The following is a 53749-nucleotide window of genomic DNA, read 5'->3' as shown; positions in this document are numbered from 1 at the left end:
ATCGGCAGCCCAGCTCGGGCGGCCACCCGGGCTGGGCCATTCCTCACGGAACGAGGCCATTCTAATCCAGTGCGCTAAAACAAGGGTGGGCAAAGCGTAAGCGTGCCCACCAAACGCAAATGCGGAGAGAGATCGTGGGCACGGCGCTTTGCGCCTTTGCCCACCCTACGAGAGCGCGGCGCTCAACCCGGGGACTGGCCGTAGTTTGTGAAATCGATCTTGAACATGCCGGGATCGAGCCTCTTGCTCGAATCCAGGTTGTAGACCGCGATCGTGGTGTCGTAGCCCTGCGGGTCGGTGACGGTCCACTGCTTGAGCTGGCCGTCCTTGGCGCCGAACATCAGCAAGAGGCGGCTGGTGCCGACCAGCGCCTGCTTCTCCTCGATGGTGACGCTGACGAAGATGTCATCGGCCGAGACGTTGACGACATTGGTGTCCTTCATCAGGTCGATGCGATCGGACAACAGAAAGCGCAGCGGCGTCTGCGACAGCGGATAGACGTCCTGGGTCGCGAGCTTGCGGTCGCGCACCACGAGGGACGAACCGTCGGCGATGATGTCGATCGGGCTCGGTGCGTCATATTCGAAGCGCACCTTGCCGGGCTTCTGGATGTAGAAATCGCCCTGCGTCTTGCTGCCGTCGGGGCCGACCTGGACGAAATTCCCGACCAGCGTCTGCAGCGAGGACAGATAGGCGCTGACCTTGGCCGCCTGCGCCTTCTGGTTGGCGTCGAAGGTCTGGAAAATGCTGCTCGGCACGTTGCGGCGCGGGTCCGGAATGACCGGGTTCGGCGGCGCCTGCGTCGCGCCGGTGACAGCCGGTCCCCCGGCGGAGGTGCCGCCGTCGCGCCCCTTCGGCGCAGGCTTCGGCACCGGCACGGTCTGCGCGAACGACGCCGCAGTCACCATCGCGGCGGTGACGAGAAGCACGCCGGCCGCGCGTGCGCTTCGCGCAGCGATGGAGGCAGCGAATCGAATGTCCGGATGTCTGATCAACGCGTCGTCCTGTGTGGCTAAGCGCCTTTTAGCGTGATTTCGGGCAAAAGCAGATAACGATTTCGCGTGAAATTATGGTTTGAGGCGCCTCGCCTCACATATGGCTGTCTTCTTCCTCGACCAGAATCTCGCGCTTGCCGGCGTGGTTGGCGGGACCGACGATGCCTTCCAGTTCCATGCGCTCCATCAGCGATGCGGCGCGGTTATAGCCGATTTGCAGGCGGCGCTGGATGTAGCTGGTCGAGGCCTTGCGATCGCGTTTGACGATCGCAACGGCCTGCTGGAATAAATCGCCGCCGCCATCGCCACCCATGCCGGTGGCGTCGAACACCGCGCCATCCTCGTCCTCGGTCGGCTCTTCGGCCGTGACCGCCTCGAGATATTCCGGCTGGCCCTGCGTCTTGAGGTGACGCACCACCTTCTCGACTTCCTCGTCGGAAGCAAAAGGTCCGTGCACGCGGCTGATTCGGCCGCCGCCGGCCATGTAGAGCATGTCGCCCTGGCCGAGCAACTGCTCGGCGCCCATCTCGCCGAGGATGGTGCGGCTGTCGATCTTGGACGTGACCTGGAAGGCGATGCGGGTCGGGAAGTTCGCCTTGATTGTGCCGGTGATAACGTCGACCGACGGACGCTGCGTCGCCAGGATCACGTGCAGGCCGGCGGCGCGCGCCATCTGCGCGAGGCGCTGCACCGCGCCTTCGATGTCTTTGCCGGCGACCATCATCAGGTCGGCCATTTCGTCGACGATGATGACGATGTAGGGCAGCGGGTCGAGCGAGAGCTTTTCTTCCTCGTAGATCGCCTTGCCGGTCTCCTTGTCGAAGCCGGTGTGCACCGTGCGCGTCGGCTCCTCGCCCTTGGCCTTCAACTCGAGCAGGCGCGTGTTGTAACCGTCGATGTTGCGCACACCGAGCTTGGCCATGTTCTTGTAGCGCTCTTCCATCTCGCGCACCGCCCATTTCAGCGCGACCACCGCCTTCTTCGGGTCGGTCACGACAGGCGTGAGCAGATGGGGAATGCCGTCATAGACAGAGAGTTCGAGCATCTTCGGATCGACCATGATCAACCGGCACTGGTCCGGGCGCAGCCGGTAGACCAGGCTGAGGATCATGGTGTTGATGGCGACCGATTTACCGGAGCCGGTGGTGCCGGCGATCAGCATGTGCGGCGTGCGCGCGAGGTCGATGATGACAGGGTCGCCGCCGATGGTCTTGCCGAGGCAGAGCGGCAGTTTTGCCACCGTGTCGGTGGCTTCCTTCGCCACCAGCAATTCGCGCAAGTAAACCTTTTCGCGATGCGCGTTGGGCAGCTCGATGCCGATCGCGTTGCGGCCGGGCACGACGGCGACGCGCGCCGACAGCGCGCTCATCGAGCGGGCGATGTCGTCGGCAAGTCCGATCACCCGCGAGGACTTGATGCCGGGCGCCGGCTCCAGCTCGTACAGCGTGACGACAGGGCCCGGATTGGCCTTCACGATCTCGCCGCGCACGCCGAAATCCTGCAGCACGCCTTCGAGCGAACGCGAATTGGTCTCCAGCTCGGCCTTGCTGAGCGGCTGACGATCGCCAGCCTTCGGCGCGGCCAGCATCGAGACGGAGGGAAGATCGAACTTGTCGGAGGATTTCTTGGCCGCAGCCTTCGGCGCCGCCTTCTTGCGCGGGGCGCGCGCAGCGGGCTCCTCCTCTTCCTCCTCCTCGTCTTCCGCCTCTTCTTCGTGCTCGTCCTCGTAGTCCTCGTTCTCGGCCTGCGGCGAGATCGAGGGCGCGGCGCGACCGCCGCCGAGATTTGGCTCCTGGCGGCTGAACGCAACGGCCTTGGTCTTCGGTCCGCTCGAGACCAGCGAGCGATAGGCAGCGCCAAGCAGCCAGATCAGCCTTGCCTTCGTGCTCATCAGCGCATGGAACAGCCAGCCCAGCGACACCGAGCCGCGATCGCTCTCCTCGTCCTCGTCGAGCGGCTTGTCGTCGTCCGCGATCTCGGCGAGCTCGTCGTCGTGCTCGCGTGCGCCGAGGCCGCAGGCGATCAGGAAGGTCGCGGCCATCGCGGCGAACAGGATCGTGCCGAGGATCATGCGATAGATCGTGCCCGGTGGTCCGAAGATCACCGCGGGCGCGCGCACCAGGGCATCGCCGACCACGCCGCCGAGTCCGGTCGGCAGCGGCCAGGCGCCGCCATGGGGCCAGCAGCTGACGAAGCCCGCCGCGATCACCGTGCAGAGGATCCAGGAGCCGAGCCGCAGCGCCTCGCGATCGAACGGGCGATGCGTCATCATGCGCCAGCCCCAGACCGCGACGGTCAGCACCAGCATGATCGCGCCGAGCCCGAGGATCTGCATCGCAAGGTCGGCGCCGATCGCGCCGGCATAGCCGAGGATGTTGCGGATCGGCCGCGAGGTCGCGTGGCTGAGGCTAGGATCCTGCACCGACCAGGTCATCAGCGCCGCCGAGGCGACGCCCGACAGCGCGATCAGGCCAAGACCGGTGAGCTCGCGCATGCGCCGCGCCAGCCCCTCGCGGATCGAGGGCGGCAGATGGCCGACCAGTGGAATGACACGTTCGATTGCCGACATGCTCATGGGCCCCGCCTAACCCAGAGTTTCGACCATGCGGTGCAGCGCCTGCGCCGTGGTCTCGCCATCCTGCACCAGCGCGAGGCGGATGTAGCCCGCGCCGGGATTGAATCCGTCAGGCTGCCGTCGCGCCAGAAAGCTGCCCGGCACCACGCGCACGCCCGCTTCCTTGAAAAGCTTGAGCGTCACCGACACATCGTCGCCGATCTCGGAGGTGTTCAGCCAGACGCAAAAGCCGCCATCGGGCCGGCGATAGCCGTAACGGTTGCCGATGATCTGGTCGGCAAGATCGAACTTGATCCGGTACAGCCTGCGGTTCTCCTCGACATGCGCCTCATCGCCATAGGCGACGGTCGCGACATGCTGGAGCGGCACCGGCACCTGGGGCGCGGCGATGTTGCGCAGCTCGAGGAACATGCCGATGAACTTCTTGTCGCCCGCGGCGAAGCCGACACGCAGGCCCGGCAGGTTGGAGCGCTTCGACAGCGACTGGAACGCAACCACGCGGGTGAAGTCGGGGCCGGCGCATTCCAGCGCGCTGCCCGGGGCTTCGCGGGTGTAGATCTCGGAATAGCACTCGTCGCTGAGGATGACGAAACCATAGCGGTCCGCGAGCTGCTTCAACCGCCTGAAATAGTCGGGCCTCGCGACCGAGCCCTGCGGATTGGCGGGCGAAGCCAGATAGAACGCCACCGTGCGCGCCAGCGTCGCTTCGTCGATGGCGTCGAGATCGGGCAGGAAGCCGTTCTCGACCGTGGTCGGCAGATAGACCGGCTCGCAAGCGGCTGCGCCCGCGCCGGCGCCATAGACCGGATAGAACGGGTTCGGCATCAGGATGGCGGGCTTGCCCGGGCGCGGGCCGACATAGCGCGCGGCCGCGATGGCGGCGAGAAACAGCCCCTCGCGGCTGCCGTTGAGGACGAGAATCTCGGTCTTGGGGTCGAGCGGCCGTGGCAGGTTGAAGCGGGACGACAGCCAGGCGCCGGCAGCGTTGCGGAACGGCTCGGTGCCCTGGTTCATGGGGTAACGGCCGAACTCGGCAATGTGCTTGGCCAGCACCGGGCCGACGAAGTCGGGCACGGGATGCTGGGGTTCGCCGACCGCAAGCGAAATCAAGGGCTTACCCGGTTGATGCGGAGCCAGCAGCTCGTTCAGCCGGACGAAGGGCGAGCGTTCGGAATCAGAGCTTCCACTGGCCTGCGGCGCACGGGATGAAGCGGTCATTGCCATTCTGGACGCCAGCACTCTTGGAACGGCCGGTCGCACCAAGGCGCCGGCGGGAAGCGGTTCAGTTCACCATAGATAGGGCGAGGTTAAGACGCGATTAACCATCGGCCGCCGCCGCCGTCCAGAGCGGGAATAATGGGGCCGGATAACAACGGGATGCATGGCGGTTCTCGCCTCTCCCGCTTGCGGGAGAGGGAATGCACCGCTTTCGTGGGTTGACCCTCACCGCCCCGGCAGCTTCTCGAATGTCTTCATGCCCGCGGGGATCGCGTGGAACTCCTGCATGTCGCAGGTGTAGATCGCCATCTGCGGATGGAATTGCCCCGGCTCATCCAGCGTGCCGACCTTGACGATCGCAGCGGGCAGGCCCGGAACCTTGGTCACCAGATGCGTGCCGCATTCGGCGCAGAACTCGCGCGTGACGGCGCGCGCGAGGTCCTTGCGCGTGAACTGCTTGGGCTGGCCGGTGATGTAGGAGAAGCCGGCGGCCGGCATTGCGATGAAGGTGTTGGGCGCGCCGCCCGTGATGTACTGGCACTCGCGGCAATGACACTGCGCCTGCATCATCGGGTCGCCCTCGGCGACATAGCGCACTTCGCCGCAATAGCATCCGCCTTCCAAACGCATGACGACCTCCCATTTTATTTTCGTTGTGGTCGATATTTCTGCGCCGGCAATCTGGAATGGCAATCCTTTTCTTTGCGCGCTGGGCAAAAAGAATCCTGCAAAAAGAAAGGGGCTCCAACTTGCGCTGGAGCCCCTCAACGGTCGGGGCATTGCCGGGTATGTGCCCAAACCGTAGTTGTGGACGCGGCCCCGAAGAGGCCGCGTCCGGGAGGAGAGTTACATGTTGTAGGCGCGCTCGGTGTGCTCGGTGATGTCGAGGCCTTCACGCTCGCTCTCGACATTGGCGCGGAGGCCAACGATCACATCGACGACCTTGTAGAGGATCGCCGAACCGACGCCCGACCACACCAGCGTGGTGCCGACGGCCTTGAGCTGGGAGATCATCTGCGCCGCGAAGTCGTAATCGGCAACCTTCGGCGGGATCGCGGTGTAGTCGATGATGCCGGCGCCGCCGAGGGCGGGGTTCACGAGGATGCCGGTGCCGATGGCGCCGACGATGCCGCCGATGCAGTGCACGCCGAACACGTCGAGGCTGTCATCGTAGCCGAGCGCGTTCTTCACGACGGTGCAGAAGAACAGGCAGACCACGCCGACCACGAGGCCGAGGACGATCGCACCCATCGGGCCGGCGAAGCCGGCGGCAGGCGTGACAGCCACGAGGCCCGCGACGGCGCCGGAGATGACGCCGAGCACCGACGGATGACCCTTCACGATCCACTCCGCGAACATCCACGACAGCGCGGCGGCTGCGGTGGCGACGAAGGAGTTGGTCATGGCCAGGGCGGCGCCGCCATTGGCTTCGAGGTTGGAGCCGGCGTTGAAGCCGAACCAGCCGACCCAGAGCAGCGAGGCGCCGATCATCGACATGGTCAGCGAGTGCGGGGCCAACAGGTCCTTGCCGTAACCGACGCGCTTGCCGATCAGGAGGGCGCCGACGAGACCTGCGATGCCGGCGTTGATGTGCACCACGGTGCCGCCTGCGAAGTCGATCGCGCCCGCCTTGAAGATCCAGCCGGCGTCGGCATTGATCTCGTCGAGCTTGGCCTGTGCCGCGGTCTTCGCCGCCGCATCACCCGCCGCAGCCAGAGCCTTGGCCGCGTCCTGGATCGCGTCCGGGCCCGGCCAGTACCAGACCATGTGCGCGATCGGGAAGTAGATCAGCGTGACCCAGAGCGGGATGAAGAGAGCGATCGCCGAGAACTTCATGCGCTCGGCGAAGGCGCCGACGATGAGGGCGGGCGTGATCGCCGCGAAGGTCATCTGGAAGCACACATAGACGAGCTCCGAGATGTTGGCGTCGACCGAGAAGGTCGCGGCCTTCGAGTCGGTGGTGACGCCCATCATGAAGGCCTTGGAGAAGCCGCCGATGAAGTCGGAACCGCCGGTGAAGGCGAGACTGTAGCCGTACACGGCCCAGATCACGGTGACGACGCAGACGGTGTAGAACACCTGCATCAGAACGGAGAGCATGTTCTTGGAGCGGACGAGACCGCCGTAGAACAGCGCGAGGCCGGGGATCGTCATCAACAGCACTAGCACTGTCGATGTCAGCATCCAGGCGTTGTCTCCCTTGTTGACCGTTGGCTCGGCGTAGGCTGCGGTCGCAGCGAACAGGCCGACTGCGAGAGCCGCCAATCCCGCGCCATAGGGACGCTTGAACGTCATATTATTTACTCCTGATTGGATAAGGTTGAGCGCGAAATCAGAGGGCCGCGGCATCGGCCTCGCCGGTGCGGATGCGAACCGCATGGTCGAGATTGATGACGAAGATCTTGCCGTCGCCGATCTGTCCGGTTTTCGCGGCGGACGTGATGGCGTCGATGGTCTTGTCGACCTGGTCGGAGGCGACAGCGACCTCGATCTTGATCTTGGGCAGGAAGCTCACGGCATATTCGGCGCCGCGATAGATTTCCGTATGGCCCTTCTGGCGGCCATACCCCTTGACTTCCGTCACCGTGAGACCGTGAACGCCGATGGCGGTCAGGGCGTCACGGACTTCTTCCAGCTTGAATGGCTTGATAATCGCCATAACAATTTTCATGGGTCCTATCCCCGCTTGGGCCCGGTCCGGACGTGGCCGGGCGTTTCTCGACTGGTTCGCCACGAGGGAGAAGTTTCACTACGCGGGCACAGCCGGCCCCCTAGAATCAAATGCCGTGCCAGATCAGGCGCCTTGCCTAACGGATTATGAAAACGGGTGTTTTCGCGTTTGGTGGGTATTGCGGTGCAGTGCGCTATTACGTCGCGCTCAAAACGTGATCACGTCTGCTCAAAACGCAGGCACGACAGGCTGCCGACACAATGTTGCTCACGTGTCGGGCAGCGGGAAGGTAATTACGTAGCGCAGAAGGCCTATTGCAGGGCTTCGCCGTGCTGCGAAATATCCAATCCCTCAAGCTCGTGCTCACGGGATACGCGCAACGGCACGAACAGGCCGACCAGCTTGAGCAGGATGAAGCTCACGCCCGCCGCCCAGACGAAGGTGACGGCGACCCCGTAGAGCTGGATCAGAAGCTGCTGCGGATGGCCCTCGATCAGGCCGGCGGTACCGCCGATCGCGCTGGTTGCGAACACGCCGGCGAGCAGGGTGCCGGTCAGGCCGCCGATGCCGTGGACGCCGAACACGTCGAGCGAATCGTCATAGTCGAAGCGGTGCTTCAGCCAGGTGCAGGCCCAGTAGCAGATCACGCCGGCAATCACGCCGATGACGATGCCGTGCCAGGGTGCCACGAATCCGGAGGCCGGCGTGATGGTGCCGAGACCGGCGACCGCGCCCGAGATCATGCCGAGCACGGAGGGCTTGCGCCGTGTCGACCATTCGATCGCACCCCAGGTCAGCGCGCCGGAGCAGGCCGCGAGATGTGTCGCGATGATCGCCAGCACCGCGCGCGAATTGGCCGCGCCTGCCGAGCCGCCGTTGAAGCCGAACCAGCCGACCCACAACAGGCCGGTGCCCATCACCGCGAGCGAGAGGTCGAACGGCGAGAGATTCTCGGTGCCGTAGCCGTGACGGCGTCCCATCACCTTGGCGGCGACGAGGCCGGCGGTGCCGGCCGACAGGTGCACCACGAGTCCGCCGGCGAAGTCGAGCACGCCCAGGCTGTTGAGGAAGCCGCCGCCCCACACCCAATGCGCCAGCGGAATATAGACGAAGATGAACCAGGCGACGGAGAACAACAGATAGGCCGAGAACCGCATCCGGTCGGCGACCGAGCCCGCGACCAGCGCCACCGTGATGATCGCAAACGTCATCTGGTACAGCATGAACAATGCCTCCGGGATCGTCTTCGCCGCGGGATTGACGCTGTCGAGCGTCATGCCGGCGAGGAACCAGCGATCGAGCGTTCCGATCCACGGCCCGTCGCCGACGAAGCAGAGCGAATAGCCGAACGCGACCCAGAGAATGGAGATGATCGTCACCGCGGCGAGGCTCTGCGCCATGGTGGCGAGCACGTTCTTCTTGCGCACCATGCCGGAATAGAACAGCGCCAGCCCCGGGATCGTCATCATCAGCACCAGCGCGGTGGCGACGATCATCCAGGCGGTGTCGGCGGTGTTGATTTGGGACTCCGCGGCGTAGGCGGGTGCGGCAATGACCGACACAAATCCGATCGGCGCAGCCATAACGGCCGCGCGGCGCAACAATCCCGCCATGTCGTTTCCCCCAAGCAGTGATGACGTCGCACGCTGTGGCGTCGTTGCCCGGTGCGTCGAAGCAGTTCTCTTAAAGTGCGTCGCTGTCGGTTTCGCCGGTGCGGATGCGCAGCGCGTGGTCGATCGGCGTGACGAAGATCTTGCCATCACCGATCTGGCCGGTGCGGGCTGTCGAGGTGATCACGGCGACCGCCTTGTCGGCGACGTCGGAGGCGACCGCGATCTCGATGCGCAGCTTCGGCAGGAAGTTCACGACATACTCCGCGCCGCGATAGATCTCGGTGTGGCCCTTCTGGCGGCCATAGCCCTTCACCTCGGTCACGGTCATGCCGTGGACGCCGATCGCCGTCAGGGCCTGGCGGACCTCATCGAGCTTGAAGGGTTTGATGATCGCGACGACGAGTTTCATGGTCAGGCCTATTCCCCGGGATGCGCCGCGCCGTATGTCCCCGGCGCTGCGTCAATCTGGCATCTTTCCGGGCAAATGGCACAAAAAAGTTGCAGATTGAAGCAGAAAAACGTTTGGCCAAGGGCGGTCATGTGAACGGCCGCCTCTGTACAGGGCAGCCGTTCATCCTTCACAATGCATTTTTGGCATGGATGCGGTGAACCGAAGCGGTGAACCTAAGCGCCTTGGCCGGTACATAAGTATGTTCGAGGGGGACGTTTCATGGCGAGCTGGTTCTACGCATCCGAGGGCAAGCAGCAGGGGCCCTTTCCGGAAGGACAATTCCGCGACCTGATCGCCCAGGGCGTCGTCCGCCCGGACACGCTGGTGTGGTCCGAGGGCATGGCCGGCTGGCAGAAGGCCGCCGAGATTCCGGGCCTCGTCGGCGGCGGTGCACCCCCGATGATTCCGGCCGGCGGCCCGCCGATGATGGGCGGCGCTGGCTATGGTGGCGCTGCCGGCGGAGCGCTGTCGGCTGATTTCAGCCCGTTCGGTCTGCTCGGCCGCAGCATCGTGTTCGTGATCGGCATCCTGCTGGTGATCCCCGCACCCTGGGTCACCGTCTGGTTCTACAAATACATCACGTCGAACATCCAGGTTCCGGGCCGCCCCAATTTTGGTTTCGCCGGCCAGCCGATGGACATCTGGTGGGCGTTGATGCTCAACGCGCTCCTGACCTACGCCGGCGCGACCGGCATCTCGTTCGCGCCGCTCCTTGCGGTGATCGCCAACGCGTTCCTCGCCTGGGTGATCCTGCGCTGGATCATCGCCAATCTCACCTCGAACGGCGAGCGGCTGCCGCTCTCGTTCCAGGGCAGCGCGATCGGCTATGTCGGCTGGTACCTGCTGATGATGATCTCGACCATCACCATCATCGGCTGGGCCTGGGTGATCGCGTTCTGGATGCGCTGGAATTGCCGGAACATCGAGGGCACGCGGCGCGAGGTCGTCTTCAACGGCAGCGGCTGGCAGGTCCTGTGGCGATCGGTGGTGTTCTCGCTGGCGTGCAGCTTCATCATCCCGATCCCGTGGATGCTGCGCTGGTACGGCCGCTGGTTCGTATCGCAATTCGCGCTGGTCGATCGCGGGGCGGCGGCTCGCGGCTATTGAGCGCTATCTCCGCTCGCGCACGGAGCCTTCCTGCGCGACGGAGGCGACCAGCGTGCCATCGGGCTTGAAGATCGAGCCGCGGGTCAGGCCGCGGCCTGATTGCGCGCTCGGCGAATCCTGCGCGTAGAGCAGCCATTCGTCGGCGCGGAACGGGCGGTGAAACCACATCGCGTGGTCAAGGCTCGCCGGCATCATGCGCTTGTCGAACAGCGTGCGGCCGTAGCGCGCCATGATCGCATCCAGCAACGAGAAGTCCGAGGCATAGGCGAGCGCGCACATGTGCAGCGCCGGATCGTCAGGCAATTTCGCCGCGGTCTTGATCCAGACGTGGATGCGGCCGTCGTCGATCTTCTGGCCGAAATAGCGGCCGAGCTCGACCGGGCGCAGCTCGATCGGTCGATCGGACTCGTAGTAGCGGCGAATGAACTCCGGCATCTCGCGGAACATCGGCTGCTTCGCCACCTCCTCCGCCGTGAGCTTCTCCGGCGGCGGCACGTCGGGCATTTTGTCCTGATGGTCGAATGCGGTCTGCTCGTCGGCGTGGAACGACACCATGATCGAGAAGATCGCATTGCCGTGCTGGATCGCGGTGACGCGCCGCGTCGAATAGCTCTTGCCGTCGCGCAGGCGCTCGACCTGGTAGATGATTGGGATCTGCGGATCGCCGGGGAGGATGAAATAACAATGCAGCGAATGCGGCAGCCGGCCCTCGACCGTGCGGCAGGCCGCAACCATCGCTTGCCCGATCACCTGGCCGCCGAATACGCGCTGCCAGCTCGTCTTCGGACTGTTGCCGCGGAACAAATTCACCTCGAGCTGTTCGAGGTCGAGGATCGAGATCAGGTCGATCAGGCTTTTGGACATGAACACAACTCTCTGAAGTCGTCATTCCGGGATGCGCCGGAACGGCGCAGGCCCGGAATGACACAGGTGGGCCGTTCCGCCCTTGTTTCACCGCACTGTTTCGCCCAGCTCAAGTCTGCTAGCAAGACCGAGAATTGACCGGGAAGCTTGGTATGTCGGTACAGGGAAGCATTGTCATTGGCGGCGGCGCGTTTGCCGGCCTCGCACTGGCTCTGGCGTTGCGCCAGGGGCTGGGTCCCGAGATCCCCGTCATCGTCGCCGATCCCGCGCTCGGCACGCGGCCGAGCCGGGACCCGCGCGCCACTGCGATCGTCGCCGCCTGCCGCCGCCTGTTCGAGGCGATCGGCGCCTGGGACGACGTCAAGGGCGAGGCGCAGCCGATCCTCGACATGGTCGTCACTGATTCGAAGCTGGAGGACGCCACGCGTCCGGTGTTCCTGAACTTTGCCGGCGACGTCGCGCCGGGCGAGCCCTTTGCCCACATGGTCGAGAACCGCCGCCTGATCGATGCGCTGGTGGTGCGCGCCGAGGCCGAGGGCATCGATCTCCGCGCCACCACGGTTGCGTCCTACGATGCGCGCGCGGAGGGCATCGACGTGACGCTCGGCGACGGCAGCGTGATCGCGGCGAGCCTCCTGGTCGCCGCCGACGGTGCGCGGTCGAAGCTGCGCGAGCGCGCCGGCATCGCCACCCATGGCTGGGAGTATGACCAGTCCGGCATCGTCGTCACCGTTGGCCATGAGCGCGATCACGAAGGCCGCGCCGAGGAGCACTTCCTGCCTGCGGGTCCGTTCGCGATCCTGCCGCTCTCGGGAAAGCGCTCATCGCTGGTGTGGACCGAGCGCCGGGCCGAGGCCGTGCGGATCGTTGCGCTCAGTGACGAGGAATTTCACAGCGAGCTCGAGCAGCGTTTCGGCCTGCATCTCGGCGAGGTGAAGGCGCTCGACAAGCCGCGCGCGTTTCCGCTGTCCTATTTCGTCGCGCGCTCCTTCATCGCCGAGCGCCTCGCGCTGGTCGGCGATGCCGCGCATGTGATCCATCCGATCGCGGGCCAGGGTCTCAACATGGGGCTGAAGGATGTTGCCGCGCTGGCCGAGGTCGTCGTCGACGCCGCGCGGCTCGGCATGGATCTCGGCGCCGCCGACGTGCTCGAGCGCTACCAGCGCTGGCGCCGCTTCGACACCATGGCGATGGGCGTTGCCACCAACTCGCTGAACTTCCTGTTCTCCAACCAGTCGACCCTGCTGCGCACCGTGCGCGACATCGGCCTCGGCCTCGTCGACCGCGCCCCGCCGCTGAAGAACCTCTTCATCCGCCAGGCCGCCGGCCTCACCGGCGAGGTGCCGCGGCTGTTGAAGGGCGAGGCGTTGTAAGGGGCGCTGGCGCTACACCCTCCACCGTCGTCCCGGCCCCCGTGCGCAATTGCGCACGGGGGCCGGGACGACACTGAGTGTGCAGCGCCGTCATCGCGCAATTCTGCGCGTGAGATTCACCTCAATCGATCTTGCGCGCCTCTTCCGGCAGCATGATCGGGATGCCGTCGCGGATCGGGTAGGCGAGCTTGGCGCTGCGCGAGATCAGTTCCTGCTTTTCGGAATCGAACTCCAGCGGGCCCTTGGTCAGCGGGCAGACCAGAATTTCCAGCAGCTTGGGATCGACGCTGGCTTCGGGACGTTCGGTAGGCGCGTTCATCACTGTCTCCGGCAATTGCTTGCCTCTACCACAGAAATTCGCGCCCGCCCATCGCGGGTTCAAGCCGAAACCATCTGCAGAATCTCGTCGAGGATGCCCTGAAGCCGTGCCGCCGGCACCGGCGCGCCCGACAGGGCAAAGCCGAGAAACGTCCAATAGAGGATCTGCGCGCGGGCTTGCGCCGCCGCGGGAGCGAGCCCGCGCTTGCCGAGCAGCTGCTCGATATAGTCGAGCCTGCGGCGGTCGATCGCGCGCACCGCTCCTTGCGCGCCGGCGTCGAAGGCTGCCCAGTTGCGCACCGCGCGCTCGAGGTCGAGCCGCGCGCCGAACGACCTGCGCAGCAGCGCCTGCAGCGGCTCGTCGCCGGCCGCCTCGACGTCGGCAATGATCTGCTCGGCCGCGATCTCGCGCCAGCGCTTCAGCACGGCGGCATGGAACGCGCCGAGATCGGCGAAATGCCAATAGAAGCTGCCGCGCGAAACCCCCATGGCCCTGGCCAGGGGATCGGCCTTCAACGCGGTGAAGCCGCTCTTGGCGAGTGCCTTCAGCCCCTCTTTGATCCAGTCGTCGGCGGAGAGCTGTTCGGTCATATCGGTTCCCCGGATCGAACCATACACTAGTGTATTGACAGGCGACAGGCCAGCCTCTATCTCACCATACACAACTGTATGGAGGCGTTGATGCGTGATCTTTTGCTTCAGTGCGCCGGCGTCCTGACCATTGCCGTGGCCCTCATCCACGGCTACCTCGGCGAGGCAAAGGTCTTCGCGCGCGCCCGCATCGAACCGGAACGGCTGCGCACCCTGATCCGCCTGGTCTGGCAGGCCTCGACCGTGGCCTGGATCGGCGGTGGCGTGCTCCTGATCGCGACGCCCTGGATGGGCTCGGAGCCGGCACGCCACTGGATCGTCGTCACCATGGCCTGCGTGTTCGGCTTCTCCGCTCTCGCCAACGCATGGGCAACGCGTGGCCGGCACTTCGGCTGGATGATGCTCAGTGCCGTCGTCGCGATGGCGGTTGCGGGCTATTGAGCGTCGAATGGGAGTGGAGCCATGGCGCTGACACTCGTCACCGGAGGCACAGGCCATCTCGGCCGGGATATCGTCGATCGTCTCGTTCGCAATGGACGTCGCGTTCGGGTGTTTGCGCGAGCGCCGCGCACGCGATCGGATGTCGAATGGGCGATCGGCGACCTGGCGACGGGCGCCGGGTTGCGGGACGCGCTGCACGATGTCGATACGGTGATCAATGCGGCGACCTGGTCGCCGATCGCGCGGCGCGGCGGCATTCGCCCAATCGACTTCTTCACGTCGCCCTCCGCCGTGGACGTCGAGGGCACGGAGCGGCTGCTGTCGCTCAGTGGGGAATCTGGGGTACAGCACTTCCTCCACGTCTCGATCGTCGGCCTTGATGAGGCAACCTTGCCTTACGCGCGGGTCAAGCTCGCCGGCGAACGGCTGGTGCGTGCATCGGTCCTGCCCTGGTCCGTCGTTCGCGCGATGCCGTTCTACTATTTGCTCGACAAGCTGCTCGCGGGCCTCGGCTGGCTTCCGGTGTGGCCGGTGCCGACGACGCGGTTCAATCCCGTCGATACTTCCGACGTCGCCAACCACGTCGTGGCCTGCACCGTCGACGGAATGCGTGGCGAGCGTGTCGAGATTGGTGGTCCCGAAGATCTCCGGCTCGTCTCGTTGGCCCGCCGGTATCAGGACGCCCGGGGATGGCATCAAAAAATCCTGCCGATGAATCTATCGGACGCGAGGGTGCGCGGCATGGGTTTCGTCGTCAGCCAAGGTGTTCGCGGACAGCTCTCCTGGGCGGATTGGCTGCGACGCAACTATCCTGCGGCGTGAGGCGCGGCCTGGCACAACTGGCCGGGCTAGCGGTGCGCCACGAGCCTGTGAGGCGTTAGGCCGCAGAGGCGCGCCGAACGTGCACTGCGCACGGCGAGTACTCGGCTTTTGGCCGATGTTAGAACTTATCTAAAGCGATCCATGCCCGAACCCGATTGACTTCACCTCCTCCTTTGCTTCCTTCGGTGTCGCTCGCGGCTCCGCGCAGCGCCCACGACAGAAGAGGAGAAGTTCGTGAAGGTCATTCGTGTTGTTGCCATTGCACTGACGATCGGGATTGGCGCGGGATCGACGGCCATGGCCGACGGTTTCAAGGACTGCACCAAGCTCGACAAGGCGTCGTGGAAGCCGGCCAGCGAAGCCGAAGCCAAGGCCAAGGCGCTGGGCTACGAAGTGCGGCGCTCCAAGATCGAAGGCTCGTGCTACGAAGTGTACGGCGTCAAGGAAGGCAAGCTCTACGAGTTGTTCTACAGCCCGGAAGATCTCAGCCTGAAGCACACGATCGCCAAGTAAGGGTCATCCCGGCTTGATCGAAAAAGCGGTGCCAGAAGCGCGCGGGCCGGCCGATCGGGCCCCCGCGGATCGAACCGCTTCGCGGACGGTCGCAGTCTGGGATCTGCCGCTGCGCCTCTGGCACTGGGTTTTCGCGGCCAGCATCCTGGCCGCGTGGTTCACGCCCACCGTCTATGACCGGGTTCATCGCATCGTCGGCTATACAGTCCTTGGGCTTCTCGCCTTCCGTCTGGTCTGGGGTTTTTGGGGCAGTCGCTACTCCCGTTTCCGCATGGTCGGCGTCCGGCTTCGTGCCGCACCACGCTATCTCTGGAATCTGCGCCGCGGCATCACCGGCCGCTATATCGGGCTCAATCCCGCCGGCACGTTGATGCTGGTCGCGCTGCTGCTGGCGACCGCCGTCTCGGCGATCACGGGCGCGATGTCGGTGACGGTGACCTTCTTCGGCCTCTGGTGGGTCGAGGACACCCACCACTATTCATCGGACGCGGTCATCGTGCTGGTCGTGCTGCATGTGCTGGGCGTGCTGCTGATGGGGCTTCTTCAGCGCGAGAACCTGATCCGCGCGATGATCACCGGCCGAAAACGCATCCGCGCTAACCACTAAAGCATGATCCGGAAAAGTGCGAAGCGGTTTTCCGGAAAGATCATGCGTAAACAACAACCTAAAGCGCGTGACGATTCATCCGAATCTCATCGCGCTTTAGCCTTCGTCGTACGCGTTCTTCCCCGGCTCGCGCGCGGTCGCGGGCCGGTGGACCAAAAATCGAATTGAGCAGGAAGCGTTAACCCGCCGGTAAGTATGCAATCAGGCGTTGCACAAAATTAACGCGATGAACGTTTAGGGCATCCACCATCGGCACTATTGACGATGGAGCCATATTGCATGTTCCGCGTTTTTTCTTGTCTTACGGCCGAGCACGATTGGCGGCTCGTTGTGCTGGCAGGCCTGGTCTGCTTCGTCGCGAGCATCGTTGCGGTCAGTATCTTTCATCGTGCGATCGCAACGCGCGTGAGGACGCGGTGGATCTGGATCGCGATCGCCGGCGCGGCCATCGGATACGGAATCTGGGCCACGCATTTTGTCGCGATGCTCGCCTATGAGCCGGGCGTCACGGTTGGCTATGGCCTGGTGCTGACCGCGTTTTCACTTGCCGCGGCAATGGTCCTGACCTCGGTCGGTTTCGGTGTTGCGGTCGGCACGTCCCGCCGGTGGGGCGCGCTGGCAGGGGGGGTCATCATCGGTGGCGGCATTGCCAGCATGCACTATCTGGGAATGTGGGCCCTTGAAGTGCCAGGCCGGGTCACCTGGTCGGTGGACCTCGTGATCGTCTCGATCATTCTCGGCATGTGCCTCGGCTACGCCGCGCTGGCAGTTGCCCTCACCTACCAGGACTATCGCGGTACGCTGGGAGCGGCCGTCCTGCTCACACTCGCTATCGTGTCGCATCACTTCACGGCCATGGGCGCCGTGCAGATCACGCCGGATCCCACCCTCGCGACGGGTACGCTCTCGCTTTCGCCGGCTTTCCTCGCCCTTGCCATCGCCGGTGTCGCACTTTCCGTGCTGGGAATGAGCCTGATCGGCGTGCTGGCCGATCGCCGCCTGGCAAGCCGAACCGCCAGGTTCGAGGAGATCATCAGCCAGCTTTCGCTCGCCCGGCAGCAGCTCGAAGATTCGCAGCAAGAACTACAGGGACAGACGCTCAGGCTGGACACGGCGATCAATCACATGGTCGAGGGCCTTTGCATGTTCGACGCCGAAAAGCGGCTTGTCGTCTGCAACGAGCGTTATGCCCGACTCTATCAGCTGCCGCCGGAACTGCTGAGGACCGGGACATCGCATACCGACATCATCAGGAATCGTATCGCGAAGGGCATTCTCAAGGGCGATTCCAGCGAAGGCGCTGCCGAGCAATTCATCTCGAAACTGGCGGCCCTGCCGTTCGATGCAGTCTCGAGCAGGATCGACGAGTTTGCGGATGGCCGGCTGATCTGCGTGACGCGACAGCCAATGGCCGGCGGCGGATGGGTGGCCACGCATCTCGACGTGACCGAGCAACGCCGGTCCGAGGCCAAGATCACCCATATGGCGCAACACGACGCGCTGACCGATCTGCCAAATCGCGTGCTGCTCAGGGAGCGGATGGAGCATGCGATTGCGGTGACGCGCAACGGCGGCCTCGATCTGGCCGTGCTCATGCTCGACCTCGATCGCTTCAAGGAGGTCAACGACACGCTGGGACATCCGGCGGGCGATGCCCTATTGCGCGCCGTCGCCGCGCGTCTGCGCGAATGCGTCACGGAAACCGCGTTGATTGCCCGACTGGGCGGCGACGAGTTCGCGGTGATCGACTACGTGACCAACCCGGCCGTGGAGGCCGCCGTCCTGGCCGAGAACATCAGAAAGGCGCTTTGCGAACCCTTCGATCTCGGCGATCACCGGGTCACGGTGGGCACCAGCATCGGCATTGCCATCGCGCCGCGCGACGGCAACGATTCCGACGTGATCCTGAAGAGCGCGGATCTCGCGCTCTACTCGGCCAAGAGCGGCGGACGTGGTGCATTCCGCTTCTTCGAGCCGGAGCTCGACGAGCTCATGCATGCGCGACGCAACCTGGAACGCGACATGCGGGATGCGCTTGCCGGCCGTCAGTTCGAGCTCCACTACCAGCCGTTCGTCAGCGCCGCGACCGGCGAGACCTGTGGCTTCGAGGCCTTGCTGCGCTGGCATCACCCGCAGCGGGGCCTGGTGCTGCCGGGCGAATTCATCCCGCTCGCGGAGGAGACCGGCTTGATCGTGCCGCTGGGCGAATGGGTGTTGAGGACCGCCTGCGCGGAAGCTGCCACATGGCCTGCGCATCTCAGGATCGCGATCAACCTGTCTCCCGCCCAGTTCAGGAGCAAGGAGCTCGTTCCGGTCATTGTCGGCGCGCTGGCGGGTTCAGGACTTGCGCCGCACAGGCTCGAGCTCGAGGTCACCGAGACGGTGATCATGCATGACAGCGAAGCCGTGTTTGCGGTGCTCGCCCAGCTGCGCGAGCTCGGCGTGCGAATCGCCCTGGACGATTTCGGCACCGGCTATTCATCGCTGAGCTTTCTGCAGAGATTCCCGTTCGACAAGGTCAAGATCGACCGCAGCTTCGTCGACGAACTCTCCAGCGCGCGGTCAGAGGCGCGCCATCTCGCGCGCGCAGTGGTGCGTTTCGCCGTCAGCCTCGGCAAGACGACGACCGCCGAAGGCGTCGAAACCGAGGAGCAGCTCGACATCCTCCGTGAGGAGGGGTGCGTCGAAACGCAGGGCTATTATTTCAGCCGGCCGATGCCTGCATCCGACGTCGCCAGAGTGCTGCGGCGAGATGAGGCAGCCATCCGCGCCGCGTGAGCCTTCAGAGCCTCACTGCAGCGGCGGATCGCCGCTGGTGCGCTTCTTGGCGAGGTCCATCTCGGTAACCGCGATCAGGATCTCGGCGCGGGTCTTCAGGTCCGGCGCCTCCAGCATGGCCTGCTTTTCGGCGGGGCCATAGGGCGACATCATCGCCAGCGCGTTGACGAGCGCCTCGTTCGGCGCGCTCTCGACGCCCTCCCAGTCGACCTTGAGATTGTTGGCCTTCAGGAAGTCGGCGAGCACGGCCAGCAGCGCTTCGCGGTCGACCTTGTCCTCGCCCATGCGGGCGGTGAAGTCGTCGACGAAGGTGAAGAAATCCACCTTGCACTGCCGGTAGGCGGTGAGCACCTCGAGCTCCTCGACCACCTTGAAGCGCGAAACGCCGGTGAGCTCGAGGATGTAGCGGCCGTCGCCGGATTCGGCGAGCTGGGTGATGCGGCCGACGCAGCCGACGCGGAACAGCGTCGGCTTGTCGGAATTCTTCGGCGAGTGCGCTACGTCGGGCTGGATCATGCCGATCAAGCGGTGGCCGTCGCGGAAGCTGTCGTCGACCATCGCAAGATAACGCGGCTCGAAGATGTTGAGCGGCATCTGGCCGCGCGGCAGCAGCAGCGCGCCCGGCAGCGGAAACACCGGAATGATCTCGGGAAGGTCGGCGGGTCCGCGATATTCGATGTTGATCGGCATCTTGTCCCCGCTGACTTGGCTAGAGCATGATCCGGAAAAGTGTGCAGCGGTTTTCCGACAAGATCATGCTCCAACAACAACCGCGCCCTACGAAAACAGAATCGTCGACAAGCGCTTTCGTCCCTCGACCGTTGCATCATCCGTGCCGCCCCAGGCCTCGAAGAACTGCACGAGCTGCTTGCGGGCGCCGTCGTCGTTCCACTTGCGGTCGCGCTTGATGATCTCGAGCAGCTGGTCGGTGGCGGCGGCGCGGTTGCCTTGCGCGTTGAGCGCGGTCGCAAGGTCGAACCGGGCGTGATGATCGAGCGGGTTTGCGGCAACTTTCTGTTCCAGCTCGGCCACCGGCCCGAGCTGCTCCGCCTGCTCGGCGAGGTCGATCGCGGTCTGCACGGCCTTCACCGCGGGATCGTTGCGCTTGGATTCCGGCACCATGGCCAGCGTCTGCTTGGCCTGCTCCATCGCGCCGGAGACGGCGTAGCATTTCGCAAGGCCGGCCAGGGCCGCGATGTTGGTGGAATCATGCTGCAGCGCCTCGGCGTAGATCTGCGCGGCCGCCGCGGCATCACCCTCGGCGAGCACGCCGTCGGCTTCTTGCACGATCTCGGCGACATTGACCTCGCCCGGGGCGGTGACGCCCTTGGTCAGCTTTTCGATGAAGGCGTTGAGCTGGCTCTCGGGCACCGCGCCCATGAAGCCGTCGGCCGGCTGGCCGTTGACGAAGGCGATCACGGCCGGGATCGACTGGATGCCCATCTGGCCCGGAATGGCCGGGTGCTGGTCGATGTTCATCTTGACCAGCTTGACCTTGCCCTTGGCCGCCTTGACCGCCTTTTCCAGCACGGGCGTGAGCTGCTTGCAGGGGCCGCACCACTCCGCCCAGAAGTCGATCAGCACCGGCTGGCGCTTCGATTCCTCGATGACGTCCTTCACGAAGGTCTGGGTGGTGGTGTCCTTGATCAGATCGGCCGCAGCCGGGTTTGCGGCTCCGTTACCCTGGTCGATGATCGTCACGGGATCCCCTCGTCATGTCTGGAATGGCGGCTCTTTAGCACGTCGCCAATGCATATGCTTCGCTGTCGGCTCCTAAATTGGGCCGAATGGGCCGAATTTCAATCCGTCGGGGCCGATTCGCCGGTTCCGGGCTGTTTTCGGTCGATTTGGCCGCTTTCCGGGTCTATTTAGGGGTCCGGATTGCGAATCTAAGCTGCCGGTAGCTGTTGCATTCCCCTTCCGCTTTTGGCATACGACAGCCGTTGCCGGCGCGTCACGCGACCGACACAGGATGCGGGTGTAGCTCAGTGGTAGAGCACGACCTTGCCAAGGTCGGGGTCGAGGGTTCGAGCCCCTTCGCCCGCTCCAATTTTTCCCAGAGCATCCAGCCAAACCGGACCAGGCCGTGGTCTTCCACGCCGCTGGCGGCTGTATTGGGTTTGCAATGACAATTCTGGTCACCGGCAGCGCCGGCCACCTCGGAGAAGCTATCCTCCGGACCCTTCAAGGGCGGGGGCTGCCTGCCCGCGGGATCGATCTGAAGCCCTCGCCCTTCAGCGATGCCGTCGGCTCGATCGTCGATCCCGCATTCGTCCGACGCCAGATGGACGGCGTCTCCGCCGTGATCCACACCGCGACGCTGCACAAGCCGCATGTGGCGACTCACGGCAAGCAGGACTTCGTCGACACCAACGTCACCGGCACGCTCAATCTGCTCGAGGCGGCCGCGGCCGCCGGGGTGAAGAGCTTCGTCTTCACCAGCACCACCAGCGCGTTCGGCTCGCAGCTGCGGCCGGAGGCGGGACAGGCGGCGGTGTGGGTTACCGAGGAGCTGCCGCCGGTGCCGAAAAACATCTATGGCACGACCAAGCTGACGGCGGAGAATTTGTGCGAGCTGTTCTTTCGCGAGCGCGGCCTGCCGGTCGTGGTCTTGCGGACCTCGCGCTTCTTCCCCGAGGACGATGACGACCCGGCGATGCGATCAGCCTATCCGCTGGACAATGCGCAGGCCAACGAGCTGCTCTATCGCCGGCTCGATATAGCGGACGCGATGAGCGCCCATCTGCTCGCCGTCGAGCGCGCGCCAAAGATCGGCTTTGCCCGCTATATCGTTTCGGCCACGAGCCCGTTCGAGTCGCATCATCTCGCGGCGCTGGCGGATGACGCAGCGAGCGTCGTGCGCGCGCTCTATCCGGATTGTGCGCAGCTCTACGCGGCGCGCGGCTGGCGCCTGTTTCCGCAGATCGACCGCGTCTATGTCAACGCGCGCGCCCGGCGCGAGCTGGGCTGGCGGCCCGAATTCGACTTCGCGCACGTGCTGCAGCGCCTCCGTGTGGGTCAGGATTTCCGCAGCGCGCTTGCGCGCGAGGTCGGGTCGAAGGGCTATCACGAGGCGGTTTTCGACGAAGGGCCTTACCCCATCGTCTCCTGATCACCGCTTTTGCAGTTTTGCTCGACGTGTCAATCGCCTGCGCGCTGTCACCGCGCGCAAGTTGGCCTTGGTCGTTCTACTGTGCATGGGGTTGTTTTCGCATTTTGATGTGGCCCCTTCCCGCTGCCTGCAAATTGAGCTGGGCGTTATCCCGATTCCGCGATGCAGCGAGATCGTTGCCGTTGCCGCGCTTGCGGGCGGAGCAAACCGTCTCAACTTTTATTGAGTGCGATCGCAGCACACGCCATGCGCTTCTCAGCGCTCGCAGATGTGCTAACCTTTTTAGGTCTGTCGTCCTGACAGACTACAAACTTCGCCTACTCAAACAGCAAAACAAGCAAAACAAGAATGTGCAGCCCTGACGGCTGCCTTAGGGGAGTGACGCGATGACATCGATGTTCCATCGATCCGTGTTGGCGCTTGCAGCGGTTGCCCTTCTTGCCGGGACCAGCGTTGTCAATGCGCAGCAGCAGGACAAAAACCGGGGACTGAAGAAATACGAATCCGGCACCAAGGAATTCTGGACCCATCCGCCAGATGACTGGTTCCTGGGCGACGAGACCGAGGCGCAGAAGGGCCTCGCGCCACCCTCGGGTCCGCCGACCGGCGCGTCGGAAGCCGAGCTCGCGGCGATGATGAAGAAGATCAAGCTGCCGGCAGGCTTCAAGATCGAGGTCTATGCGCCCGGCGTTCTCGCCGCGCGGCAGATGGCCTGGGGTGACAAGGGCACGCTGTTCGTCGGCTCGTTCGGCCTCGGCAACGTCTATGCCATCAAGGACAACAACGGAAAGAAGGAGGTCAAGACCATCCTCAAGGGGCTGAACATGCCCACCGGTCTCGCCTTCAAGGACGGCGCGCTCTACGTCATCGCGGTCGACAAGCTGATCCGCTACGACAACGCCGAGGCCAATCTCGACAAGCTCGGTGACGGCAAGGTCGTCTATGACGACATGCCGTCCTATGCCGCGCATGGCTGGAAGTACATCGCGGTCGACAAGGAAGGCTGGTTCTATCTGCCGTTCGGTCCGCCCTTCAACGTCGGCATTCCCCCGACCAGCGTGTCGCAGATCCGCCGCGTCGATCCCAAGACCGGCAACGCGGAAATCTACGCGCTCGGCGTCCGCAACTCGGTCGGCGGCGACGTCGATCCGCGCACCGGAAAACTCTGGTTCACCGAGAACGCGCGCGACTGGGTCAGCGACGACAAGCCCAGCGACAAGCTCAACATGATCTCGAGGATGGGCGAGCACTTCGGCTATCCCTATTGCCACCAGGGCGACCTGCCCGATGACAAGTTCGCGATGGGTCACAAGTGCTCGGAGTTCACGCCGCCGGTGGTGAAGCTCGGCGCGCATGTCGCTCCGCTCGGCATGAAGTTCTATACCGGCGATCAATTCCCGCCGGAGTACAAGAACAGCATCCTGATCGCCGAGCACGGCTCGTGGAACAGGCACAAATATCAGGGCGCGCGCATCGTGCGCGTGATCGTCGGGCCCGACGGCAAGAACCCGAAGGAAGAGGTGTTCGCCTCCGGCTGGCTCGAGGGTGACCAGGGCTATCTCGGTCGTCCCGCCGATATCATCCTCGCCAAGGACGGCTCGATCCTCGTTGCCGACGACTGGGCCGGCGCGATCTATCGCATCAGCTACAGCAAGAAGTAGCGCGCGAACGATAAGAGGCTGCGACCGCGCGATGGTCGCAGCCTCATTCATTTTAGCGCCCCACGCCGTCGTTCCGGATTGCGCGCCACTTGCGCGCAAGTCCGGAACCCATACCCACGAACGGGGGTTATGGATTCTCAGATGCGCTATTGCGCATCATAGTTCGTGCTTTGCACGCCCCCGAATGACGAACTCGAGATCGGAATTCCCATCATGTGCCGGCAGTTCACCTCGCACGCAATCAGCGCGATTGCGCTCCTGACGCTCGGCGTCCTTCCAGTCGGCGCCGCCGACAATGCCGCGATCAAGGACAAGGCATCCGTCTGCGCCGGCTGTCACGGCGAGAACGGCATTTCTCAGACCGAGAACATTCCCTCGCTCGCCGGCCAGCCTGATCAATTCATCCAGTGGCAGCTCGTGTTCTTCCGCGCCGGCTCGCGCAAGAACGATCAGATGCAGCCGATCGTGGAAGAGATCACCAACGAGGACATCCGCAATTTCGGCGCCTATTTTTCGCAGATGACGCCGCCGAAGGGAGCGGAGGACAAGGACCCGGATCTCTCGAAGAAAGGCGCGGAGGCCGCGGTCGGCCGTCGCTGTGCTTCATGCCACACCGACAGCTTTGCCGGCACCAAGGCGGTGGCGCGCCTCGCGGGCCAGCGCGAGGAATACCTCATCAAGGCGCTGCATGACTACAAGGCCGGCGCGCGCGTCGGCGGCGGCGTCGCCGCGATGGCCGATGTCGCCTATCACATGAGCGATGAGGAAATCACCGCGGTCTCGCACTATCTGGCCCATTTGAAATAGCGGAAGATGTAGCCGCGCGACTCCTCGTCGTCCCGGACAAGCGCGCCCAAAGCGCGCGCAGATCCGGGACCCATAGCCACAGAATCAAGTTTGGCGAAGACTCGGAGTTACCAGCTCGCGTCATAACCACTTCCCTGTGGCTATGGGTCCCGGATCGGCGCTCGGCTCCGGACAACGCTACGCGTTGTCGGGAGCTGCGCTTGTCCGGGGACGACAGCGGAGTGCGGGGTTGCTACTTACCCCGCCCGCTGCTTCTCATACGCCTTCAGATGCGTGTACGCGATGCGCAGCTTCGGCACCGGCACCTTGGCGGCATCAGCGCGCGCGATGAGATCGCCGACGACGTGATCGGCCTCGACCGGCAGGCCCGCCTTGATGTCGCGGAACATCGACGCGGTCATCGGCGAGCCTTCGGTAGTGAGATTGCCTTTGACGCGTTCGAAGAACGGGCCGCCCGGCGGATAGCCGGACGCCGTGGCGATGGCGCTGGTCTCATCGAGCATGCCGAGCAGGAAGTCGCGGCCGCCGGGAGCGGCGAGGATGTTGCCGACGGAGGTGCGCATCAGGCTGGTGCTTGCCGCGAGCGAGGAGAGGAACACCCACTTCTCCCACATGTCCTGCATGATGTTCTGGCTGGCGGTGGCGCCATTGATGCCGTTCTTGAAGGCCTCGTCGATTGCCTTGACGCGGTCCGACAGCTTGCCGTCGCGCTCGCCGTAACTCAGCGACTGCATCGGCTGGAGCTGCACCACCTCGCGCTTCTCGTTCAGGGTCGCGGCGATGGCGCAGAGCCCGCCGAGCACCCGCTCCTTGCCGAATTTGGCATCGAGGATGTCGAGATGTTTCATGCCGTTGAGCATGGGGATGATCGCCGTATTCGACCCGACCGCGGGCGCGAATGACTTGATGGCGTCCTCGAGGTCGAACGCCTTGCAGCTGAGCAGCACGACGTCGAACTTGTCCTTGAGCGCGTCGGCCTGCACGGTCGGCGGATTTTTCAAGGTCACGTCGCCATTCGGGCTCTTGATGACGAGGCCGGCGCTGGCGAGCTCGCTGGCGCGGCGCGGCCGGACCAGGAAGGTGACGTCGCGGCCGGCCTGCAACAGCCTGCCACCAAAATAGCCGCCGATGGCGCCGGCGCCGACCACGAGGATACGCATGGGATTATCCTTGCTGTTTCTTCTTTGCCGTCGTCCCGGCTTTCGCCAGCACGACACCGGAAATGATTGCCCGGTTTGTCCACCATACGAAAATCACGTCCCCGACACCATCTCCTCGACCTCGCGCAGCTGCTCCTTGCCGAAGAACATCTCGTTGCCGACGAAGAATGTCGGCGAGCCGAAGGCGCCGCGGGCGACCGCCTCCTCGGTGTTCTTGATCAACCTGGCCTTCACCTCCGGTTCCTGCGCGCGGGCGAACAGCTTTTGGGCGTCGAGTCCGGAGGACGCCAACGCCTTTGCCGCAACTTCAGGGTCGTCCATCTTCTTCGGCTCGCGCCACATGTGGTGGAAGGCGGCCTCGACATATGTCTCGAACACGCCTTCGAGCTGCGCCGCGATCGCCGCGCGCATCAGGTTGAGCGTGTTGACGGGAAAGTGCGGATTCCAGACATAGGGCTGGACCTTGAAGCGCTTGATGAAGCGCTCGGTCTCGATCTGCTGGAATTCGCGCTTGTTCTTGATGCCGGCGAGCGTCTCGGCCGGCGACTTGTTGTTGGTCGACTTGAAGATGCCGCCGAGCAGGATCGGCACGTATTCGAATTTGACGCCGATCCGCTGTTCGATTGCCGGGATCGCCAGATGGCTGAGATAGGCGTTCGGGCTGCCGAAATCGAACAGGAATTGCGGGGCTGTGCGGGGCAAGTTCGTTCTCCCTGGAGGCGCTTTTCTGGCATTGTGGCGCAGGACGCGCCACCGGTCCACCGTTTAATGACGGTCATAATACTTTGATGATCAGATCAGGCGCCGGATCGCGCGCCTGCGCCACACCAGGAGGTAATAGCCCATCTGCAAAAGAAACATGGCGCAGAACACGATGGGATAGGCGGCCCACACGCCCTCAAGGCCGACGATACGGCTGAGGATGATCGCAGCCGGCAGCTCGATCGCGACAATGGCGAAGATCGACAGCAGCATTGGCGTGAAGGCGACACCGGCAGCACGCATCGCGCCTGAAAACACGGTGGCCAGACCGAACGGCACCGAGCTCCACAAGGCGATGTGGAGCAGTGACTTTGCCAGATCGAGCACGGCGCCATCGGTGATGAAGATGCCGAGCACGGCGCGCGGCGCGAGATAGATCAGCGCCACCAGTCCGCCGGTCAACACGAGATTGAACGCAAGACCGGTGCGGACGATGCCATCGAGCCGCGCTCTGTCGCCGCCGCCGACGGCCTGCGCGCCGAGGATCGAGACCGCGATCGAAATCGACATCGCCGTGAACTGCGTATAGCCCATCACCTGGTTGACGGCGCCATAGGCCGCGGTGGCGTTCGAGCCGAAGCCGTTGACGAGGCCGAGCAGCACCAGCTCGGCGATCGCCATCACCACCATGCCGATCGCGCTCGGCAGCCCGATGCCGAGAATTTTGCCGAGCACGGCGCGATTGAGCCGCAGATGACCCAGCAATGCAGCGTCCGGTGCGAGCGCATGCTTCTTCCGCAGCAGATAGATGGCCAGTACGATCAGCGTCAGCGCATTGGCGATTGCCGCCGCCCATGCCGGACTGGTGATGCCGACGGCCGGCAAGCCGAACGTGCCGCGGATCAGCATCGGCGTCAGGATCAGGCCGATCGTCGTCGATAGTGCCAGCGCCAGCAGCGGCGTGAGCGCGTCACCAACGCCGCGGATCATCGCCGTCATCAGCAGGAAGACGAAGCCGAGCGGCATCGTCAGCAGCACGATGCGCGCATAGCTACTAGCCTCGTCCAGAATGTTCGCGGGCGTGGCAAGTAGCCTCATCAATGGCCGGCTGAAAACTCCGCCGACGAGTGCAATCGCAATCGAGAGCAGCAGGCCGACAGCAAGCGTCGTGCCCACCACGCTTCTGATCCTGCCGTGCTCGCCGGCGCCGAAGGCCTGGCCGATCAGCACGGTGGCGCCGGTGCTGAGGCCCATGACGAAGGCGAACAGGAAGAACATCACCGGGAAGAACGCCGACACCGCGGCGAGCGCGTCGACGCCGATCATCTGGCCGAGATAGACGTTGCTGGCGGTGCCGAACAGCGATTGCAGCGCGTTGCTCAGCATCAGCGGTGCGAGGAAGCCGAGGAACGTGGTCCAGAGCGGTTTTGGAGCAGACATGGATTGGCCTTTCATCAGGGCGTGCGAAGCCGATGCCGCGCGAAGCGCGCGGCTCGGCCGTCGATGGGGTTGTGAAGTGCGCTGCGCTTTAAGCGCGGTCGCTGTAGGCGAGCTTGACGATGTGGTCGCGGATGTCGGCCGGCCAGTCGGCGATCAGTCCGGTGAAGCGTCGCCGGTCATCGGCAAACAGCGCGCGCGAGGCTTCCTCGAATTGCGGCAGGTCGCCAGCCATGGTCGACATGAAATGATAGGCCGCATCGCGCGCCTGCCGCTCGCGGTCCTTGTCGCCACTGGCGCGCCGGGCTTCGTCGACAAGTTTTCGCAAAGCGACTGAGGCACCGCCGGGTTGGGCGTTGAGCCACTCCCAATGCCGGGGCAGCAGCGTCACCTCGCGCGCGACCACGCCAAGCTTCGGCCGGCCGCGTCCGCGCGGCTCGCTCGATGGTGGAGTTTCCTCAACCGGGGGCGGGACAAGCTTCGCCAGGCGCGCCAGCACCTCGCGATCTCCACCGCGCAGATCGAAGTCGATCGATCGGCCCGTGGCGTCCTCGAAGATGACGATGGGCTCGTCCGGCTGTGGCGCCACCCGCTTGACGACCAGCGCGACCTCTCCAGCCGGCCCGGACACCAGACGGCGCTGGCCCTGAAAGGCGGTGAAAACCCTCTGCATTGGAATCATTGCCATATTGACGACGTTGGGGCTGTTTAATACCCGGATAAATTGTCGACGTCAATATACCCGGGTGAAAATATCAGCGCCGATGGCTCGACATTGTGTTCCCGGGCTGGCACGAACGGACGGGCCGATCGATCACGCCTAGCCCGGGGACCTCACGATGCTCACTGTTCACCACCTCAACAATTCCCGCTCGCAGCGTGTGCTGTGGCTGCTCGAAGAGTTGGGCGTGCCCTACGAGATCGTGCGCTACCAGCGCCAGCCGGACATGCGCGCGCCGAAGGAGCTGCGCGCGATCCATCCGCTGGGCAAGTCGCCGGTCATCACCGACAACGGCAACACCATCGCCGAATCAGGCGCGATCATCGAATATCTCATCGCCACCTACGGCAACGGCCGGCTGATCCCGCCGCCGAACACGCCGGAGCGGCTGCGCTTCACCTATTGGCTTCACTATGCGGAGGGCTCGGCGATGCAGCCGCTGCTCCTGAAGCTGCTGTTCACGCTGATGCCGAAGCGCGCGCCGGCGCTGCTTCGCCCGCTGGTGCGCAAGGTCTGCAACCAGGCGCTGACCGCGCTGGTCAATCCGCAGCTCAAGCAGCACATGGATTATTGGGAAGGCGAACTCGGCAAGACCGAGTGGTTCGCCGGCAACGAGTTCACCGCCGCCGACATCCAGATGAGCTTTCCGCTGGAAGCCGCGCAAGCGCGCGGCGGGCTCGAGCAGGGCCATCCCAAGGCGATGGCGTTCCTGGAGCGCATTCATGCGCGGCCGGCCTATGCCCGCGCGCTGGAGAAGGGCGGACCGTACCAGGTGGGGCGGTAAATCACTGTCCCGTCATTCCGGGGCGGTGCGCAGCACCGAACCCGGAATCTCGAGATCCCGGGTTCACGCTTCGCGTGCCCCGGGATGACGGCGGCCAAAAACTAGTTCGCGTGCAACACGCGTCCGCGCGTCTCAGGCAGTGCAAACGCGGCGATGAAGAACACCGCATAGGCCACCACCGCGAAGATCGCGATCGCATTCGCCAGCGACGTCGAGGCCGACAGCGCACCGACCAGGAACGGAAACAGCGCGCCGATGCCGCGGCCGAAATTATAGCAAAAGCCCTGGCCGGAGCCGCGCAGCCGCGTCGGATAGAGTTCTGTCAGGAACGCGCCGATTCCGGAGAAATAGCCCGAGGCGAAGAAGCCGAGCGGGAAGCCGAGCACCCACAGGATCTCGTTCGTCAGCGGCAGCTGCGTGTAGAGCAGCACCACGGCCATGGCGCCGATCGAGAAGATCAGGAACAGATTGCGCCGTCCGATCCGGTCGGCAAGCCAGGCGCCGGTGAGATAGCCGATGAAGGAGCCGATGATCAGGGTCGAGAGATAGCCGGTCGAGCCGACGATCGACAGATGCCGCTCCTTGGTCAGGAATTGCGGCACCCAGAAGGTGACGGCGTAGTAGCCGCCCTGGCAGCCCGTCGCCATCAGCGACGCAAGCACCGTGGTCTTCACGATCGGGAAGGTGAAGATCTCCCAGAGCTTCGGATGACCGCCGGTTTCCGCGTGCCTGGCGCGCGCCTCGGCTGCAATCTCGGGCTCGGTGACCGAGCGGCGGATGTAGAACACCAGCAGTGCCGGCAGCGCGCCGATCACGAACATCCAGCGCCAGGCCGTCTCCGCCGGCAGGATCGAGAACAGGATCGCCTGCGACAGCACGGCCAGACCCCAGCCGACGGCCCAGCCCGACTGCACCGAGCCGACCGCGCGCCCGCGATATTGCGGCCGGATCGCCTCGCCCATCAGCACGGCGCCCGCCGCCCATTCGCCGCCAAAGCCGAGGCCGAGCACGGCGCGCGCGATCAGGAGCTGGTCGAAATTCTGCACGACGGCGCAGACCAGCGAGAAGAACGAGAACCAGACGATGGTGATCTGCAGCGTCCTGACCCGTCCGATATGATCGGAGAGATAGCCGCCGAGCCAGCCGCCGATGGCGGAAGCCAGCAGCGTCACCGTGCCGGCGAGGCCTGCGGAAGCCGCATCGACCTTCCACAGCGCGATGATGGTGCCGATCACCGGCGGATAGATCATGAAATCCATGCCGTCGAGCGCCCAGCCCGCGGCGCAGGCCCAGAACGTCCGCCGCTCCGGCGTGCTCATGTCGCGATAGAAGGCGAGAAGGCTGGTGTCCTCGATCTCCGCGCGTTCGATGCGCTGGTTCGGATCGGCGGTGGTCATGTGCGTTTCCCCGGCAGTTTCTTGGTGCCGCGGTGGTAGCACGCGCGTCGGCCCGAGCAAGCGTGCGCGCGCTCACTTGCCATGCAACGACGCGGTTACTGTCCCGTGGCTTCCGCACCGCGCGTGCGCGGATCGGGCGCGCCGAGGGGACCATTCGGCGTCACGAGAATCGAATTGGCGGAGGTCTGCCCCATCGGCTCGACGATGATATGGTCCATGGCCTTCAGCTCGGACAGGACCTGGTCGGGAAAGCCGCGCTCGATGCGCACTTCGTCCGGCAGCCATTGATGATGCAGTCGCGGCGCGGCGACGGCAGCGGCGACGTCCATTTTGTAGTCGAGCACGTTGACGATCACCTGGAGCACGGTGGAGATGATGCGACTGCCGCCGGGCGACCCAGTGACCAGCACCGGCTTGCCGCTCTTGAGCACGATGGTCGGCGACATCGAGGACAGCGGCCGCTTGCCGGGGCCGGGCAGATTGGGCTCGTAGCCGACGAGGCCGTAGGCATTGGAGGCACCGACCGCCGCGGTGAAGTCGTCGAGCTCGTTGTTGAGCAGCACGCCGGTGCCTTCGGCGACGAGCCCGACGCCGTAGCTGAAATTCAGCGTATAGGTGTTGCTGACGGCATTGCCGCGGCTGTCGACAACGGAATAGTGGGTGGTGTTGCTGCCCTCGCGCGGCGCGCCGGTGGCGGACACCAGCTGCTTCGACGGCGTGGCGCGGTCGGTGGCGATGCCCGCGCGCAGCTTGGCCGCATAATCCTTTGACGTGAGGGTCTCGATCGGCGCGTTGACGAAGGCGGGATCGCCGAGATAGCGCGCGCGATCCGCATAGGCGCGCTTCATGGCCTCGATGAGGAGATGCAGCGAGGCCGGCGATCCCTGCTTCAGATCGGCGAGCTGAAAGCCTTCGAGGATGTTGAGCGTCTCCACCAGCACTACGCCGCCGGAGGACGGCAGCGGCATCGAGACGATGTCGCAGCCGCGATAGGTGCCGCGCACCGGCGTGCGGATCACTGGCTGATAGGCCTTCAGGTCGGCCGTCGTCATGATGCCGCCGGCATCCGACAGCGCTTTGGCGAGCTTCTCCGCAACCGGGCCCTCGTAGAAGCCGTGCGGCCCCTGTGCGGCGATGGCCGACAACGTTTCGGCAAGATCGCCCTGCACCAGCCGGTCGCCTTCGCCGAGCGAGCTGCCGTCAGGTCGCGAGAAAACCTTCGCCGATGAAGGCCAGCGCGCGAGACGCCGGTGCCAGGCCGGCAGGCTGTCGGCGATGTCGTCGCTGACGACGAATCCGTCGCGGGCGAGCGCGATCGCCGGCTCGAGCAGTTGCGCCAGCGTGAACTGGCCCGAGCCATATTTCTCCAGTGCCAGCGCAAGACCCGCGACGGTGCCGGGCACGCCGACGCCGAGCGCGGAATCGCGCGACTTCGCGGCATCGGGCTTGCCGTCGGGACCGAGGAAGATCTGCGGTGTGGTCGCTGCCGGCGCGGTTTCGCGATAGTCGATCGCGATGTCTTCGTTGCGCTCGGTGGAATGGATCACCATGAAGCCGCCGCCGCCGATATTGCCGGCGCGCGGATAGGTCACCGCCATCGCAAAGCCGGTGGCGACCGCGGCATCGACCGCATTGCCGCCGCGTCGCAGGATGTCGGCGCCGACCTGCGCGGAGATTTTCTCCTGCGCCACCACCATGCCATGCTCGGCGGCAACGGCGTGCACCGTACCGAGCGGCGGCGGAACATAGGCCCGCCGCGCATCCTGCGCGGTCGCAGGCGCAAGGCCAAAGGCCAGAGTGGCGAGAAAGGCGAAAAACGTCCGCCGGGTCCAATATGACGACATTATCAAATTTCCGCCGTGGCCTCGGGCCGGTTCACACGCCTCTCCTTAATGCTATACCGTTTGCGCCAAGAGAGACAAAACTGTTCGTGATGAGGACTTCGGAATGACGACGATCGCCCCCGATGTGCGCATGGCCGGCGTGCAGCGGACCTATCCGCCGCGCGCGGCTGTCGTCAGCTGGATCTTCTTCGACTGGGCCGCGCAGCCCTATTTCACGTTGATCACGACCTTTGTATTCGCGCCCTATTTCGCCACCAGCGTCGCGCCAGATGCTGCCACGGGCCAATCGCTGTGGGGCTTTGCAATGGCGGCTGCGGGCCTCGCCATCGCGCTGCTGTCGCCGGTGCTCGGCGCCATCGCGGACGCGTCCGGCCGCAGGAAGCCCTGGATCGCGGGGTTCGGCACGCTGCTGGTGCTGGCATCCTGCACGCTGTGGATCGGCAAGCCCGGCGATCCCGCAGTCATTCCGCCGCTGCTCACCGCGGTGGCGCTTGCCAGTGTCGGTGCGGAATTCGCCACCGTCTTCAACAACGCGATGATGCCGACCCTGGTGCCGCCTGAGCGGATCGGCCGGCTCTCCGGCACCGGCTGGGCCACCGGCTACATCGGTGGCATCGTCAGCCTGATCATCGTGCTCGGCTTTCTCGCCGCCAATCCCGAGACCGGACGCACGCTGCTCGGCTTCAAGCCGCTGTTCGGGCTCGATCCGGTCAGCCATCAGGGCGATCGCATCGTCGGACCGCTGACCGGCCTGTGGTTCATCATCTTCGTGACGCCGCTGTTCCTGTTCACGCCGGACTATCCGGCGAAACGTCCGGCGCGCGAGGCGCTGCGCGAGGGATTGCTGGAGCTGAAGCAATCCATCAGGAGTTTGCCGAAGCAGAAATCGCTCGCCGCGTTCCTGCTCGCCAACATGATCTACACTGACGGCCTGGTGTCGCTGTTCGCGTTCGGCGGCATTTATGCGGCCGGCACGTTCGGCTGGCACACGATCCAGATCGGCACCTTCGGCATCATGCTCGCGATCGCCGGCACGTTCGGCGCATGGCTCGGCGGCAAGTTAGATGATCATCTCGGGCCGAAGCGCGTCATCACTGGCAGCCTATTGATCCTGCTGCTCGCGGTGGCGGCGATCCTTCTGGTCGACAAGGATAGCGTGCTGTTCGTCGAGGTGGCGCCGCCGCAAGCAGGTGCTCCCCTGTTCTCGAGTGCGGCCGAGCGTGCCTATCTCGTGCTGGGCTGTCTCATCGGTGCCGCCGGCGGCCCGCTCCAGGCCGCCTCGCGCACGCTGCTGATCCGCCTCGCGCCGAAAGACCGCATCGCGCAGTACTTTGGCCTGTTCGCGCTGACCGGGAAGGTGACATCCTTCATCGGCCCGCTCCTGATCGGCATGATCACCGCGGCGACCGCGAGCCAGAAGGCCGGCATGGCCGTGCTGGTGGTGTTCTTCGTCGCAGGGCTGGGGCTGCTGATGCGGGTACGGGAGCGATAAAACTCCGCTGTCGTCCCGGCGTAGCGCGCAATTGCGCGCGGGGGGCCGGGACCCATAACCACCGGAAGAAGTCGCCTCGCGAGCTGGCAACTCCGAGTCTTCGCAAAACTATTGCTGCGGCGTATGGGTCCCGGCCCCCCGTGCGCAATTGCGCACTAGGCCGGGACGACCCGTTGAGAGAGTTGGTGCGCTGATCAACTAGTGCCTGAAGTGCCGCGTGCCCGTGAACACCATGGCGATGCCGTGCTCGTCGGCGGCCTTGATCACCTCGTCGTCACGCATGGAGCCACCGGGCTGCACCACGGCGGTGGCGCCGGCTTCGATGCAGGCGAGCATGCCGTCGGCGAACGGGAAGAACGCATCCGACGCCACGACAGAACCCTTGGTGAGCGGCTCGGCAAGCTTCAGCTCATTGGCCGCATCCTGCGCCTTGCGCGCCGCGATCCGGGCTGAATCCACCCGGCTCATCTGGCCCGCGCCGATGCCGACGGTGGCGAGATCCTTGGCATAGATGATGGTGTTGGACTTGACGTGCTTGGCGACCCGGAACGCGAACTTGAGGTCGCGCATCTCCGCGTCGGTCGGCGCGCGCTTGGTCACGACCTTGAAGGTCATGTCATCGACCACGGCGTTGTCGCGGCTCTGCACGAGCAGACCGCCGGCGACCGTCTTGGCGGTGAGGCCGGGCGCGCGCGGATCGGGCAGGCTGCCGGCGAGCAGCAGGCGCAGATTCTTCTTCCCGCCGATGATGGCGATCGCTTCCTCGCTGGCATCGGGTGCGATGATCACCTCGGTGAAGATCTTGGTGATCTCGCGGGCGGTGTCGGCATCGAGCGCGCGGTTCATTGCGATGATGCCGCCGAACGCCGAGGTGGAATCGCAGGCCAGCGCCCTGCGATAGGCCTCGACGAGGTTGGAGCCTTCTGCCACGCCGCAAGGGTTGGCGTGCTTGACGATGACGCAGGCCGCGGTGCGCTTGGTGTCGAACTCGCCGATGCATTCATAGGCCGCGTCGGTGTCGTTGATGTTGTTGTAGGAGAGCTCCTTGCCCTGGAGCTGCCGCGCGGTGGAGACGCCCGGGCGCTTGTCCGGTGTGGCATAGAACGCCGCGGTCTGGTGCGGGTTCTCGCCATAGCGCAGCGACTGGATCAGTCTGCCGCCGAAGGCGCGGAAGTCGGGCGCGTCGATCTCGAGCTGCCGGTTGAACCAGTTCGAGATCGCGGCATCGTAGGCGGCGGTGCGCGCATACGCCTTTGCCGCGAGACGCCGGCGCAGTTTCAGCGTGGTCGCGCCGTTGTTGGCGGCGAGCTCGTCGAGCACGGCCTTGTAGTCGTCAGCCTCGACCACGACAGCGACGTCGTCATGATTCTTGGCGGCGGCGCGGATCATCGCGGGGCCGCCGATGTCGATGTTCTCGATGCAATCCTCGAAGCCCGCGCCTTTGTCGACGGTCGCCTCGAACGGATAGAGATTGACGACGAGCAGGTCGATCGGTGCGATGCCGTGCGCCTTCATCGCCTCCGCATGTTCCTTGTTGTCGCGGATCGCGAGCAGGCCGCCATGCACCTTCGGATGCAGCGTCTTGACGCGGCCGTCCATCATCTCGGGGAAGCCGGTGAGGTCGGAGACGTCCTTCACCTTGAGCCCGGCGGCGGCGATGGCCTTGGCGGTGCCGCCGGTCGAGACCAGCTCGACATCATGCGCGGCGAGCGCCTTGGCGAACTCGATCAGGCCGGTCTTGTCGGAAACGGAGAGAAGGGCACGGGTAACGCGGCGGGGATGGTCAGTCATGAGCAAGATCCTCTGCTAAGGGAGTGTCTATGCCCAGGCGCGCGGCTTATATGTCCCGCGCTTCCCGATGGTGCTCCATCCAAGGTCGCCAGTCGCGCGAGCGAGGGCTCGATAGCAGCTTTTGGCGCTGTTCTCAACGGCTAGATAGGGCCGGATCGTGCACTGTTTACAGCGGAAGTTCCGGCTCGCGCCGGGCGTTGCGGCGGGCATTGGTGATCGCGGGCGAAGCGGTGGAGCGGATAAAACTCCAGCGGATCGAGGGCGCCTGCCGCGCATCCTGGCGGATCACAATCTGGGCAGTGCGGCGCGGGCCGTCATTGCCGGCCAGGAACACGCTGTCCTCGAGGTCGACCTTGTCGTCGAGCGCCTCGAAGGTCCAGACGTCGCGGTTCGGCAGCACCAGCATGACGCCGCGGGCATCCGACAGCCGGCTCGCCTTCACGGCGGGATGCAGATGGAAGCGTAGCGCGAAATCGGCGTCCGCGCCCTTGAAGCGTCCGCCCTGCGGCGGTGACAGCGTGTCCTCGCCGTCGATGCGCGCGCCGTCATTGGTGATCATCAGCACGCGGCGATGGATCGCGCCGAATTTGGCGAGGTAGCCGTCATGCGAGGTCGTGAGCAGCGTGCCGTTCTGCACGACCTCGCGATAGCTCTCGACTTCCACGGGGCCGCTGGTGACGGGCGCACCGTGCAGGAGGCGCTTCATCGCCGACATCTCCACGAACTGGCATGACGACGTGTCGTGATAGGTCAGCGTCGAATGCGCCGCGGTGCCGCGCGCGAACGGCCGCCAATTGTCGCGACCGGTGGTCGGCATGCCGCAATTGGTGACGATGCGGCTGATGCCGGAGGACAGTTCGAACGACAGGCAGCCGGCATGGGCGTCGTGGCTGACGCCGGCCGGTGGCGGCGGGCCGGTGTCGATGATCACGGTGGTCTGGCCGGCATCGAGGCGCTGGAAGCCGGTATGCGGCATGTTCGCCATGGGCGCGCCGTGGGTGTCGTCATAGGCGAGCAGCGTGGCGAGCAGATCCGAGGGCGTCGCGCTCATGCCGTTGAACAGCGCGAAATTGCCGTCGCCGTGGCGGAAGAAGCGCAGCATCGGCATCATGCGGTCGATCGCATTGAGCAGCGCCGGCGGCGGCGCGATGTTGCGCGCGGCGAAGGTCTGGCGCAGCGGCAAGAGGTCGATCAGGAGCTCGATCAGCGCGCCCGGATTGCGCGAGATGTGGCCGCCATCGGGCAGGATCTGCCGCTGCAATTCGTCGGAGAGCTTCTTCGAGGCGCTCCGGATCTGGCGCGCCTGGTTGGCGAGGCACAGCGCCGCGTAGCACAGCGCGATCAGCACCTGGAGCTTCGGCACCCCGTCGGGGATGTCGACCATGGTGTAACGCAGGAATCGAATCTCGCGCGCCAGCGCGCGCAAATAGCGACGGTAGAACTTGTTGTCGGTGTCGTTCAGTACCAGGGGTGCCTGCGACAGCAGCGAGATCACGCGCCGCGCCAGCACGTCGGCGCGCCGTGCGACGGGGCGGCGCTTGTTGGCGGGGTTGGCGATCCAGTCCTCGACCAGCGCGCGCGCATTGGCCCGCGTCAGCGCGGTGTCGGCGGCGCGCAAGTGGCGCAGCCAGCCGAAGCCGAGCAGCGCGACCTCCCAATCCTCCGACGGCGGCTCGAGATCGAAGATCGAGCGGCCGTGGCAATTGACGATCTTGCCGGCGAAGACGAAGCGGCCGGCATAGATCTCGGCGGCGCGGGTCGCATCCGCGGTACGCAGATCATGCGGTGCGATGATCAGCCGGTCGGTGCGGCTGGGCCAGACCCGCGACAGCGCAACCGAACCGCCGCTCGCGCGCGCCAGCATGTTCCGCGCGAAGCGGTTCATGACCAGCGTCGAGATACGTCTGCGTTGAGCGACCGACACGCCTTGCCTTGAAGGGGGAGAGAGGATTCCGACGAATCCTTATTAATCCTAAAATCGGCCGGCTGACACCACCCTGAACGGCGCGAATCAGCGTCGAGGTTGTAAAAACCAGTGCAAAATCAGGATTTAACGAGCCGGCTTGCGAAGAATCCGTCGAGCCCGCCAAGCTTGGGATCGGCGTTCGGCAGATGGCTCGGCAAGGTGCGCAGGTCGCCATCTCCGGTGATGATTTCGGCGAGGCCCGCGACCTCCGATGCCTCGATCGGCACGCGGCGAAGCGCGGGCTCCGCGGCCAGCAGTGTGGCCACGGCCTGCTCGCCTTCCTCGGGTTCCAGCGAACAGGTGCAGTAGACCAGCGTGCCGCCCGGCTTGAGCAGCGAGACGGATTTCTTCAGCAGCCGTTGCTGGAGCGCGGTCAGCGCGGCGATGTCTGATTCCTGACGGAGCCAGGCGACATCGGGATGACGGCGGATCGTGCCGGTGGAGGTGCAGGGCGCGTCGATCAGGATACCGTCAAAACCTTCGGCAGGGCCGGCCCACTCCACGGCGTCAGCGACGACGGTCTCGGCCTGGAGCGACAACCGCGCCAGATTCTCGCGCAGCCGCGCCACACGGGCGGGCGAGCGGTCGATCGCCGTGACGTGCGCGCCGGCGTGCGCCAGTTGCGCGGTCTTGCCGCCGGGCGCGGCGCAGAGATCGGCAATGGACTTGCCCTTGACGTCGCCGAACAGCCGGGCCGGCAGTGCGGCGGCGGCATCCTGCACCCACCATTGCCCTTCGGCGAAGCCGGGCAGCATGGTCACCGAGCCGTGCAGCAGCATCCGCACCGTCCCGGTCGGCAGCGTCTCGCCATGCAGGCGGCTCGCCCATTGTTCGGGGTCCGACTTCACGGTGAGATCGAGCGACGGCTCATGGCCGAGCGCCAGCGCCATGTCCCTTGCGGTCGTCTCGCCATAATGCGCGCTCCAGCGCGCGAGCAGCCAGGGCGGCAGGTCCAGCGATTGCGTGGCGACCTCGTCGACCAGCGCCTTGCCCTCGCGCGCGCAGCGGCGCAGCACGGCATTGACGAGGCCGGCATAGCGCGCGGCGCGTCGGTCGGATTGCACGAGGCGAACGGAGAGATCGACGGCGGCATGGTCGGGCACGTCCATCCAGAGGATCTGGGCGGCGCCGATCAGCAGCGCGCTCTGCGCGCGTGGCGCGTCGGAAGGAATGCCCTTGTCGAGCAGGCGGGACAGCACATGGCCGAGCGTGCCGAGCCGGCGCAGCACGGTCGCAACCAGGCGTCGCATCAGCGCGCGGTCACGGTCGGCCAGCGTCTTCAGTCCGGGATGGGCGCCGCCGCCGTCGAGCTGGTCGTCGAGCGTGCGGTGCTTGTGCAGCACGCCGTCGACGATATCGGCGGCAATCCGCCGCGCCGCAAGACCAGGTACTTCGGACGGAGGGGCGAAACGTTGAGATGGCATGCGGAAGCAAGGTTCTGAAACGAGCGGCAGTTCCGCCACTATGGGCGCATGCCTAGAGAATTCGATGTGTGGCACGCGAATATGCCAAATGTAAGAATGGCGTCTCGCGTTTACAGTCCACTATCACCATTTCAGCAATGCGATATTGGACCTCGCATGCCCCGTGATCTTGCGCTAGGAACCGCTCGATGAGTGACCAGCCGTCCGTTTCCGATCGCAAGCCGCTCCCGCCGGCCGCCCAGCGTGCGTTGGCCGAGGCAGAAGCGCGTCGGCAGGCTGCAGCTGCGGCTCGTGCCGAAGCGTCGCCCAAGGAATTACAGGGACCGAAGGGGCCTGAGCCCACCCGCTACGGGGATTGGGAGCGTAAAGGCATTGCCTCGGACTTTTGAGCTGCAGGTCCTGCGGACGTACCTCTTCCCACGTACTCTTCCCTGAAGACACCTTGCCGGTTCAGCCGACTCAGCCCTAGCGTCTGCGGATGCCGCGCTTCGATCCCAGTCGTCCATACCGGCCGTACTACAGCCGCTCGCCGTTCGGGCGTCGCTTTTCCGGTCTGCTGCCGTGGATGTTCGTGATTGGAGCCGCGACGGCTCTAGTGCTCGTCTCCCGGCACGGAACGAACTGGCCTGTTGCGCATGACGCCGAAGGGCGGGCGAAGGATACCGAGATCGTCTTGCAGCGGTCCGGCAGCGCCGATGCACGCCAGCCGGTCGATGTGATCCGCACCGTCGACGGCGACACCTTTCTCGCGCGTGTGCATCAGCAGGGCGGCCGCGATCTCGTCGTGCGCGTTCGCTTGCGCGGCATCGATGCGCCCGAGATGAAGGCGTCCTGTCAGGAAGAGCTGAACAAGGCTGAAGCTGCGACCGACGCGCTGCGCGGGCTGCTCGGCCAGGGCGACGTCACGCTCACCAATCTCGGCGCCGACAAATACGGGCGCGTTCTCGCCGACGTCGCGACCCGGCGAACCGCCAACGTTTCGGCGGCGCTGCTCGCCGGCGGTTACGTGCGGAGCTACAATGGCGGCCATCGCGACGGCTGGTGCGCGCGGAGCAGGCGCTTCTGGTAACAAAAAAGCCGCGTCGAGCGACGCGGCCTCTTCGATTCACTTGTGATGTTAGCGATCAGCGCGTCACGACCACCGTGGTACCGACCGAGACGCGACTGTAGAGATCGGTGATGTCGTCGTTGAGCATGCGGATGCAGCCATAGGAGACGAAGCCGCCGACCGACCCCGGCACGTTGGTGCCGTGGATGGCATATTCGCCGCCGGCCAGCGTCATTGCGGCAACGCCCATCGGGTTGCGTGGCGAGCCGCCGGGAATGACGTCGGGCAGCTGCGGCTTGTCGCGCTTGACCTCGGCGGGCGGCGACCAGGCCGGATTGCGATACTTGCCGTCGATGCGGGTGGTGCCGGCCCACTGCTTGCCGGACTTGCCGACGCCGACCGGGTAGCGCACGGCATGACCGCTATCGAGGATGAGGTAGAGCCTGCGCTCGTTGGTCTTCACCACGATGGTGCCCGGCGAATAGTCGCCCGGATGCGCTCCCACCATTTCCGGCCGCGCCTCGGCCGCCGTCGACATCAAGGCCGCTGCCCCGATGGTGGCAGCAACTGCCACCACAATTCTCATCGACATCAATGTTCCCCTTCCGTTGCCCCGAACGGGTCGTCCAAATCTACGCAAACCCGGCAATGGCCCGCTCGCCCATACAGTATTGACCGCGCCCGTTAACCGGATGGTTTCCACGCGCGGCCGCCAAGGCCAGCCAGCAGGGGGGAACAAAGGAAATGTTCGAAATAAAGTAAATGACCTGAAAACAACACTCGGCGGCAAAGATGCGGCCACGCCGGCCGCGCGCCCTGACGCGAGCGTGAGGATGTGAATGGCTGTTGTTTCAGGGGGCGGCGCGAACCGCGGTCTCGTGTCCCGGACAAGACGCGGCACGAAGTGACGCGACACAGAGCCGGGACCCAGTTCTTTGCACATGGTTGCATGCGCCCCGGCTCTGCAGCGCACCGCTGAAGGAGCGCTGCGCTGCGTCCGGGGCACGAGAGCGTAGCTTACGCCGACTTCTTGTTCTGGCGGTTCTTCACGAGATCATCGACCACGGCGGGATCGGCGAGGGTCGAAGTGTCGCCGAGGCTACCCGGCTCGTCCTCGGCGATCTTGCGCAGGATGCGGCGCATGATCTTGCCGGAGCGGGTCTTGGGCAGGCCCGGCGCGAACTGGATCTGGTCGGGCGAGGCGATCGGGCCGATCTCCTTGCGCACCCAGGTCACGAGCTCCTTGCGCAGATCTTCGGTCGGCTGCACGCCGGCCATCAGGGTGACGTAGGCGTAGATGCCCTGGCCCTTGATGTCGTGCGGGAAGCCGACCACCGCGGCTTCCGACACCTTCTCATGTGCAACCAGCGCACTCTCGACTTCCGCAGTGCCCATGCGATGGCCGGAGACGTTGATGACGTCGTCGACGCGGCCGGTGATCCAGTAATAGCCGTCGGCATCGCGTCGGCAGCCGTCGCCCGTAAAATACTTGCCCTTGTAGGTCGAGAAGTAGGTCTGCTCGAAGCGGGCATGGTCGCCATAGACCGTGCGCATCATGCCCGGCCATGCCCGGGTGAGACAAAGATTGCCGGTGGTCTCGCCTTCCAGCACCTTGCCGTCGGCATCGACAATTTCAGGCACCACGCCGAAGAACGGCTGCGTCGCCGAGCCGGGCTTGAGCTTTGTGGCGCCCGGCAGCGGCGTGATCAGGATGCCGCCGGTTTCGGTTTGCCACCAGGTGTCGACGATCGGGCAGCGGTCGTCGCCGACGACGCGGTAATACCATTCCCAGGCCTCGGGATTGATGGGCTCGCCGACCGAGCCGAGCAGGCGGAGCGAGGCGCGCGAGGTCTTCTTCACCGGCTCGTCGCCGCCCTGCATGAGCGCGCGGATCGCGGTCGGCGCAGTGTAGAAGATGTTGACCTTGTGCTTGTCGATGACGTTCCAGAACCGGGAATTGTCGGGGTAGTTCGGCACGCCTTCGAACATCAGCGTCGTCGCACCATTCGCAAGCGGCCCGTACAGAATGTAGCTGTGTCCGGTGACCCAGCCGACGTCGGCGGTGCACCAGAAGATGTCACCGTCGTGGTAATCGAAGACGTATTGATGCGTCATCGCGGCATAGACGAGATAGCCGCCCGTGGTGTGCAGCACGCCTTTCGGCTGGCCGGTCGAGCCCGAGGTGTAGAGGATGAACAGTGGATCCTCGGCGTGCATGTGCTCGGCCGGGCATTCGGTCGTCACCATGGCCGCTGCCTCGTGACACCAGAGGTCGCGCGTCGGGTTCATGTCGACCTTGCCGCCGGTGTGCTTGACGACGACGACCCAGTCGACGCCGTCGGACTTGGCGAGCGCGGCATCGACATTGGCCTTCAGCGGCACCTTGCGGCCGCCGCGCAGGCCTTCATCCGCGGTGATGATCACCTTGGATTTGCAGTCGTTGATGCGCTGGGCGAGGCTGTCGGGCGAGAAGCCCGCGAACACCACGGAGTGGATCGCGCCGATCCGCGCGCAGGCCAGCATCGCATAGGCGGCCTCGGGGATCATCGGAAGATAGATGGTGACGCGATCGCCCTTCTTGACGTTGCGGGTGCGCAGGATGTTGGCCATCCGGCAGACCTCGTCGTGCAGCTCCTTGTAGGTGATGTGGCGGGATTGCGAGGGATCGTCGCCTTCCCAGATGATCGCGGTCTGGTTGGCGCGCGTGTGGAGATGCCGGTCGATGCAGTTGTGGGCGACGTTGAGCACGCCGTCCTCGAACCATTTGATCGAGATGTTGCCGGGCTCGAAGGAGACGTTCTCGATTTTGGTCGGCGCCTTCATCCAGTCGATGCGCTTGGCCTGTTCGGCCCAGAAGCCGTTCGGGTCCGAGATCGAGCGGGCGTACATTTCCTTGTACTTGGCCTGGTCGACCCAGGCGCGTTTCGTCCATTCCGCCGGCACGTCGTAGATCTTCTCGGACATATTTCCCTCCACATGCGGCAAGCTCAGGCAATGCCGACATCATCATTTGGCTGATTATGCGTCGGGCTAACCGGACCCGACAAGGAGCACAAGCTGGACCTTCGGCGAGCCACCGACCATGCGGAGGATCAAGGTCCGCGAGGTGGCTGTCGCAAATCTGAAACAGGCCAAGAGAAGCCTTTCGGCTCTTTACCCAAACCCCCGGAACAGGCCCGTGCAGAGCCCCATGCGCCGGTCGGAGGTATTTAGGAACCGTCTTTCACTGATTCGGGACTCGCAATACGGTTCGGAACACCCTAAATGGCCAACCCGGGTCCAAAGAGACCCCGTGGAACAAAGATCAGAACAGCGGCATTGACCGACAACAGGCAGGGCTAAAGGCGTAAGACTATGATGGATCAGCAGAATCTCGGGACGTTGCGGCCCGCTTCAGCCGATCCTGCCGCTATAGCGCTGGCCAAAGCCCTCGGACAATGGCCCAAACCGGCCGCTTCCAGCCGTCCCAGCCCGAAAAAAGTCTTCGACACGGCGCCCGCGGCGACGGTCGAGGCGCTTGCCAGGGAGCTGGGCCTGCGGCTCGGCGACCAGAACGAGCTGACCATCCGCCGCATCAGGCGTGGCAAGGGCTATTCCTTCGTCCGCCCCAACGGCGCGCATATCCGCGACGCCCGCACCATCCGCCGGCTCCACGCCATGGCGGTGCCGCCGGCCTACCGCGAGGTGCGCTACTCCGCCGATCCGAGCTCGCATCTCCAGGCCGTGGGCCGTGATGCCGCGGGCCGGCTGCAATATCGCTATCATGCCGATTGGGAGAAGGTCCGCGAGCACCGCAAGGCGCATCGCCTGGAGAAACTCGTCGGCGCGCTGCCGAAGATCCGGCGCAAGGTCTCGGCGTTCCTGTCGGGCGACGAGCCGACGCGCGAGTTCGCGCTCTCGGCCGTGATCGAGCTGATCGCCCGCACCGCGATCCGCCCCGGCAATGAATCCTATGCTCGCCTCAATGGCACCCGCGGTGCCACCACGCTGCTGAAGTCGAACGTCACGCTCGAAGACGACTGCTTCGTGCTGACCTTCAAGGCCAAGGGCGGCAAGGCGGTGCGGAAGGAATGCGACGCGGCCAAGCTGGTGCGTGCCATCGGCATTCTGCGCAGCGTTCCCGGCAAGCGCATGTTCCAGTACCGCGATGCCTACGGCATCGTGCGCGCGGTCAACACCACACAGGTGAACGCATTCCTGCGCGAGATCGCGGGCATCAAGATCTCGCTGAAGGATTTTCGCACGCTGATGGCGTCCGCCGTCGTGGTGGAATCGCTGTCGCGGATCACGCCGGCGACCAGCCAGCGCGGCCGCAAGAAGCAGGTGCTGGACGCGATCCGCGCCGCGGCCGACAAGCTCTCGAACACGCCGGCGATCTGCCGCAAGAGCTACGTCCACGACACCATCGTCACCGCCTTCGAGGACGGCATCCTCGAGCGTTTTGCGGCGACGATGAAAGGCCAGCGCTCGCAGGCGCGGCGTGAGCAGCTGCTGGCGCAGGTGGTGGCGACCGCGGCGGTGTAACGACACTGCCGGGTGGGCAAAGCGCAAGCGTGCCCACCATTTGCTCATGGCGAAAGGTGGTGGGCACGGCGCGAAGAGCGCGCCTTTGCCCACCCTTGTGGGCTATTTCTTGTCTGAAACACCCCTGTCCGGACCGGGATCCTTGCCAGCCGCAGCGATCGTGAGGCGTTGCAGGTAATGCGCCCATCCCGTCGCATGCGCGGCGGCCTGCGCTTCGCTCGGCAGCCCGCTATGGGTCATACGCAGCAGCGTGCCGCCGTCGCGTTCGATCAGGTCGATCTCGATCAGGCTCGAGCCGGGCGGCACTTCCTGACCGCCCTCCCAGCCGAACGTGTAGGCGAGACGATGCACCGGCACGACCTCGCGGAAGGCCCCGCGGCCGACGCCGCCCCGCGGGCCGATGCCTTTGAGCAGATAGAGCCCGCCGGGATGCGGTTCCGTGGTCGCATCGGAGCCCATCCAGCTCAGGATCTTCTCGGGATCGGTCAGGTAGGCAAAGACGGTGGCGCGGGGGGCCGCGATCTGGGTCTCGCGTCGTACTACGAAGGATTCGGTCATCGGCGATCATCCCTAAAGCATGATCCGGAAAAGTGTGTCGCGGTTTTCCGGAAAGATCATGCGCAAACAACAACCTAAAGCGCTACGATGATTCATCCAGACCTCGTCGCGCTTTAGGCTGACGATGGGACATGGCGGCGGCCCTGCCCTCCGTCAAGGATTGCCCGTGACAAAGACCGCCCTGCTTCGCCATCATCGGGTCATGCAACTTACCCCGACCCTCGCCTGGCTCGTCGATGCCGCCTCGGACTGTCCCGGGGCAGACCGCCTGCTCGCGGAACTCGGCGCGCATCTGATCGCCGATGGCGTGCCCCTCGCGGCAGGCGCCCTTACGCTGGAGGTACCCCATCCGCTGATCGCGAAGCGGACCTGGCTGTGGCGCGCCGAGACTGGCAGCGTCATCGAAGCGCTCGGCTTCGCGCCGGGTGGCCTTGCGCCCGATCCGCCCAACGATGGCGGCCGCCGCTGGCTGCGCGAGGTCGCGGGTGGCGAGGTGCACGAAGATGCCGTCGGACGGGCCGACGGGCCGTTGCTCGGCTGGATCGGGCCGTGTCCGTTCACCGCAGGCGAAATCGAGCAGTTGCGCCAGGCCGCTCGCTTCGCAGCGACGCCGCTTGCCGTGCTTGCCGCGCGCGCCACGTTGCGGGCGACGCTGGATGCTTATCTCGGCAAGCGCAGCGCAGAGCGGGTGCTGGCAGCGCCCCTGCGGCGCGATCTCGGCGAGACCATCCAGGCCGCGCTGCTCTATGCGGATTTGCGCAATTTCACGACCCTGTCGGAAACCACACCGCCTGGAGAGGTCATCGCGGCGCTCGACGCCTGGTTCGATCGCATCGCCGGTGCGGTTCATGCCTTCGGCGGCGAGGTGTTGAAATTCATCGGCGACGGCGTGCTCGCGATCTTTCCGGTGCTCGAGGCATCCCCGCGGCGCGCCTGCGATGCGGCTCTCCGCGCGGCAAGTGCGGCCGAAGCCGGCATGGCCTATCTCAACGCCGAGCGTAGCGCGCAAGGCTTGCAGCCGCTGGCGTTCGGTGCCGCGCTCCATCTCGGCGAGATGCTCTGGGGCAATATCGGCGCCGCCAACCGGCTCGACTTCACGGCGATCGGTCCTGCCGTCAATCTCGCCAGCCGTCTGGAAGGCTTGTGCAAGCCACTCGGCCGGACGGTGCTGGTGTCGGGCGCACTCGCTGCCGAGACGGAGATGCCGCTGATCGCGCTCGGATCACATGCGCTGCGCGGCATTGCCGCGCCTTGCGAGGTGTTCGCTCTGGCGGAGCCGCAAGCTCGGCTATCGTAGCCCGCATGAGCGTAGCGATATGCGGGACCAGACCATCCCGGATGTCGCTGCGCTCATCCGGGCTACGGCAGCTTCGACTAAACTCCGCCCATCTTGCAGACGAGCTTCCATTCCTCCGCAGTCACCGGCTGCACCGACAGGCGCGAATATTTCACCAGCGCCATGTCGGCGAGCTTTTTCTCGGCCTTCACCGCGGCCATCGTCACCGGCGTCTTCAGTGGCTTGTCGGCCTTGATGTCGACACAGACGAATTTCTCGGTCTTGTCGGTCGGATCAAGGTAGGCCTCCTTGATGATCTCGACGATGCCGACGATCTCCTTGCCCTCGTTGGAATGATAGAAGAACGCCTTGTCGCCCTTCTTCATGTTCACGAGGTTCTGGCGCGCGGTGTAATTGCGCACGCCGGTCCAGGCTTCGCCCTTGGCGCCCTTCGCCACCTGCTGGTCCCAGGACCACACCGACGGTTCGGATTTCACCAGCCAGTACGCCATGCTCATTCCTCTGCCTTGAAGGGCCGCGTCAACAGCCCCGAAATGGCGGCGTCGATCGTGCTGCGGCCGCTCAGGATCGACGCGACCGCTTCTGATACCGGCATCTCGATGTTTTGCGAAGCTGCGAGTTCGATCAGCACCGGCGCGGTGAACTCGCCTTCGGCAAGCTTTCCGGCGGACGGCTGCTCGCCGCGCCCGAGGGCGAGGCCGAGCGCAAAGTTGCGCGATTGCGGGCTCGCGCAGGTCAGGATCAGATCACCGAGGCCGGACAGGCCGGTGAGCGTCTCGCTGCGCGCGCCGAGCGCGCGGCCGAGCCGCGTCAGCTCGGCAAAGCCGCGGGTCGTCAGCGCGGCCTGGGCCGAGGCTCCGAGCTTGCGCCCGACCGCAATGCCGACCGCGATCGCCAGCACGTTCTTGGCAGCGCCGCCGATCTCGACGCCACGGATGTCGGTGGAGTGATAGGGGCGGAATGTCGGTGAGCCCAGCGCCTGCACCAGGCTGCTCGCCAGCACCTCGTCCTTCGCCGCCAATGTCACCGCCGTCGGCAGGCCGCGCGCGACGTCGTCGGCAAAACTCGGACCCGACAGGATCGCCGGCAGCGCGTGCGGCGCGGCCTCCGCGATCACGTCGGTCATGAATTTGTGGGTGCCGTGCTCGATGCCCTTGGCGCAGGCGATGATCGGTACCGGCTTCGTGATGTGCGAGGCCAGCATGTTGACCGCGCCGCGCAGATGCTGCGCCGGCGTTGCGATCAGCAGCATCTCCGCGCGCGACGCCTCCGCGAGATCGCTCGTCACCACGATCTCCGGCGCCAGTCGCACGCCGGGCAGTCGCGGATTGTCGCGCGTCGATGCAATCCGCGTCGCATGCTCCGCGTTGCGCGCCCAGAGCGTCACGTTCCGCCCTGCCCGCGCCGCCACCGTCGCCAGCGCCGTGCCCCAGGCGCCCGCTCCGACCACCGCGACGGATTGGAACGCGGTCATGGCTCGATCCCTTCACTCCCTCGCCCCGCTTGCGGGGAGAGGGTCGGGGTGAGGGGGAGTCTCCGCAAGGACGGTGACAGAGAGACTCGCGGAGAGTCCCCCTCACCCGAATTCGATCTGCGATCGAACGTAGCCGAAGCTCTGCTTCGGCGTTTCTTAAGGACGGCCGCCGAAGGCGGCCTATGCTCTCCCCGCAAGCGGGGCGAGGTGAAGGGGAGCCCGTGGCAGCGCCTGCGCATTAATATCCCGCCCGCGTTTTGCCGTAGCCGGCCGGCGCCGTCGCATTGGCGTCGAGCAGCCAGCGTGCGCGCGGCTGCGCCTCCATCGTGTCGGTCATTCCCAGCGCGAGGCGCTCGGCGCCGGCCCAGGCGATCATCGCGCCGTTGTCGGTGCAGAGCGCCGGCGGCGGCATGATCAATTGCGTCCCGGCCTGCCGCGCAACGTCATGCAGCGCGCCGCGAATCGCCTGATTGGCGGCGACGCCGCCGGCGGCCACGAGCGCACGCGGTGCGCCGAACTGCTCGCGGAAAAGCTTGAGGCCGACGCTGAGCCGGTCGGCGGTCGAATCCAGCACCGCGGCCTGGAAGCTCGCGCAGAGATCACTGATATCCTGCGGCGTGATCTCGGCGAGCCGGCTCGCTTCGGTCCGGACTGCCGTCTTCAATCCGGACAGCGAGAAATTGGCATCGGGGCGCCCCTGCATCGGCCGCGGGAACGCGAACCGCGCAGCATCGCCGCTTGCCGCCGCGCGTTCGACCTGTGGGCCGCCGGGGTATGGCAAGCCCAGCATCTTCGCGACCTTGTCGAAGGCCTCGCCTATGGCGTCGTCGACGGTGGTGCCGAGCCGCACATATTGGCCGACGCCGGTGACCGCCACGATCTGGGTATGGCCGCCCGAGGCGAGGAAGAGGCAGTAGGGAAAACCGATTCCGTCGGTGAGGCGCGGCGTCAGCGCATGCGCCTCCAGATGGTTCACCGCGACCAGCGGCGTGTCATGCACCATCGCAATCGCCTTCGCGGTGGTGAGTCCGACGATGACGCCGCCGATCAGCCCGGGCCCTGCGGCCGCGGCGACGCCGTCGAGCTGGGCATAGTCGATGCCGGCCTCGTGCATGGCGCGGTCGATGATCCCGTCGAGCAAGTCGACATGCGCGCGCGCGGCGATCTCCGGCACCACGCCGCCGAAGCGGGCGTGCTCCTCGACCTGCGACCGCACGATGTTGGATAGGATCTTGCCACTGCCGTCGGTCGCGCGCTCGATCACCGCCGCGGCGGTCTCGTCGCAGGTGGTTTCGATGCCCAATACCAGCATTGGCGAATTGTTATCCAATTTGCGCCCTTGCGCTCATCCGTAAAGCAGAGTTCTGGTACGTCCGGTAGCATTCCGGGGTCGGCTTGCGCAATCGTCACGCGCAGCCATCCCGGCAAAAGCGTCACCGTCACGCGCCTCGGGAACACACGCGATGTCCATTCTTGTCACACGGCCGCATCCCGACAATGAGGCGACGGCGGAAAATCTGCGCGCGCGGGGGCATGTGGTGCTGCTTGCGCCGGTGCTCAAGTTCGAGCCGGTCGCCTTCCATGACGAAAGTGAAGCGGGCTACGGCGCAGTCATCGTCACGTCGGCCAATGCGATCCGCGCCGTCGCACCGCAATTGCAGGATCCTGGCTCAAAGAACCTCGGCCTCCTGGCGCTGCCGCTGTTCGCGGTCGGCGAGCACACCGCCTCTGCCGCGCGCGACGCCGGCTTTGGCGAGGTCATCGTCGCCGGCGGCGATGCTGCGGCCTTGCGCGACAAGGTCGTGCAAAGTGCGCGCGACAAGGTGCTGAAGAAGAAAAGCACGCTGCTTTATCTTGCGGGTGCGGATCTGTCGCGCGATCTCGGCGGTGAGCTCGGCGCGGAAGGATTCAACGTGGTGACGCAGACGACCTATCGCATGGCGCCGGTCAAGCATCTGCCGCGCGAGGTCTGCGAGGGCTTTGCCGCCCACGGGGTCGAGGCGGTGCTGCACTACTCCCGGCGCAGCGCGCGGGCGTTCCTGGATGCGACGCGGGATGAAGGCGTCGAAATTTCGGCGCTGGCGATCCCGCAATGCTGCCTGTCCGAGACGGTCGCCGGCGTGCTGCGCGATGCCGGCGCCTCGCAGGTTCTGGTGGCCGCGACGCCGGACGAAAATGCCTTATTTGACACCTTGGAGCGTGCTTTGCGTACCCGTTTGGCGTAAGAGGTCGGGCCGAATCCGACGTAATCGGGTCCGGCCCAAAAGGATCTGTGCAAGGTTATGGAAGTGTGAGGAACCGTCACGATGGCCGACGACAAGCCTGAAGACGCAGGATTGGCTCCCGACACCGGTCGTGCCAAGCGCACCCCGCCCACCATCGATCTGGAGGCAACCGAAGTCTCGACCCAGCCGCAGGATGTGGCGGGTGAGCCCGAGGCTCCACCGGCGACCGAGCACAGCGAGCCCGAGCAGGCAAAATCCGAACCGACTGACGCCGAGCCTGAGCGCGCGGAGGCACCGGCTGCCGTTGCGGCCGCTCCGGTTTCACCGTGGGTCATCGCACCGCTCTCCGGCGCTGTCGCAGCCGCGCTCGTGATCGGTGTCGGCTGGATGCTGGGCTGGCCCGCGGTGCAGGCGCCGCCGGCCGCGCCGCAAGTGACAAGCGCGACCGTCGATGCGCTCAGCGGTCGTGTCGCCGCGGTCGAAGCCAAGGCCGGCAAGCCCGTCGCCGATCCGGCCATGGTGGCGCGGATCGACGCGCTGGAGAAGTCGGCGAGCGCCCTGCGCGGCGACATCGCCAATCTGCGCGCGCAGTCCGACAAGACCGCGAGCCCGCTGAACGATACCAAATCCGCGCCGCGCACCGCTGCGCCTGATCTTGCCGCGCTCAACGACCGCATCACGCAGCTCGAGCGCGCGAGCAAGACCGAACGCGCCGAGCTCGCGCAGCAGGGCGAGAAGATCGCCGATGCAAAAGCGATCGATGACAAGCCGCTGCGCTTTGTCGTGGCGGCGACCCTGCTCGATGTCGCCGTGCGCCATGCCGATCCCTATCAGTCGCAGCTGTCCGCGGCGCGTTCGCTTGCGGCCAAGCCCGACATGCTGAAGCCGCTCGATGCGTTTGCATCGTCGGGCATCCCGACGCCGGTCGCGCTGAGCCGCGAGCTGCTCAACATCGTGCCGAGATTGGCGCCGCCGGCGGAAGCCCCGGCCGCCGGCGCCGGCATCGTCGAGCGTCTTCAGGCGGGCGCGTCAAAACTCGTGCGCATCGAGCGCACCGACGGCGTCGGCAACGATCGCGGCGCCATCGTCGCCCGGGTGACGGCGGCAGCGCTCCGCAACGATTTCGTCGAGGCGCGGCGCGAGCTGAAGACGCTGCCCGAGACCGATCGGGCGCCGGCGCAGGCCTGGCTCGACAAGGCCGACGCCCGCGACGCCGCGCTCGCCGCGTCCCGCAAATTCGCCGACGATGCCATGGCGGATCTCGCCAAATCTGCTCAATAAGATTCGCGCAACAATCAGCGCGTAATAGGGATCGCCATGCTTCGCATCGTCCTTTTCCTTGTCCTGATTGCGCTGGCGGCGGCCGGCGCGGCCTGGGTTGCCGACCAGCCCGGCGATCTCGTCCTGACCGCGGGTAGCTTCCGCGCTTCCACGACGTTGCCGAGGTTCGTGTTCCTGCTTGGCCTCTTTGCCGCGGCCGTCGTGCTGGTCTGGAGCATCCTGACCACGATCTGGCGCATGCCGGGCCGCATGCGCCGCCGTCGTCACGAAAAGCGCCATGCGCGCGGCCGCCACGCCATCACCCACGGCCTGCTCGCGATCGGCCATGGCGACACCGCGCTCGCCCGCCGGCACGCCGAGGCGGCGCGGCGGCACGCGCCGAACGATCCGCTCGCGCTGCTGCTGCATGCGCAATCGGCCCAGCTCGAGGGCAAGCGCGACGAGGCCCAGCGCGTCTTCCGCGCCATGGCCGAGCGCGAGGATACGCGCCTGCTCGGCCTGCGCGGCCTGTTCATCGAGGCGCAGCGCGCCGATGATGCGGTCGGTGCCGTGATGATCGCCGAGGAAGCGATCAAGCTGTCGCCGTCCTCGACCTGGGCTTCGCATGCGGTGCTCGGCTTTCGCTGCGCGCGCGGCGACTGGAGCGGCGCGCTCGCGATCCTCGATTCGAATCTGTCCGCCGGCCTGATCGACAAGCCGGCCTATCGCCGCCAGCGCGGCGTGCTGCTCACGGCGCGCGCGCTGGAACTGGAAAAGATGGACCGCGACGTCGCGCGCGAGAGCGTGATGGAGGCGGTCAAGCTCGCGCCGACCCTGGTGCCAGCCGCGGTGCTCGCCGCAAAATTCGAGAGCGAGGCGCATCAGGTCCGCCGCGCCATGAAGCTGGTCGAGACGGCCTGGCTCGCCAATCCGCATCCCGATCTTGCTGAGGCCTATGCGCATGTGAAGCTCGGCGATTCCGCGCGGCAGCGCCTGCAGCGGGTCGAGACGCTCGCGGCCAAGACGCCTGCCGACAAGCCCGGCCATGTCGAGGGCCAGCTCGCGATCGCCCGCGCCGCGATCGATGCCTCCGAGTTCGCCCGCGCGCGCGCGGTGCTCGCGCCTTACGTCAACGATCCGACCCAGCGCGTGGCGCTGCTGATGGCCGAGATCGAGCGCGCCGAGCATGGCGATAGCGGCCGTGCCCGCGCCTGGACCCTGCGCGCGGTACGCGCCCGCCACGATCCGGCCTGGACCGCGGACGGCTATGTCAGCGACCGCTGGCGGCCGGTCTCCCCGGTCACCGGCCGGCTCGACGCCTTCCAGTGGCAGACGCCGGTCGCGAGCCTGCCCTCGGACAAGGGCACCACGATCGAATCCTCGGCTTTCGAGGAAGCCATGCTGGCCGCCCCGGCGCCCAAGCGGGTGGTGGCAAGCCCGAGCCCGGTGGAACCGGTCGTGCCCACACCCGCCCCGGTGCCGGCCGCTCAGGACAATTCTCCCCCTGAGACCAAGGAAACGGCCAAGGAAACGGCCAAGGAGGCCGTCAACGAAACCGCCAAGGACGAGCCGGCGGTGGCCCCTGCCGAGCCGGTCAAACCGGCCCCTGAGCCGGCCGAATCATCGCCACCGGCGGCAACCCCGGTGTTCCGGACCCGCGCCGACCTCGGCAAGCCCGCCCCTAGCCCGATCTCGGCCGTCATCCCGATCGTCCGTGCCCCCGACGATCCCGGAATCGATGACGAGGGTCCGAGCGATGAATTTACGGAACAAATCGGCACGCCGAAGGCCCCTGCAAAGGCCCAGGCCGGCGGCTGGCGCGGATTCTGGTCCCGCTGGGGCGCGTGAGGCCCATTTCGGGCCCCGCTTGTCCTTGCCAATTCGGGCCATGCCCGATATCAGGGGCGCGCGTATCGGGACCGGCATCGCTTTGGTCCTGGCAGGGTTCGCCGCAATAGCTCAGTCGGTAGAGCACGTCATTCGTAATGACGGGGTCGGGGGTTCGAATCCCTCTTGCGGCACCAGCGCCTCGTTGTGTCCGGCCCGGAGACATGGGTAACGAAACGTACCTAAGAGATGGGTGACAACCTCGTGCCGATCGGGTTGTCGCGGGGTTTCAAAGTCGTCT

General features: G+C 65.5%; 48 protein-coding genes, 2 tRNA genes and 1 riboswitch. Of the genes, 22 read left to right on the top strand and 28 right to left on the bottom strand.

Going from position 1 to position 53749, the window contains the following annotated elements:
• Positions 1-182 precede the first annotated feature (182 nt).
• The 4 genes from GGD63_RS37140 to GGD63_RS37125 form a co-directional block, all read right to left on the bottom strand.
• Positions 183-908 carry an outer membrane lipoprotein carrier protein LolA gene (locus GGD63_RS37140; protein WP_246785808.1) on the bottom strand — a complete coding sequence of 242 codons (726 nt, stop codon included), beginning with the start codon at positions 906-908 and terminating at the stop codon, positions 183-185.
• A 181-nt stretch (positions 909-1089) separates the two neighbouring features.
• A complete protein-coding gene (locus GGD63_RS37135) occupies positions 1090-3570 on the bottom strand; it encodes a DNA translocase FtsK (RefSeq protein ID WP_183249851.1) in 2481 nt (826 codons plus the stop codon).
• A gap of 9 nt (positions 3571-3579) precedes the next feature.
• The gene (locus GGD63_RS37130; protein WP_183249850.1) at positions 3580-4794 is read right to left on the bottom strand and encodes an aminotransferase class I/II-fold pyridoxal phosphate-dependent enzyme; all 1215 of its coding nucleotides are present in this window, start codon (positions 4792-4794) and stop codon (positions 3580-3582) included.
• 219 nt (positions 4795-5013) lie between these two features.
• Entirely contained in the window at positions 5014-5418 is a 405-nt protein-coding gene (locus GGD63_RS37125) for a GFA family protein (protein WP_183249848.1), read from the bottom strand.
• Between GGD63_RS37125 and GGD63_RS37120 the strand changes: the two genes are divergently transcribed.
• On the top strand, positions 5417-5593 hold the full coding sequence (locus GGD63_RS37120; protein WP_183249846.1) for a hypothetical protein: 177 nt from the start codon (positions 5417-5419) through the stop codon (positions 5591-5593). The genes GGD63_RS37125 and GGD63_RS37120 overlap by 2 nt on opposite strands.
• Positions 5594-5634: 41 nt before the next feature.
• On the opposite strand, the gene GGD63_RS37115 is transcribed toward GGD63_RS37120, so the two are convergent.
• The 4 genes from GGD63_RS37115 to GGD63_RS37100 all read right to left on the bottom strand — a co-directional run bounded on the left by GGD63_RS37115 (position 5635) and on the right by GGD63_RS37100 (position 9481).
• On the bottom strand, positions 5635-7083 hold the full coding sequence (locus GGD63_RS37115) for an ammonium transporter (RefSeq protein ID WP_183249843.1): 1449 nt from the start codon (positions 7081-7083) through the stop codon (positions 5635-5637).
• A gap of 37 nt (positions 7084-7120) precedes the next feature.
• Entirely contained in the window at positions 7121-7459 is a 339-nt protein-coding gene (locus GGD63_RS37110; protein ID WP_008142813.1) for a P-II family nitrogen regulator, read from the bottom strand.
• A gap of 311 nt (positions 7460-7770) precedes the next feature.
• Positions 7771-9072: an ammonium transporter gene (locus GGD63_RS37105; protein WP_183249841.1), complete on the bottom strand. Its 1302-nt coding sequence runs from the start codon at positions 9070-9072 to the stop codon at positions 7771-7773.
• 70 nt (positions 9073-9142) lie between these two features.
• Entirely contained in the window at positions 9143-9481 is a 339-nt protein-coding gene (locus GGD63_RS37100; protein WP_018323564.1) for a P-II family nitrogen regulator, read from the bottom strand.
• Positions 9482-9742: 261 nt separating this feature from the next.
• Here GGD63_RS37100 and GGD63_RS37095 point away from each other — a divergent pair, with 261 nt between their 5' ends.
• On the top strand, positions 9743-10630 hold the full coding sequence (locus GGD63_RS37095; RefSeq protein ID WP_183249839.1) for a DUF4339 domain-containing protein: 888 nt from the start codon (positions 9743-9745) through the stop codon (positions 10628-10630).
• Between the two features lie 3 nt (positions 10631-10633).
• Here the strand turns inward: GGD63_RS37095 and tesB are convergent, their stop codons facing one another.
• A complete protein-coding gene (tesB, locus tag GGD63_RS37090) occupies positions 10634-11494 on the bottom strand; it encodes an acyl-CoA thioesterase II (protein ID WP_183249837.1) in 861 nt (286 codons plus the stop codon).
• A 152-nt stretch (positions 11495-11646) separates the two neighbouring features.
• Between tesB and GGD63_RS37085 the strand changes: the two genes are divergently transcribed.
• On the top strand, positions 11647-12867 hold the full coding sequence (locus GGD63_RS37085; protein WP_183249835.1) for a ubiquinone biosynthesis hydroxylase: 1221 nt from the start codon (positions 11647-11649) through the stop codon (positions 12865-12867).
• A 121-nt stretch (positions 12868-12988) separates the two neighbouring features.
• Here GGD63_RS37085 and GGD63_RS37080 read toward each other — a convergent pair whose 3' ends face one another.
• A complete protein-coding gene (locus GGD63_RS37080) occupies positions 12989-13186 on the bottom strand; it encodes a Trm112 family protein (protein ID WP_183249833.1) in 198 nt (65 codons plus the stop codon).
• Positions 13187-13245: 59 nt separating this feature from the next.
• The gene (locus GGD63_RS37075) at positions 13246-13776 is read right to left on the bottom strand and encodes a TetR/AcrR family transcriptional regulator (RefSeq protein WP_183249831.1); all 531 of its coding nucleotides are present in this window, start codon (positions 13774-13776) and stop codon (positions 13246-13248) included.
• A 90-nt stretch (positions 13777-13866) separates the two neighbouring features.
• On the opposite strand from GGD63_RS37075, the gene GGD63_RS37070 reads away from it, so the two are divergent.
• The 5 genes from GGD63_RS37070 (at position 13867) to GGD63_RS37050 (ending at position 18937) form a co-directional block, all read left to right on the top strand.
• Positions 13867-14217, top strand: a complete 351-nt coding sequence (locus GGD63_RS37070; protein WP_183249829.1) for a hypothetical protein — start codon at positions 13867-13869, stop codon at positions 14215-14217.
• A 21-nt stretch (positions 14218-14238) separates the two neighbouring features.
• Complete coding sequence (locus GGD63_RS37065; RefSeq protein WP_183249828.1) at positions 14239-15039, top strand: SDR family oxidoreductase; 801 nt, start codon at positions 14239-14241, stop codon at positions 15037-15039.
• Between the two features lie 234 nt (positions 15040-15273).
• Complete coding sequence (locus GGD63_RS37060; protein WP_100233301.1) at positions 15274-15552, top strand: PepSY domain-containing protein; 279 nt, start codon at positions 15274-15276, stop codon at positions 15550-15552.
• A 13-nt stretch (positions 15553-15565) separates the two neighbouring features.
• The gene (locus GGD63_RS37055) at positions 15566-16159 is read left to right on the top strand and encodes a cytochrome b/b6 domain-containing protein (RefSeq protein WP_183249826.1); all 594 of its coding nucleotides are present in this window, start codon (positions 15566-15568) and stop codon (positions 16157-16159) included.
• 279 nt (positions 16160-16438) lie between these two features.
• Positions 16439-18937: an EAL domain-containing protein gene (locus GGD63_RS37050; RefSeq protein WP_183249824.1), complete on the top strand. Its 2499-nt coding sequence runs from the start codon at positions 16439-16441 to the stop codon at positions 18935-18937.
• A 12-nt stretch (positions 18938-18949) separates the two neighbouring features.
• Here GGD63_RS37050 and GGD63_RS37045 read toward each other — a convergent pair whose 3' ends face one another.
• Both GGD63_RS37045 and trxA read right to left on the bottom strand, forming a co-directional pair.
• The gene (locus tag GGD63_RS37045) at positions 18950-19627 is read right to left on the bottom strand and encodes an LON peptidase substrate-binding domain-containing protein (protein WP_183249822.1); all 678 of its coding nucleotides are present in this window, start codon (positions 19625-19627) and stop codon (positions 18950-18952) included.
• A gap of 87 nt (positions 19628-19714) precedes the next feature.
• Positions 19715-20638, bottom strand: coding sequence for a thioredoxin (gene trxA / locus GGD63_RS37040; protein WP_183249820.1), 924 nt, complete (start codon positions 20636-20638; stop codon positions 19715-19717).
• Positions 20639-20911: 273 nt separating this feature from the next.
• On the opposite strand from trxA, the gene GGD63_RS37035 reads away from it, so the two are divergent.
• The 4 genes from GGD63_RS37035 (at position 20912) to GGD63_RS37020 (ending at position 24517) form a co-directional block, all read left to right on the top strand.
• Positions 20912-20986, top strand: a tRNA-Gly gene (locus tag GGD63_RS37035).
• A gap of 76 nt (positions 20987-21062) precedes the next feature.
• The gene (locus GGD63_RS37030; protein WP_183249818.1) at positions 21063-22049 is read left to right on the top strand and encodes an NAD(P)-dependent oxidoreductase; all 987 of its coding nucleotides are present in this window, start codon (positions 21063-21065) and stop codon (positions 22047-22049) included.
• Positions 22050-22435: 386 nt separating this feature from the next.
• The gene (locus GGD63_RS37025; protein ID WP_183249816.1) at positions 22436-23710 is read left to right on the top strand and encodes a sorbosone dehydrogenase family protein; all 1275 of its coding nucleotides are present in this window, start codon (positions 22436-22438) and stop codon (positions 23708-23710) included.
• Positions 23711-23923: 213 nt separating this feature from the next.
• Positions 23924-24517, top strand: a complete 594-nt coding sequence (locus GGD63_RS37020; RefSeq protein WP_183249814.1) for a c-type cytochrome — start codon at positions 23924-23926, stop codon at positions 24515-24517.
• 236 nt (positions 24518-24753) lie between these two features.
• Here GGD63_RS37020 and panE read toward each other — a convergent pair whose 3' ends face one another.
• The 4 genes from panE to GGD63_RS37000 form a co-directional block, all read right to left on the bottom strand.
• A complete protein-coding gene (gene panE / locus GGD63_RS37015) occupies positions 24754-25677 on the bottom strand; it encodes a 2-dehydropantoate 2-reductase (RefSeq protein ID WP_183249811.1) in 924 nt (307 codons plus the stop codon).
• A 93-nt stretch (positions 25678-25770) separates the two neighbouring features.
• Positions 25771-26379 carry a 2-hydroxychromene-2-carboxylate isomerase gene (locus GGD63_RS37010; protein WP_183249810.1) on the bottom strand — a complete coding sequence of 203 codons (609 nt, stop codon included), beginning with the start codon at positions 26377-26379 and terminating at the stop codon, positions 25771-25773.
• 90 nt (positions 26380-26469) lie between these two features.
• Positions 26470-27819: an MATE family efflux transporter gene (locus GGD63_RS37005; RefSeq protein WP_183249809.1), complete on the bottom strand. Its 1350-nt coding sequence runs from the start codon at positions 27817-27819 to the stop codon at positions 26470-26472.
• 88 nt (positions 27820-27907) lie between these two features.
• On the bottom strand, positions 27908-28504 hold the full coding sequence (locus tag GGD63_RS37000; RefSeq protein WP_183249807.1) for a DUF2239 family protein: 597 nt from the start codon (positions 28502-28504) through the stop codon (positions 27908-27910).
• A 151-nt stretch (positions 28505-28655) separates the two neighbouring features.
• On the opposite strand from GGD63_RS37000, the gene GGD63_RS36995 reads away from it, so the two are divergent.
• Positions 28656-29321 (top strand): glutathione S-transferase family protein, encoded by a 666-nt coding sequence (locus tag GGD63_RS36995; protein WP_183249805.1) that lies wholly within the window; start codon positions 28656-28658, stop codon positions 29319-29321.
• Positions 29322-29422: 101 nt separating this feature from the next.
• Here GGD63_RS36995 and GGD63_RS36990 read toward each other — a convergent pair whose 3' ends face one another.
• Positions 29423-30718 carry an MFS transporter gene (locus GGD63_RS36990; RefSeq protein WP_183249803.1) on the bottom strand — a complete coding sequence of 432 codons (1296 nt, stop codon included), beginning with the start codon at positions 30716-30718 and terminating at the stop codon, positions 29423-29425.
• Positions 30719-30813: 95 nt separating this feature from the next.
• The gene (gene ggt / locus GGD63_RS36985; RefSeq protein WP_183249801.1) at positions 30814-32562 is read right to left on the bottom strand and encodes a gamma-glutamyltransferase; all 1749 of its coding nucleotides are present in this window, start codon (positions 32560-32562) and stop codon (positions 30814-30816) included.
• 103 nt (positions 32563-32665) lie between these two features.
• Between ggt and GGD63_RS36980 the strand changes: the two genes are divergently transcribed.
• Entirely contained in the window at positions 32666-34054 is a 1389-nt protein-coding gene (locus GGD63_RS36980) for an MFS transporter (RefSeq protein WP_183249799.1), read from the top strand.
• Positions 34055-34252: 198 nt separating this feature from the next.
• Here GGD63_RS36980 and purH read toward each other — a convergent pair whose 3' ends face one another.
• The 3 genes from purH to GGD63_RS36965 form a co-directional block, all read right to left on the bottom strand.
• Positions 34253-35845, bottom strand: a complete 1593-nt coding sequence (purH, locus tag GGD63_RS36975) for a bifunctional phosphoribosylaminoimidazolecarboxamide formyltransferase/IMP cyclohydrolase (RefSeq protein ID WP_183249798.1) — start codon at positions 35843-35845, stop codon at positions 34253-34255.
• A 24-nt stretch (positions 35846-35869) separates the two neighbouring features.
• Positions 35870-35951: riboswitch (ZMP/ZTP riboswitch) on the bottom strand.
• 60 nt (positions 35952-36011) lie between these two features.
• Positions 36012-37730, bottom strand: coding sequence for a heparinase II/III family protein (locus tag GGD63_RS36970; RefSeq protein WP_183249795.1), 1719 nt, complete (start codon positions 37728-37730; stop codon positions 36012-36014).
• A gap of 158 nt (positions 37731-37888) precedes the next feature.
• On the bottom strand, positions 37889-39235 hold the full coding sequence (locus GGD63_RS36965; protein WP_183249793.1) for an RsmB/NOP family class I SAM-dependent RNA methyltransferase: 1347 nt from the start codon (positions 39233-39235) through the stop codon (positions 37889-37891).
• 188 nt (positions 39236-39423) lie between these two features.
• Here GGD63_RS36965 and GGD63_RS36960 point away from each other — a divergent pair, with 188 nt between their 5' ends.
• Together GGD63_RS36960 and GGD63_RS36955 are read left to right on the top strand one after the other, a co-directional pair.
• Positions 39424-39624, top strand: a complete 201-nt coding sequence (locus GGD63_RS36960; RefSeq protein WP_183249792.1) for a DUF1674 domain-containing protein — start codon at positions 39424-39426, stop codon at positions 39622-39624.
• An 89-nt stretch (positions 39625-39713) separates the two neighbouring features.
• Complete coding sequence (locus tag GGD63_RS36955; protein WP_183249789.1) at positions 39714-40304, top strand: thermonuclease family protein; 591 nt, start codon at positions 39714-39716, stop codon at positions 40302-40304.
• A 55-nt stretch (positions 40305-40359) separates the two neighbouring features.
• On the opposite strand, the gene GGD63_RS36950 is transcribed toward GGD63_RS36955, so the two are convergent.
• Positions 40360-40875 carry a L,D-transpeptidase gene (locus tag GGD63_RS36950; RefSeq protein ID WP_183249787.1) on the bottom strand — a complete coding sequence of 172 codons (516 nt, stop codon included), beginning with the start codon at positions 40873-40875 and terminating at the stop codon, positions 40360-40362.
• Between the two features lie 425 nt (positions 40876-41300).
• Positions 41301-43247: an acetate--CoA ligase gene (gene acs / locus GGD63_RS36945; protein ID WP_183249785.1), complete on the bottom strand. Its 1947-nt coding sequence runs from the start codon at positions 43245-43247 to the stop codon at positions 41301-41303.
• A gap of 390 nt (positions 43248-43637) precedes the next feature.
• Here acs and GGD63_RS36940 point away from each other — a divergent pair, with 390 nt between their 5' ends.
• The gene (locus GGD63_RS36940; protein WP_183249783.1) at positions 43638-44807 is read left to right on the top strand and encodes a DNA topoisomerase IB; all 1170 of its coding nucleotides are present in this window, start codon (positions 43638-43640) and stop codon (positions 44805-44807) included.
• A 102-nt stretch (positions 44808-44909) separates the two neighbouring features.
• On the opposite strand, the gene GGD63_RS36935 is transcribed toward GGD63_RS36940, so the two are convergent.
• Positions 44910-45365 (bottom strand): SRPBCC domain-containing protein, encoded by a 456-nt coding sequence (locus GGD63_RS36935; protein ID WP_183249781.1) that lies wholly within the window; start codon positions 45363-45365, stop codon positions 44910-44912.
• A gap of 202 nt (positions 45366-45567) precedes the next feature.
• On the opposite strand from GGD63_RS36935, the gene GGD63_RS36930 reads away from it, so the two are divergent.
• Positions 45568-46662, top strand: coding sequence for an adenylate/guanylate cyclase domain-containing protein (locus GGD63_RS36930; RefSeq protein ID WP_183249856.1), 1095 nt, complete (start codon positions 45568-45570; stop codon positions 46660-46662).
• 77 nt (positions 46663-46739) lie between these two features.
• Here GGD63_RS36930 and GGD63_RS36925 read toward each other — a convergent pair whose 3' ends face one another.
• From GGD63_RS36925 to tsaD, 3 genes are all read right to left on the bottom strand, one after another.
• Positions 46740-47153 carry an EVE domain-containing protein gene (locus tag GGD63_RS36925; protein WP_183249779.1) on the bottom strand — a complete coding sequence of 138 codons (414 nt, stop codon included), beginning with the start codon at positions 47151-47153 and terminating at the stop codon, positions 46740-46742.
• Between the two features lie 2 nt (positions 47154-47155).
• Positions 47156-48136 carry an NAD(P)H-dependent glycerol-3-phosphate dehydrogenase gene (locus GGD63_RS36920; protein ID WP_183249777.1) on the bottom strand — a complete coding sequence of 327 codons (981 nt, stop codon included), beginning with the start codon at positions 48134-48136 and terminating at the stop codon, positions 47156-47158.
• A gap of 238 nt (positions 48137-48374) precedes the next feature.
• Positions 48375-49448, bottom strand: coding sequence for a tRNA (adenosine(37)-N6)-threonylcarbamoyltransferase complex transferase subunit TsaD (tsaD, locus tag GGD63_RS36915; protein ID WP_183249775.1), 1074 nt, complete (start codon positions 49446-49448; stop codon positions 48375-48377).
• Positions 49449-49599: 151 nt separating this feature from the next.
• Here tsaD and GGD63_RS36910 point away from each other — a divergent pair, with 151 nt between their 5' ends.
• From GGD63_RS36910 to GGD63_RS36895, 4 genes are all read left to right on the top strand, one after another.
• On the top strand, positions 49600-50361 hold the full coding sequence (locus GGD63_RS36910; protein ID WP_183249774.1) for a uroporphyrinogen-III synthase: 762 nt from the start codon (positions 49600-49602) through the stop codon (positions 50359-50361).
• 81 nt (positions 50362-50442) lie between these two features.
• Positions 50443-51642, top strand: a complete 1200-nt coding sequence (locus GGD63_RS36905; RefSeq protein ID WP_183249772.1) for a COG4223 family protein — start codon at positions 50443-50445, stop codon at positions 51640-51642.
• A 36-nt stretch (positions 51643-51678) separates the two neighbouring features.
• A complete protein-coding gene (locus GGD63_RS36900; protein ID WP_183249771.1) occupies positions 51679-53469 on the top strand; it encodes a heme biosynthesis HemY N-terminal domain-containing protein in 1791 nt (596 codons plus the stop codon).
• A gap of 100 nt (positions 53470-53569) precedes the next feature.
• Positions 53570-53645 (top strand) — tRNA-Thr (locus tag GGD63_RS36895).
• Positions 53646-53749 lie beyond the last annotated feature (104 nt).

It is taken from the genome of Bradyrhizobium sp. cir1 (assembly GCF_014198245.1).
In the GTDB taxonomy this organism is placed as follows: Bacteria; Pseudomonadota; Alphaproteobacteria; order Rhizobiales; family Xanthobacteraceae; genus Bradyrhizobium.
The sequence above is the reverse complement of the archived record's forward strand: the minus strand, read 5'-3'. Positions and strand labels throughout refer to the sequence as shown.

Excerpts from the sequence above, each read along its gene's own strand:
- GGD63_RS36955 (WP_183249789.1), top strand. The coding sequence starts at position 39,714 with ATGCCGCGCTTCGATCCCAGTCGTCCATACCGGCCGTACTACAGCCGC.
- GGD63_RS37075 (WP_183249831.1), bottom strand. The coding sequence starts at position 13,776 with ATGACCGAACAGCTCTCCGCCGACGACTGGATCAAAGAGGGGCTGAAG.
- GGD63_RS36910 (WP_183249774.1), top strand. The coding sequence starts at position 49,600 with ATGTCCATTCTTGTCACACGGCCGCATCCCGACAATGAGGCGACGGCG.
- GGD63_RS36965 (WP_183249793.1), bottom strand. The coding sequence starts at position 39,235 with ATGCCATCTCAACGTTTCGCCCCTCCGTCCGAAGTACCTGGTCTTGCG.
- GGD63_RS36930 (WP_183249856.1), top strand. The coding sequence starts at position 45,568 with ATGCAACTTACCCCGACCCTCGCCTGGCTCGTCGATGCCGCCTCGGAC.
- GGD63_RS36960 (WP_183249792.1), top strand. The coding sequence starts at position 39,424 with ATGAGTGACCAGCCGTCCGTTTCCGATCGCAAGCCGCTCCCGCCGGCC.
- GGD63_RS36995 (WP_183249805.1), top strand. The coding sequence starts at position 28,656 with ATGCTCACTGTTCACCACCTCAACAATTCCCGCTCGCAGCGTGTGCTG.
- GGD63_RS36905 (WP_183249772.1), top strand. The coding sequence starts at position 50,443 with ATGGCCGACGACAAGCCTGAAGACGCAGGATTGGCTCCCGACACCGGT.
- panE (WP_183249811.1), bottom strand. The coding sequence starts at position 25,677 with ATGCGTATCCTCGTGGTCGGCGCCGGCGCCATCGGCGGCTATTTTGGT.
- GGD63_RS37135 (WP_183249851.1), bottom strand. The coding sequence starts at position 3,570 with ATGAGCATGTCGGCAATCGAACGTGTCATTCCACTGGTCGGCCATCTG.
- GGD63_RS37070 (WP_183249829.1), top strand. The coding sequence starts at position 13,867 with ATGCGTGATCTTTTGCTTCAGTGCGCCGGCGTCCTGACCATTGCCGTG.
- GGD63_RS37095 (WP_183249839.1), top strand. The coding sequence starts at position 9,743 with ATGGCGAGCTGGTTCTACGCATCCGAGGGCAAGCAGCAGGGGCCCTTT.
- acs (WP_183249785.1), bottom strand. The coding sequence starts at position 43,247 with ATGTCCGAGAAGATCTACGACGTGCCGGCGGAATGGACGAAACGCGCC.
- tsaD (WP_183249775.1), bottom strand. The coding sequence starts at position 49,448 with ATGCTGGTATTGGGCATCGAAACCACCTGCGACGAGACCGCCGCGGCG.
- GGD63_RS37120 (WP_183249846.1), top strand. The coding sequence starts at position 5,417 with ATGACGACCTCCCATTTTATTTTCGTTGTGGTCGATATTTCTGCGCCG.
- tesB (WP_183249837.1), bottom strand. The coding sequence starts at position 11,494 with ATGTCCAAAAGCCTGATCGACCTGATCTCGATCCTCGACCTCGAACAG.
- GGD63_RS37065 (WP_183249828.1), top strand. The coding sequence starts at position 14,239 with ATGGCGCTGACACTCGTCACCGGAGGCACAGGCCATCTCGGCCGGGAT.
- GGD63_RS36925 (WP_183249779.1), bottom strand. The coding sequence starts at position 47,153 with ATGGCGTACTGGCTGGTGAAATCCGAACCGTCGGTGTGGTCCTGGGAC.
- GGD63_RS36935 (WP_183249781.1), bottom strand. The coding sequence starts at position 45,365 with ATGACCGAATCCTTCGTAGTACGACGCGAGACCCAGATCGCGGCCCCC.
- GGD63_RS37030 (WP_183249818.1), top strand. The coding sequence starts at position 21,063 with ATGACAATTCTGGTCACCGGCAGCGCCGGCCACCTCGGAGAAGCTATC.
- GGD63_RS37020 (WP_183249814.1), top strand. The coding sequence starts at position 23,924 with ATGTGCCGGCAGTTCACCTCGCACGCAATCAGCGCGATTGCGCTCCTG.
- GGD63_RS37085 (WP_183249835.1), top strand. The coding sequence starts at position 11,647 with ATGTCGGTACAGGGAAGCATTGTCATTGGCGGCGGCGCGTTTGCCGGC.
- GGD63_RS36940 (WP_183249783.1), top strand. The coding sequence starts at position 43,638 with ATGATGGATCAGCAGAATCTCGGGACGTTGCGGCCCGCTTCAGCCGAT.
- GGD63_RS36980 (WP_183249799.1), top strand. The coding sequence starts at position 32,666 with ATGACGACGATCGCCCCCGATGTGCGCATGGCCGGCGTGCAGCGGACC.
- GGD63_RS37050 (WP_183249824.1), top strand. The coding sequence starts at position 16,439 with ATGTTCCGCGTTTTTTCTTGTCTTACGGCCGAGCACGATTGGCGGCTC.
- GGD63_RS37025 (WP_183249816.1), top strand. The coding sequence starts at position 22,436 with ATGACATCGATGTTCCATCGATCCGTGTTGGCGCTTGCAGCGGTTGCC.
- GGD63_RS37130 (WP_183249850.1), bottom strand. The coding sequence starts at position 4,794 with ATGGCAATGACCGCTTCATCCCGTGCGCCGCAGGCCAGTGGAAGCTCT.
- GGD63_RS37000 (WP_183249807.1), bottom strand. The coding sequence starts at position 28,504 with ATGGCAATGATTCCAATGCAGAGGGTTTTCACCGCCTTTCAGGGCCAG.
- GGD63_RS36990 (WP_183249803.1), bottom strand. The coding sequence starts at position 30,718 with ATGACCACCGCCGATCCGAACCAGCGCATCGAACGCGCGGAGATCGAG.
- ggt (WP_183249801.1), bottom strand. The coding sequence starts at position 32,562 with ATGTCGTCATATTGGACCCGGCGGACGTTTTTCGCCTTTCTCGCCACT.
- GGD63_RS37045 (WP_183249822.1), bottom strand. The coding sequence starts at position 19,627 with ATGCCGATCAACATCGAATATCGCGGACCCGCCGACCTTCCCGAGATC.
- GGD63_RS36920 (WP_183249777.1), bottom strand. The coding sequence starts at position 48,136 with ATGACCGCGTTCCAATCCGTCGCGGTGGTCGGAGCGGGCGCCTGGGGC.
- GGD63_RS37005 (WP_183249809.1), bottom strand. The coding sequence starts at position 27,819 with ATGTCTGCTCCAAAACCGCTCTGGACCACGTTCCTCGGCTTCCTCGCA.
- GGD63_RS36970 (WP_183249795.1), bottom strand. The coding sequence starts at position 37,730 with ATGAACCGCTTCGCGCGGAACATGCTGGCGCGCGCGAGCGGCGGTTCG.
- GGD63_RS36950 (WP_183249787.1), bottom strand. The coding sequence starts at position 40,875 with ATGTCGATGAGAATTGTGGTGGCAGTTGCTGCCACCATCGGGGCAGCG.
- GGD63_RS37115 (WP_183249843.1), bottom strand. The coding sequence starts at position 7,083 with ATGACGTTCAAGCGTCCCTATGGCGCGGGATTGGCGGCTCTCGCAGTC.
- GGD63_RS37125 (WP_183249848.1), bottom strand. The coding sequence starts at position 5,418 with ATGCGTTTGGAAGGCGGATGCTATTGCGGCGAAGTGCGCTATGTCGCC.
- purH (WP_183249798.1), bottom strand. The coding sequence starts at position 35,845 with ATGACTGACCATCCCCGCCGCGTTACCCGTGCCCTTCTCTCCGTTTCC.
- GGD63_RS37100 (WP_018323564.1), bottom strand. The coding sequence starts at position 9,481 with ATGAAACTCGTCGTCGCGATCATCAAACCCTTCAAGCTCGATGAGGTC.
- GGD63_RS37140 (WP_246785808.1), bottom strand. The coding sequence starts at position 908 with ATGGTGACTGCGGCGTCGTTCGCGCAGACCGTGCCGGTGCCGAAGCCT.
- GGD63_RS37080 (WP_183249833.1), bottom strand. The coding sequence starts at position 13,186 with ATGAACGCGCCTACCGAACGTCCCGAAGCCAGCGTCGATCCCAAGCTG.
- GGD63_RS36900 (WP_183249771.1), top strand. The coding sequence starts at position 51,679 with ATGCTTCGCATCGTCCTTTTCCTTGTCCTGATTGCGCTGGCGGCGGCC.
- GGD63_RS37110 (WP_008142813.1), bottom strand. The coding sequence starts at position 7,459 with ATGAAAATTGTTATGGCGATTATCAAGCCATTCAAGCTGGAAGAAGTC.
- GGD63_RS37105 (WP_183249841.1), bottom strand. The coding sequence starts at position 9,072 with ATGGCGGGATTGTTGCGCCGCGCGGCCGTTATGGCTGCGCCGATCGGA.